Annotated in this window: 58 protein-coding genes and 8 pseudogenes (2 of these 66 cut by a window edge); 41 read left to right on the forward strand and 25 right to left on the reverse strand. The window is 65.4% G+C overall.

The window, feature by feature from the left end; genetic code table 11:
* Together DAETH_RS18545 and DAETH_RS18550 are read left to right on the forward strand one after the other, a co-directional pair.
* Positions 1–1282: the 3' portion of an ADP-ribosylglycohydrolase family protein gene (locus DAETH_RS18545; protein WP_264777587.1), read on the forward strand. It extends 848 nt beyond the left edge of the window; only the last 1282 of its 2130 coding nucleotides appear in the window; its start codon lies off the left edge, out of view; it ends in the stop codon at positions 1280–1282.
* Positions 1283–1506: 224 nt separating this feature from the next.
* Positions 1507–3735, forward strand: a complete 2229-nt coding sequence (locus DAETH_RS18550) for an amylo-alpha-1,6-glucosidase (RefSeq protein WP_264777588.1) — start codon at positions 1507–1509, stop codon at positions 3733–3735.
* A gap of 152 nt (positions 3736–3887) precedes the next feature.
* On the opposite strand, the gene DAETH_RS18555 is transcribed toward DAETH_RS18550, so the two are convergent.
* Both DAETH_RS18555 and DAETH_RS18560 read right to left on the reverse strand, forming a co-directional pair.
* Positions 3888–4634 carry an IS3 family transposase gene (locus tag DAETH_RS18555; protein WP_344870204.1) on the reverse strand — a complete coding sequence of 249 codons (747 nt, stop codon included), beginning with the start codon at positions 4632–4634 and terminating at the stop codon, positions 3888–3890.
* A gap of 75 nt (positions 4635–4709) precedes the next feature.
* Complete coding sequence (locus DAETH_RS18560; RefSeq protein ID WP_264777590.1) at positions 4710–4979, reverse strand: transposase; 270 nt, start codon at positions 4977–4979, stop codon at positions 4710–4712.
* Positions 4980–5200: 221 nt separating this feature from the next.
* On the opposite strand from DAETH_RS18560, the gene DAETH_RS18565 reads away from it, so the two are divergent.
* The 5 genes from DAETH_RS18565 to DAETH_RS24685 all read left to right on the forward strand — a co-directional run bounded on the left by DAETH_RS18565 (position 5201) and on the right by DAETH_RS24685 (position 10116).
* Positions 5201–7648: a molybdopterin oxidoreductase family protein gene (locus tag DAETH_RS18565; RefSeq protein ID WP_264777591.1), complete on the forward strand. Its 2448-nt coding sequence runs from the start codon at positions 5201–5203 to the stop codon at positions 7646–7648.
* A gap of 53 nt (positions 7649–7701) precedes the next feature.
* Positions 7702–8109 carry a hypothetical protein gene (locus DAETH_RS18570; protein WP_264777592.1) on the forward strand — a complete coding sequence of 136 codons (408 nt, stop codon included), beginning with the start codon at positions 7702–7704 and terminating at the stop codon, positions 8107–8109.
* On the forward strand, positions 8106–8996 hold the full coding sequence (locus tag DAETH_RS18575) for a formate/nitrite transporter family protein (RefSeq protein WP_264777593.1): 891 nt from the start codon (positions 8106–8108) through the stop codon (positions 8994–8996). Before DAETH_RS18570 ends, DAETH_RS18575 begins: the two co-directional genes overlap by 4 nt.
* Entirely contained in the window at positions 8993–9514 is a 522-nt protein-coding gene (locus DAETH_RS18580) for an HPP family protein (RefSeq protein ID WP_264777594.1), read from the forward strand. The genes DAETH_RS18575 and DAETH_RS18580 overlap by 4 nt, the downstream gene beginning before the upstream one ends.
* A 293-nt stretch (positions 9515–9807) precedes the next feature.
* On the forward strand, positions 9808–10116 hold the full coding sequence (locus DAETH_RS24685; RefSeq protein WP_406585114.1) for a transposase: 309 nt from the start codon (positions 9808–9810) through the stop codon (positions 10114–10116).
* Positions 10117–10281: 165 nt separating this feature from the next.
* Here the strand turns inward: DAETH_RS24685 and DAETH_RS18585 are convergent, their stop codons facing one another.
* The 6 genes and pseudogenes from DAETH_RS18585 to DAETH_RS18610 form a co-directional block, all read right to left on the reverse strand.
* Complete coding sequence (locus DAETH_RS18585; RefSeq protein WP_344870203.1) at positions 10282–10875, reverse strand: sugar phosphate isomerase/epimerase family protein; 594 nt, start codon at positions 10873–10875, stop codon at positions 10282–10284.
* A gap of 252 nt (positions 10876–11127) precedes the next feature.
* Positions 11128–12525: a CehA/McbA family metallohydrolase gene (locus DAETH_RS18590; RefSeq protein WP_264777595.1), complete on the reverse strand. Its 1398-nt coding sequence runs from the start codon at positions 12523–12525 to the stop codon at positions 11128–11130.
* A 57-nt stretch (positions 12526–12582) separates the two neighbouring features.
* Complete coding sequence (locus DAETH_RS18595) at positions 12583–13797, reverse strand: ABC transporter substrate-binding protein (protein ID WP_264777596.1); 1215 nt, start codon at positions 13795–13797, stop codon at positions 12583–12585.
* Between the two features lie 40 nt (positions 13798–13837).
* Entirely contained in the window at positions 13838–14605 is a 768-nt protein-coding gene (locus tag DAETH_RS18600) for a carbohydrate ABC transporter permease (RefSeq protein ID WP_264777597.1), read from the reverse strand.
* A gap of 71 nt (positions 14606–14676) precedes the next feature.
* Positions 14677–15600: a carbohydrate ABC transporter permease gene (locus DAETH_RS18605; RefSeq protein WP_264777598.1), complete on the reverse strand. Its 924-nt coding sequence runs from the start codon at positions 15598–15600 to the stop codon at positions 14677–14679.
* 158 nt (positions 15601–15758) lie between these two features.
* Positions 15759–16470, reverse strand: a pseudogene (locus DAETH_RS18610) (IS6 family transposase).
* Between DAETH_RS18610 and DAETH_RS18615 the strand changes: the two are divergent.
* The 4 genes and pseudogenes from DAETH_RS18615 to DAETH_RS18630 all read left to right on the forward strand — a co-directional run.
* Positions 16446–16700, forward strand: a pseudogene (locus tag DAETH_RS18615) (hypothetical protein); the annotation flags it as partial. The pseudogenes DAETH_RS18610 and DAETH_RS18615 overlap by 25 nt on opposite strands.
* Positions 16701–16761: 61 nt before the next feature.
* Positions 16762–17034, forward strand: a complete 273-nt coding sequence (locus tag DAETH_RS18620) for a transposase (RefSeq protein WP_264777599.1) — start codon at positions 16762–16764, stop codon at positions 17032–17034.
* Between the two features lie 9 nt (positions 17035–17043).
* The gene (locus tag DAETH_RS18625; protein ID WP_264777600.1) at positions 17044–17826 is read left to right on the forward strand and encodes a hypothetical protein; all 783 of its coding nucleotides are present in this window, start codon (positions 17044–17046) and stop codon (positions 17824–17826) included.
* 120 nt (positions 17827–17946) lie between these two features.
* Positions 17947–18417: pseudogene (locus tag DAETH_RS18630) on the forward strand (transposase).
* 12 nt (positions 18418–18429) lie between these two features.
* Here the strand turns inward: DAETH_RS18630 and DAETH_RS18635 are convergent.
* Positions 18430–18585, reverse strand: a pseudogene (locus DAETH_RS18635) (IS6 family transposase); the annotation flags it as partial.
* A gap of 42 nt (positions 18586–18627) precedes the next feature.
* Here DAETH_RS18635 and DAETH_RS24690 point away from each other — a divergent pair.
* Both DAETH_RS24690 and DAETH_RS24695 read left to right on the forward strand, forming a co-directional pair.
* Positions 18628–19062, forward strand: a complete 435-nt coding sequence (locus DAETH_RS24690; RefSeq protein WP_406585089.1) for a helix-turn-helix domain-containing protein — start codon at positions 18628–18630, stop codon at positions 19060–19062.
* Positions 19059–19742 carry an IS630 family transposase gene (locus DAETH_RS24695; protein WP_406585115.1) on the forward strand — a complete coding sequence of 228 codons (684 nt, stop codon included), beginning with the start codon at positions 19059–19061 and terminating at the stop codon, positions 19740–19742. The genes DAETH_RS24690 and DAETH_RS24695 overlap by 4 nt, the downstream gene beginning before the upstream one ends.
* A gap of 28 nt (positions 19743–19770) precedes the next feature.
* Here the strand turns inward: DAETH_RS24695 and DAETH_RS18645 are convergent.
* Positions 19771–19857 (reverse strand): annotated as a pseudogene (locus DAETH_RS18645) (IS6 family transposase); the annotation flags it as partial.
* 38 nt (positions 19858–19895) lie between these two features.
* Between DAETH_RS18645 and DAETH_RS24700 the strand changes: the two are divergent.
* The 5 genes and pseudogenes from DAETH_RS24700 to DAETH_RS18665 form a co-directional block, all read left to right on the forward strand.
* Positions 19896–20060 (forward strand): annotated as a pseudogene (locus DAETH_RS24700) (aspartate-alanine antiporter-like transporter); the annotation flags it as partial.
* A 118-nt stretch (positions 20061–20178) separates the two neighbouring features.
* Positions 20179–20310 (forward strand): hypothetical protein, encoded by a 132-nt coding sequence (locus DAETH_RS18650; protein WP_264777601.1) that lies wholly within the window; start codon positions 20179–20181, stop codon positions 20308–20310.
* Between the two features lie 296 nt (positions 20311–20606).
* The gene (locus DAETH_RS24705) at positions 20607–20912 is read left to right on the forward strand and encodes a response regulator transcription factor (protein ID WP_344870168.1); all 306 of its coding nucleotides are present in this window, start codon (positions 20607–20609) and stop codon (positions 20910–20912) included.
* A gap of 356 nt (positions 20913–21268) precedes the next feature.
* Positions 21269–23197 carry an RICIN domain-containing protein gene (locus DAETH_RS18660; protein ID WP_264777603.1) on the forward strand — a complete coding sequence of 643 codons (1929 nt, stop codon included), beginning with the start codon at positions 21269–21271 and terminating at the stop codon, positions 23195–23197.
* 173 nt (positions 23198–23370) lie between these two features.
* Positions 23371–24129 (forward strand): annotated as a pseudogene (locus DAETH_RS18665) (transposase); the annotation flags it as partial.
* 71 nt (positions 24130–24200) lie between these two features.
* On the opposite strand, the gene DAETH_RS18670 reads toward DAETH_RS18665, so the two are convergent.
* The 4 genes from DAETH_RS18670 to DAETH_RS18685 all read right to left on the reverse strand — a co-directional run bounded on the left by DAETH_RS18670 (position 24201) and on the right by DAETH_RS18685 (position 26736).
* On the reverse strand, positions 24201–25208 hold the full coding sequence (locus DAETH_RS18670) for a transposase (protein ID WP_264778068.1): 1008 nt from the start codon (positions 25206–25208) through the stop codon (positions 24201–24203).
* A gap of 306 nt (positions 25209–25514) precedes the next feature.
* Entirely contained in the window at positions 25515–25748 is a 234-nt protein-coding gene (locus tag DAETH_RS18675; protein WP_264777604.1) for a hypothetical protein, read from the reverse strand.
* Complete coding sequence (locus DAETH_RS18680; RefSeq protein WP_264777605.1) at positions 25735–26337, reverse strand: hypothetical protein; 603 nt, start codon at positions 26335–26337, stop codon at positions 25735–25737. Before DAETH_RS18680 ends, DAETH_RS18675 begins: the two co-directional genes overlap by 14 nt.
* Positions 26338–26499: 162 nt before the next feature.
* Entirely contained in the window at positions 26500–26736 is a 237-nt protein-coding gene (locus DAETH_RS18685) for a helix-turn-helix domain-containing protein (protein ID WP_264777606.1), read from the reverse strand.
* A 202-nt stretch (positions 26737–26938) separates the two neighbouring features.
* Between DAETH_RS18685 and DAETH_RS18690 the strand changes: the two genes are divergently transcribed.
* The gene (locus DAETH_RS18690) at positions 26939–27493 is read left to right on the forward strand and encodes a hypothetical protein (RefSeq protein ID WP_264777607.1); all 555 of its coding nucleotides are present in this window, start codon (positions 26939–26941) and stop codon (positions 27491–27493) included.
* Here the strand turns inward: DAETH_RS18690 and DAETH_RS18695 are convergent.
* Complete coding sequence (locus DAETH_RS18695; protein ID WP_264777608.1) at positions 27465–27764, reverse strand: helix-turn-helix domain-containing protein; 300 nt, start codon at positions 27762–27764, stop codon at positions 27465–27467. The two genes, DAETH_RS18690 and DAETH_RS18695, sit on opposite strands and share 29 nt — an antisense overlap.
* 199 nt (positions 27765–27963) lie before the next feature.
* Between DAETH_RS18695 and DAETH_RS18700 the strand changes: the two genes are divergently transcribed.
* From DAETH_RS18700 to ssb, 8 genes are all read left to right on the forward strand, one after another.
* Positions 27964–28554, forward strand: coding sequence for a hypothetical protein (locus tag DAETH_RS18700; protein WP_264777609.1), 591 nt, complete (start codon positions 27964–27966; stop codon positions 28552–28554).
* A 207-nt stretch (positions 28555–28761) separates the two neighbouring features.
* The gene (locus tag DAETH_RS18705; protein ID WP_264777610.1) at positions 28762–28971 is read left to right on the forward strand and encodes a hypothetical protein; all 210 of its coding nucleotides are present in this window, start codon (positions 28762–28764) and stop codon (positions 28969–28971) included.
* Between the two features lie 58 nt (positions 28972–29029).
* Positions 29030–29563 (forward strand): hypothetical protein, encoded by a 534-nt coding sequence (locus tag DAETH_RS18710; protein ID WP_264777611.1) that lies wholly within the window; start codon positions 29030–29032, stop codon positions 29561–29563.
* Positions 29564–31819: 2256 nt separating this feature from the next.
* Positions 31820–32368, forward strand: a complete 549-nt coding sequence (locus tag DAETH_RS18715) for a hypothetical protein (protein ID WP_264777612.1) — start codon at positions 31820–31822, stop codon at positions 32366–32368.
* On the forward strand, positions 32365–33645 hold the full coding sequence (locus DAETH_RS18720; protein WP_264777613.1) for a hypothetical protein: 1281 nt from the start codon (positions 32365–32367) through the stop codon (positions 33643–33645). The genes DAETH_RS18715 and DAETH_RS18720 overlap by 4 nt, the downstream gene beginning before the upstream one ends.
* 518 nt (positions 33646–34163) lie before the next feature.
* Entirely contained in the window at positions 34164–34307 is a 144-nt protein-coding gene (locus DAETH_RS18725; RefSeq protein ID WP_264777614.1) for a hypothetical protein, read from the forward strand.
* A gap of 114 nt (positions 34308–34421) precedes the next feature.
* Complete coding sequence (locus DAETH_RS18730; RefSeq protein WP_264777615.1) at positions 34422–34661, forward strand: hypothetical protein; 240 nt, start codon at positions 34422–34424, stop codon at positions 34659–34661.
* Positions 34662–34741: 80 nt separating this feature from the next.
* Entirely contained in the window at positions 34742–35437 is a 696-nt protein-coding gene (gene ssb / locus DAETH_RS18735) for a single-stranded DNA-binding protein (protein ID WP_264777616.1), read from the forward strand.
* A 326-nt stretch (positions 35438–35763) separates the two neighbouring features.
* On the opposite strand, the gene DAETH_RS18740 is transcribed toward ssb, so the two are convergent.
* On the reverse strand, positions 35764–36585 hold the full coding sequence (locus DAETH_RS18740) for an IS3 family transposase (protein WP_319993751.1): 822 nt from the start codon (positions 36583–36585) through the stop codon (positions 35764–35766).
* Positions 36579–36848 carry a transposase gene (locus tag DAETH_RS18745; RefSeq protein WP_264777618.1) on the reverse strand — a complete coding sequence of 90 codons (270 nt, stop codon included), beginning with the start codon at positions 36846–36848 and terminating at the stop codon, positions 36579–36581. Before DAETH_RS18745 ends, DAETH_RS18740 begins: the two co-directional genes overlap by 7 nt.
* Positions 36849–36892: 44 nt before the next feature.
* Between DAETH_RS18745 and DAETH_RS18750 the strand changes: the two are divergent.
* Positions 36893–37516: pseudogene (locus tag DAETH_RS18750) on the forward strand (ISNCY family transposase); the annotation flags it as partial.
* 69 nt (positions 37517–37585) lie between these two features.
* Here the strand turns inward: DAETH_RS18750 and istB are convergent.
* Together istB and istA are read right to left on the reverse strand one after the other, a co-directional pair.
* Positions 37586–38386 carry an IS21-like element helper ATPase IstB gene (gene istB, locus DAETH_RS18755; protein ID WP_264776794.1) on the reverse strand — a complete coding sequence of 267 codons (801 nt, stop codon included), beginning with the start codon at positions 38384–38386 and terminating at the stop codon, positions 37586–37588.
* On the reverse strand, positions 38383–39669 hold the full coding sequence (istA, locus tag DAETH_RS18760; RefSeq protein WP_264776795.1) for an IS21 family transposase: 1287 nt from the start codon (positions 39667–39669) through the stop codon (positions 38383–38385). Before istA ends, istB begins: the two co-directional genes overlap by 4 nt.
* Before the next feature lie 101 nt (positions 39670–39770).
* Between istA and DAETH_RS18765 the strand changes: the two genes are divergently transcribed.
* From DAETH_RS18765 to DAETH_RS24715, 10 genes are all read left to right on the forward strand, one after another.
* Entirely contained in the window at positions 39771–40010 is a 240-nt protein-coding gene (locus DAETH_RS18765; RefSeq protein ID WP_264777619.1) for a hypothetical protein, read from the forward strand.
* A gap of 41 nt (positions 40011–40051) precedes the next feature.
* On the forward strand, positions 40052–40621 hold the full coding sequence (locus tag DAETH_RS18770) for a hypothetical protein (protein ID WP_264777620.1): 570 nt from the start codon (positions 40052–40054) through the stop codon (positions 40619–40621).
* Between the two features lie 63 nt (positions 40622–40684).
* A complete protein-coding gene (locus DAETH_RS18775; protein ID WP_264777621.1) occupies positions 40685–41044 on the forward strand; it encodes a hypothetical protein in 360 nt (119 codons plus the stop codon).
* Positions 41045–41110: 66 nt separating this feature from the next.
* Positions 41111–41680, forward strand: coding sequence for an AAA family ATPase (locus DAETH_RS18780; RefSeq protein ID WP_264777622.1), 570 nt, complete (start codon positions 41111–41113; stop codon positions 41678–41680).
* Positions 41681–42201: 521 nt separating this feature from the next.
* The gene (locus DAETH_RS18785; protein ID WP_264777623.1) at positions 42202–42603 is read left to right on the forward strand and encodes a hypothetical protein; all 402 of its coding nucleotides are present in this window, start codon (positions 42202–42204) and stop codon (positions 42601–42603) included.
* Positions 42600–43019: a type II toxin-antitoxin system VapC family toxin gene (locus tag DAETH_RS18790; RefSeq protein ID WP_264777624.1), complete on the forward strand. Its 420-nt coding sequence runs from the start codon at positions 42600–42602 to the stop codon at positions 43017–43019. Before DAETH_RS18785 ends, DAETH_RS18790 begins: the two co-directional genes overlap by 4 nt.
* A gap of 103 nt (positions 43020–43122) precedes the next feature.
* Positions 43123–43677: a helix-turn-helix domain-containing protein gene (locus DAETH_RS18795; RefSeq protein ID WP_264777625.1), complete on the forward strand. Its 555-nt coding sequence runs from the start codon at positions 43123–43125 to the stop codon at positions 43675–43677.
* A 47-nt stretch (positions 43678–43724) separates the two neighbouring features.
* A complete protein-coding gene (locus tag DAETH_RS18800; protein WP_264777626.1) occupies positions 43725–44408 on the forward strand; it encodes a transposase in 684 nt (227 codons plus the stop codon).
* 69 nt (positions 44409–44477) lie between these two features.
* A complete protein-coding gene (locus DAETH_RS24710) occupies positions 44478–44912 on the forward strand; it encodes a helix-turn-helix domain-containing protein (RefSeq protein WP_406585089.1) in 435 nt (144 codons plus the stop codon).
* The gene (locus DAETH_RS24715; RefSeq protein WP_406585115.1) at positions 44909–45592 is read left to right on the forward strand and encodes an IS630 family transposase; all 684 of its coding nucleotides are present in this window, start codon (positions 44909–44911) and stop codon (positions 45590–45592) included. The genes DAETH_RS24710 and DAETH_RS24715 overlap by 4 nt, the downstream gene beginning before the upstream one ends.
* A gap of 106 nt (positions 45593–45698) precedes the next feature.
* Here DAETH_RS24715 and DAETH_RS18810 read toward each other — a convergent pair whose 3' ends face one another.
* Positions 45699–46673 carry a tyrosine-type recombinase/integrase gene (locus DAETH_RS18810; protein ID WP_264777627.1) on the reverse strand — a complete coding sequence of 325 codons (975 nt, stop codon included), beginning with the start codon at positions 46671–46673 and terminating at the stop codon, positions 45699–45701.
* A 96-nt stretch (positions 46674–46769) separates the two neighbouring features.
* Between DAETH_RS18810 and DAETH_RS18815 the strand changes: the two genes are divergently transcribed.
* The 3 genes from DAETH_RS18815 to DAETH_RS18825 all read left to right on the forward strand — a co-directional run bounded on the left by DAETH_RS18815 (position 46770) and on the right by DAETH_RS18825 (position 48785).
* The gene (locus DAETH_RS18815; RefSeq protein WP_264777628.1) at positions 46770–47411 is read left to right on the forward strand and encodes a type IV toxin-antitoxin system AbiEi family antitoxin domain-containing protein; all 642 of its coding nucleotides are present in this window, start codon (positions 46770–46772) and stop codon (positions 47409–47411) included.
* The gene (locus tag DAETH_RS18820) at positions 47395–48300 is read left to right on the forward strand and encodes a nucleotidyl transferase AbiEii/AbiGii toxin family protein (protein WP_264777629.1); all 906 of its coding nucleotides are present in this window, start codon (positions 47395–47397) and stop codon (positions 48298–48300) included. Before DAETH_RS18815 ends, DAETH_RS18820 begins: the two co-directional genes overlap by 17 nt.
* 98 nt (positions 48301–48398) lie before the next feature.
* Complete coding sequence (locus DAETH_RS18825) at positions 48399–48785, forward strand: helix-turn-helix domain-containing protein (protein ID WP_264777630.1); 387 nt, start codon at positions 48399–48401, stop codon at positions 48783–48785.
* 110 nt (positions 48786–48895) lie between these two features.
* Here DAETH_RS18825 and DAETH_RS18830 read toward each other — a convergent pair whose 3' ends face one another.
* The 5 genes from DAETH_RS18830 to DAETH_RS18850 all read right to left on the reverse strand — a co-directional run.
* The gene (locus DAETH_RS18830) at positions 48896–49609 is read right to left on the reverse strand and encodes an IS6 family transposase (RefSeq protein WP_264777631.1); all 714 of its coding nucleotides are present in this window, start codon (positions 49607–49609) and stop codon (positions 48896–48898) included.
* 89 nt (positions 49610–49698) lie between these two features.
* Positions 49699–52059 (reverse strand): putative bifunctional diguanylate cyclase/phosphodiesterase, encoded by a 2361-nt coding sequence (locus tag DAETH_RS18835; RefSeq protein WP_264777632.1) that lies wholly within the window; start codon positions 52057–52059, stop codon positions 49699–49701.
* A gap of 796 nt (positions 52060–52855) precedes the next feature.
* On the reverse strand, positions 52856–54088 hold the full coding sequence (locus DAETH_RS18840) for a low temperature requirement protein A (RefSeq protein ID WP_264777633.1): 1233 nt from the start codon (positions 54086–54088) through the stop codon (positions 52856–52858).
* Between the two features lie 86 nt (positions 54089–54174).
* Positions 54175–54480 carry a hypothetical protein gene (locus tag DAETH_RS18845; protein ID WP_264777634.1) on the reverse strand — a complete coding sequence of 102 codons (306 nt, stop codon included), beginning with the start codon at positions 54478–54480 and terminating at the stop codon, positions 54175–54177.
* On the reverse strand, positions 54480–55548 hold the 3' portion of the coding sequence (locus DAETH_RS18850; RefSeq protein ID WP_264777635.1) for a major royal jelly family protein. It continues 44 nt past the right edge of the window; the window shows 1069 of its 1113 coding nt (coding positions 45–1113); its start codon lies off the right edge, out of view — the gene reads right to left on this strand; the stop codon is at positions 54480–54482. The genes DAETH_RS18845 and DAETH_RS18850 overlap by 1 nt, the downstream gene beginning before the upstream one ends.

The raw sequence follows: 55548 nt of genomic DNA on the forward strand, positions 1-55548 counted from the left end.
GGACACCGACTGCAATTCCGGCAACGTCGGGTGCCTGCTGGGCATCCGAAACGGGCTGACCGCCTTCGAGGGAGCCTACGACTGGCGCGGCCCCGTCCGCGACCGGCTGTACCTGCCCACGGCGGACGGCGGGCGGGCGATCACTGACGCCCTGACCGAAGCGGGACACATCGTGCGGGCCGGCCGGGCGCTGGTGGGGCTGCCGCACGACCTGCCCAAGGGTGGAGCGCGGTTTCACTTCTCGCAGCCGGGCAGCGTGCAGGGCTTTACCCTCGGGGAGGAGGACCCTGCCGGGGGAACGCTGGACAACGTGGCCTGGCGCGGGGAACGGGTGCTGGCCCTGCGCTGGGCGGGGACCGGGCCGGATCAGCGCCTGCGCGCCACGACCTCGACCTTCATTTCCCCGGACGCCCTGCGCATGCCCGGCTACGAACTGCTGGCCTCCCCGACCCTCTACCCGGGCCAGGTCGTGCGGGTCCGGGTGTCGGCCGATGAATCCAACGCCACGCCAGTGACGATCCGGCCGTGCGTGGGCCGCTACTCGGAAGGGCCGGGCCTGGAACCGGTGCTCGGCCCCGGGACAGCGGTGCGGCCGGGAGGGGAGAGCGAACTGGTGTGGCGGGTTCCGGACACCGGCGGACAGCCGGTCGCGGACGTTGGAATCGAGGTCACGTGCCCGGGCCCGGGCGGGGCGGTGTACCTCCACACGCTCACATGGGACGGCACGCCCGACGTCTGCCTGGGCCGGCCGGCTGGTGAGGGAACGGTGTGGCGCCGCGCCTGGGTGGACGCGGTGCACCACTGGGAGGCGCTCTGGCCCGAGGCGTACCGGATCGCTCAGGACACGGGCCGGGGACTGCTGATCCAGGGCGCCCGCGACTGGCATGACTACCAGGTGTCCGCGGCCATCCGCTCGGACTTCGCGGCGGTTCACGGACTGGCCGCACGGGTGCAGGGGCTGCGCCGCTACTACGCCCTGACCCTGCGGCCGTCCGGCGTCGCCCAGCTGATTAAAGTCCGGGGAACCGAGCAGGTGCTCGCGCAGACCACCGTGCTGCCGGGAGAGCAGCTCCGCGACTTCAACCTGGAACTCGACGGCCCGCGTCTTCGCGCCTTCCTGGACCGCGAACTGCTGTTCGAGGTGGTCGACGACGACCCGATCAGCGGTGGGGGCGTCGCCCTGCTCGTCGAGGAGGGCATGCTGGCCTGCGACGCGGTGCGCGTCCTGCCCACCCGGACCGTCGATCCGCTCCAGGTTCTGGATGTCGCGCGTCCGGTGTAGCGCAGGCGTGGTTCCGTAGGCCGCGTCACCCAGGGCCGACGTCCGTGGCGAACGCGCTAAAACCGCTGAGTTCAGGCCGAGTTCAGGCGGCCTTCCCCCTTGACATCAGGAGCGTTGACCGTGCCAGACCACCCACACCCGAACCCTCATCAGACCGGCCAACGCGGCGCCCGAACCTCGGAGCGCGCCGCGGCCCGGCCGCGCACGCTCCGGCGAGGCCGGGCTTGATTCGCTTCGGGGCGTTCGATCCGCTGCACCCGCTGGGCGTCGTTTCCGTGGCGAACGGCGAGCACATCTTCGGTCTGCGCCTGCTCACCCAGGACCACCAGAGCGGCGAGGTCGTGGACGGGCGGGCGCTCGACTGGTCCACCCTGCGGGTGGGTGAGGTCGCGGACGGCCTCTACAACGTGTGCTGGACCGTGGCGGGCAAGGCGGCGCACCTGAGCTGGAGCCGCGTGGACGAGCGGCGTGTGTACGGCAAGGTGAGCTTCGACGAGGGCCTGTCGGTCGTGGCCGAGGCTTACGTGCCGTGGGCGTACCGCCTGCGCGACCGCTGGGTGAACTTCGTGGTCCACGGCAGGTTCACCCTGACCGGCGAGATGATCGGCCCGCACCAGGAGGGCGGCCCGCGCGCGGTGCGCCTGACCTTCGGGAGTGAGCCGGCGGCCCTCGAGCGCTACAACGACCGCGACCTTCAACTGCGTATCCTGAGGGGTGCCAAGTCGCTCCTGCGCGTGGCACCTGGCGACGTGTGGAACGACATGGGCCTGGGCTGGTTCGCCGCTGCCCACCACACGCGCGACTTCGCCTTCGTGCTGGAGGTCGGGGAGCCCGAGGTGTTTCTCCAGGCGCCCGACGCACCTGCCCGCGCCCGGCTGTTCGGGGAGGCGGCCCGGCTCCACGCCGAGAATCTCGAGGAGTACGGCCGCCACTGCCTGCACACGGACGGTGCCCTGGGGGAGGCCGGTCCCGCAGTGAGCCGACTGCTCGGCTTCAACGTGCTGTACCGGGAGGACACCGGGCGGCGCTACGTGATCACCGACCGGCCGTGGGCTCGCGGTGAGGACGACTGGGGCATCCTGTTCAACTGGGACACCTTCCTCAGCTCGGCGGCGGCGGCCTGGTTCGACCCCGACCTCAGCCGGGAGAACCTGCGCTCGGGCCTCGACTTGCAACTGCCCGATGGCCGCATTCCCCTGCACGCGCGCAGGACGGGCGGCCACGCCGCGGAGCCGCCCATCCTCGCCGGTCGCCACCAGATCATCGTGCAGGCCCTCACCGCGTGGCGAAGTTACCTGCACCACCTCGACCGGGCGTGGCTCGGGGAGGTGTACCCGGCGCTCGTGCGTTCCCACCGCTGGTGGTTCGCCGACCGCGGCGACGGTCAGGCGTGGCGCGACCCGGCCGGGCGCGGCCTGCTGACCTTCGGCTACGACCCCGAACTCGAGATGGGCGTGATCGGCGCCCGGCACCAGCCCTACGTCGCCAAGGCCCAGTACGCCTACTTCGAGACGTACGACGACAGCCCCCAGTGGACGACCGGGGAGCACTTCCGCTCCCTGCGCGGCAAGGACCGCTTCACCGCCGACCAGGCGGCCGACCGCGCCCGTTACGACGAGCGCACCCACACGGTGGACATGTACACGCTCGAGCGCAACTGCCTGTACGCGCTGGAGAGCGAGTGCCTGGCCCAGATCGCGGCCGAACTCGGCTTCGAGGCGGATCGACGCGACTTTCTCGAGGAATACGCGGCCATGAAGGCGCGGATCAACGAGACGATGTGGGACGATGAGGCGGGCTGCTACTTCAATGTCACCCTGGACGGCCGCTTCTCGCGGGTGTACACCCCGGACGTCTTCTTGCCCCTCACGGCTGGTCTCACGGACGGGGAGCGCGCGGATAAACTGCTGCGGTTGTTACTTGACGAGTCGAAGTTCTGGGGCGAGTTCCCGCTGCCGTCGGTGGCCAAGGACGACCCGAGCTTCGCCGAGCAGCACTACTGGCGCGGGCAAATCTGGCCGCCGCAAGTCTACCTGGTCTTCCTGGGTTTGCGCCGCGCGGGCTTCACGGAGGCCGCCGAGGCCCTGGCCGACCGCGCTCTCGCCATGTTCCTGGGGGAGTGGCGAGAGCGTGGCTATTCCCCGGAGAACTACAGCAGCGTAACCGGGCGCAGCGCGGGCTCACCGCACTACAACTGGGGCACCCTGATGGGCGTGGTGGGCCTGGAGTCGTGCCTCGACCTCACGCCGGGACACGCGCGCTTCGGCCGCCGGGGGGACGCAGACTACACCCTGCGCAACGTGCGGCTGGGTGAGGACGTGTACGACGTGACCGGCCGGGGCGGCGTGACCACCGTGTTCAGGAACGGCACCGAGGTGGCCCGGGGACGGGGGATCGTCGAGGTTGACCGCGAATCGGCCCCCAGCCACTCACCGCCCGACGTGACGGCGTGAATCGAGGCGCAAAATCAGCTATAAAGGGTTCTGGCAACTTAGCAGGACTTTGTCAGTCAGGGACGGCGCTCAGCCGCCCCTCGCCGTGGTGACCGATCCTGGCGGGCGTGCCCGTCCCTCACAACTGGCAGCAGCCTGAACTGGCCCAGTTCTTAGGGCAAAGCTGACTGGAGGTTCGACTCAGGGGGAGTGTACGGCTGCGGGTGGGGTGGGGGCTGAGCCCACCGCTGGGCGAACTCGTCCGGGGTGAGGTAGGCCAGAGAAGAATGCGGCCTGGCGCCGTTGTAGAACGTTCGCCAGTCATCGAGCAGCACCTGGGCGTGCCGGGCGGAGTGAAAGACGTCCAGGTTCAGCAACTCGTCCCTCAAGCGGGCGTGGAAGCTCTCTGCCACGCCGTTTTGCCAGGGTTTCCCGGGGTCGATGTACCGAGTGCCGACCTCCTGCATGGCCAGCCAGATCCCCCGGTCGTGGGCGATGAATTCCAGGCCGTTATCGCTGCGGATGAACGCAGGAACGCCCCGTTCTCGCATCATTTCGACCAGGACGGCTTTCACGTCGGCGGACGTAAAAGCTGTCCCACAACGGAGGGCGAGCGATTGCCGGGTGAACTCATCCGTGAGGGTCAGGATTTTCAGGGGTTGTCCGGTCAGGGTCTGGTCAAAGACGAAATCGTAGGTCCACACCTGATTCGGCCGCTCGGCCCGCAGGGGAAGGGGCTGCCCGGTGCGGATTTTTCGGGTCTTGCGGTTCACCTGGACGCCTTCCCGGCGCAGCGTGGCGTGAACCCGGCGGCATCCCCAGCGGCGATGCTCGTGGGCCAACGTCTTGATCCGTTGCCTGAGCCTTTCGTCATGCCGAGGATGGGGGCGGTAGGACAGCGACGAGCGGGGTAGGCCCACCAACTCGCACGCCCGCTGCTGTCGGATGTGTTTGTGAACCAGGAACTGTGCGGCCTCCCGGCGCCCTTAGGGCCGTCACCGCTTTTTTGAAAGCAACTCCTTCATCCCTTCCAGCTCCAGGCGCTGCTGGCCCACCAGCTTGAGGAGCCGCTCGTTCTCGCGTTCCAACTGACGGAGCCGCCGGGTTTCAATCATCGTGGCGTCGCCGTATTTGGCCTTCCAGGTGGAGAAGGAGGCCGTGCTGCACCCGGCCTCCCGGCACAACTCCTCGATGGGCTTTTCGCCCTTTTTGGCGTCTTGGAGCAGCCCTAAGATCTGTTCCTCACTGAACTTCCGCTGTTTCATGGGTCATCCTCGCTTTCGGGCGGGGGTCAGGGGAAGTCCCCCATCCCCGTCGGGGAGCGAGCCGATGATCTCCAGTCACTTTTGCCCTGTTTTTGGGGGGCAGACCAATCCCGAAACGGTCGGTTCCTGCCACAAACTAAACCCTAAGAAATTGCTGACGGAATCGTCATTCTCATCTTCCGGCGACCAAAGAGGAGACGAATAGGACGGGAGGCGAGGCAATGGCGAGTGAAACGCGGGACAGCATCAATGACATCTGGGGAGAACGGACCCCGCATGGGCCTGGGCAGGCGTGGCCCGTTCGGGTGGACGAGCGGGTTTCGGAAACACCCGAGCGCTGGGTGCGGGGCACCTGCGTGCTCTGCTCCAACGGCTGCGGCCTCGATATCGGGGTGAAGGACGGCAAGATCGTCGGTGTGCGGGGGCTTGCCACCGACGTGACGAACAAGGGCCGACTGGGGCCCAAGGGCCTGCACGGCTGGGTAGCGAACAACAGCGAGGACCGCCTGAAAAGGCCGCTCATCCGCAAAGGCGGGCGGTTGCAGGAGGCGAGTTGGGACGAGGCGATAGACCTGATCGTGCAGAAGTCAAAAGAGATCGTCGAGAAGCACACCAGCGGCGCCATCGGCTTCTACACGTCGGGGCAGCTCTTCCTCGAGGAGTACTACACGCTCGGCGTGATTGGGAAAGGAGGTCTCGGTACCCCGCATATGGACGGCAACACCCGGCTGTGCACCGCGACTGCTGCCGCCGCGCTGAAGGTGTCGTTCGGAGCGGACGGCCAGCCGGGCGGATACGAGGACCTCGATACCACCGACTGCGTCCTCCATGTCGGGCACAACATCGCCTCGCAGCAGACGGTGCTGTGGATGCGGATTCTTGACCGGCTCGCCGGGCCGAACCCACCCAAGATCATCGTGATTGATCCCCGGCGGACCTTTACCGCCGAGAAAGCCACCGTGCATCTCGCGCCGAAGGTCGGCACGAACGTCGCCGTCATGAACGGCCTCCTGCACCTGATTATCCAGGCGGGGAAGACCGACCCGGCCTTTCTGGAGGCGCACACGGTCGGGTACGATGACCTGAAGAAGACGGTCGAGAAGTACACCCCGGAGCACGTCGAGGAACTGTCAGGTGTGCCCGCCGCCGACCTGCGCGCTGCCGGGGACATCCTGGCGAACACCGAAACGCTGGTGTCCACCATCTTGCAAGGCGTGTACCAGTCCATGCAGGCGACGGCCGCCGCCGTTCAAGTCAACAACATCCACCTCGTTCGCGGTTTGATCGGGAAACCCGGCAGCGGCATCCTCCAGATGAACGGCCAGCCCACCGCGCAGAATACCCGCGAGACGGGCGCGGACGGCGACCTGCCCGGCTTTCGCAACTGGGGCAACCCCGAGCACATCCGGCAACTGGCACAGCTCTGGAACGTCCCCTTCAACAAGATTCCCCACTGGAGTCCGCCCACCCACGCCATGCAGATCTGGCGTTACGCCGAGCAGGGCTCGATCAAGATGCTGTGGATCCAGGCGACCAACCCGGCGGTGAGCCTGCCACAGCTCTCCCGCATCCGGGGCATTCTGGACAAGGAAGACCTGTTCGTGGTCGTGCAGGACGCCTTCCTGACCGAGACCGCCGCCCGGGCCGACGTGGTGCTGCCCGCCGCGATCTGGGGCGAGAAGACGGGCACCTTCACGAACGTCAGCCGCACCGTGCACATCTCCTGCAAGGCGGTGGAGCCGCCCGGTGAGGCCAGGAGCGACCTGGACATCTTCCTCGACTACGCGCGCCGGATGGATTTCCGTGACCAGGACGGGCAGCCCCTGATCAAGTGGCACGACGCGGAAGGTGCCTTTGAGGCCTGGAAGGAGTGTACGCGCGGGCGGCCCTGCGACTACACCGGCCTGACCTACCAGAAGCTGCTCGCGGGCAGCGGCGTTCCCTGGCCGGTGAACCAGGCGCACCCGGACGGCACCGTGCGCCTCTACACCGACTTCGTGTTTCCCACTGCCGCCGATTACGCCGAGACGTACGGCCACGACTTGGAGACCGGAGCGGCGGTGACCTCCGAGGAGTACCGGGCCCACGACCCGAATGGCCGGGCCATCATCAAGGCCGCCGACTACCGCGAGCCGCACGAGGTCCCGAACGACGAGTACCCGCTGTGGCTCACCACGGGGCGGCAGGTGTACCACTTCCACACCCGCACCAAGACGGGCCGCTCGAAGGAACTGCAAGACGCCGCCCCCGACGCCTTCGTCCAGCTCTCTCCCGAGGACGCCGCGAAGTACGGCATTGAGAATGACGACTGGATTCTGGTGGAGTCGCGGCGGGGGCTGGTGATCGAGCGGGCCCTGATCGGCAACATCGAGCCGGGGCTGGTGTTCATTCCCTGGCACTACGGGTACTGGGACGACCCCAGCCGCCCCCGCGCCGCGAACGAGCTGACGATCACCGAGTGGGACCCGGTGAGCAAGCAGCCGCACTACAAGTACGCTGCGGTGCGCATCAGCAAGTACGACGCCAGGGACGCCCTGCCGAAGGCCGGATGGCTGGGCCGGGCGGTGGAGGCGGCCCGGAATCTGGTGGCGGGCGAGAAGGAGCCCTCTGCCAGCAGTTCCAGGTCCGAAGGCCCGCAACCCAAGACGACGCAAAGGGTGGATGGTTGACGATGCATGTTGGAAATTATCTCGGCCTGGTGCACGGCAGCGAGGAGCGACTCGTGGACGCGATCATCAGAGTCGCGGCACATCACGGCGACGAACCCGACATCTACGAGACCTGCCAGTTGCTCGCGGGCTGGTCCAGGAAACATCTGGAGCACCTCGGGCCGCTCGTGCAGAAGTACGGCGAGCAGAAGAATCCCGAGCCGGCAAATATGGAAAAGGCGCTGTTCCACGGGCCGCGCCAGGGAAGCTTGGGCCTGCTGCGGGACCTGCATGACCTGTGGCTGATGACGAACGAGGTGCAACTCTGCTGGACTGTTCTGGAACAGGCAGCCCGGGCCCTGCGGGACGACGAACTGGAACAGGTCTGCCAGGAATGCGGCCAGGAAACCAAACGGCAGACCTCCTTTTTCCTGACCCGCATCAAGCAGGCGGCTCCGCAATCCCTGGTGGTCGCCTCGTGACCCCTGAAGCCGTTCAGGCCGAGGAGCACCCGGAAGCCAGACCTGCGGCCAGCGCAGAGCCGAACTCGAAGCCCGAAGACGGGGCGATGGCCGAGGCCGAGGAGCGCCGGGCCATCTCGCCCACGGTGGTGCATGAGACCATCCGCAAGGAGGGTGAGGAGGAGTTGAGCCGCTCCACCTCGGCCCTGGGGTGGTCGGGCCTTGCGGCGGGCCTCTCGATGGGATTCTCACTCGTCGCCGAGGGTCTGCTGCGTCAGCACCTGCCCGACGTGTCGTGGAGGCCCCTGATCTCCAAGTTCGGGTACAGCGTCGGCTTCCTGATCGTGGTGCTGGGGCGACAGCAACTGTTCACCGAGAACACCCTGACACCGATCCTCCCGTTGCTGCATAACTGGAGTCTGGGCAAACTCGGACAGGTGGCCCGGCTGTGGATCACGGTCCTGCTCACCAACCTGCTCGGGGCGTTGCTGTTCGCGTGGGTGGTGGGAAACACCGAGGCTTTCGATGCCGCAACCCGCGCCAGCTTCGCGGAAATAGGCCGGGCGGCGGCAGAGCCCCCGTTCTGGACGATCCTTGTCCGGGGCGTCTTCGCGGGCTGGCTGATCGCGCTGATGGTGTGGCTGTTGCCCGCCGCCGAGACCGCGCGGGTGAGCATCATCGTCATCCTCACCTTTCTGGTGGGGCTCGGGGAGTTCAGCCACATCATCGCCGGGTCGGTGGAGGTGCTGTACCTCGTCACCACCGGTGCCCTTTCGTTCGGCAAGTACCTGGTGGACTACATGGTTCCCACCCTGCTCGGCAACATCCTGGGTGGCGTGACGCTCGTGGCAGCCCTCAATCACGCTCAGGTCGTGGCGGGCGACAGGAAGGGAAGGCAGGCAGGGTGAGTCAAGCGACCGGGCGACAACCGGGCATTCCCCAGGCGCTCTGGGCTCCCCTCTCGGCCGGGGCCCTGATCCTCGTGATCGGGCTCTTCGGCCTGGCCGCACACCAGCCGCTGCTGTTTCCAAGCCTGGGGCCGACGGCGTTCCTGCAAACCGAGACGCCGGACCAACCCAGCGCACGGCCCTATCACGTCGTCGTCGGGCACCTCGTGGGCCTCCTCGCGGGCTTTTTCGCCGTGTGGGTGTTCGGGGCGACGGGTGCGCCCAGTGTCCTCGCGACGCATGACCTCACGGCGCCCCGGGTTTGGGCCTCGGTCCTGGCGGTCGCCCTGACCCTGCTGGGCGGCCTCGTGCTGCACGCCTCGCACCCTCCGGCGGCCGCGACGACCCTGCTCGCCTCGCTGGGCGGCTTCCCGCCGACCGTCCGCAGCACCGTCACGGTGATGGGCGGCGTGCTCCTGGTCACCCTGCTCGGGGAGGTCCTTCGGCGCCTGCGCCTGCGGCAAACAGGCGTGCCGTGAGATGTGCAAGCAGGTCCATACCCCACTGGGCCTGCCTTGTATGTTGCGGATAGGACACGGAGCGGCAGACCTGGCCTGCCTGGGTGGCGAACACCGTAACCGAGCTTTGGCCGTCGCTCTGTCCCGCCCAGAGAAGCCCGCATGGTTGCTTGTATGTTCGGAACGGGGCGCAGGGCGGTAGACCGGTTGGTCTGCCCCCCAAAAACTGGATACAACTGACTGGAGTCCATCGGCTCGCCCCTGGCTGGGGACGGGGACTTCCCCTACCCCCTGGGAGAAAGCGAGGGTGACCCATGAAGCAGAAGCGATTCAGCGAGGAACAAATCATCAAGCTGCTCCAGGACACTAAAAAGGGTGAAAAATCGGTGGAGGAGCTGTGCCGGGAGGCCGGGTGCAGCACGGCCTCCTTTTCGTCGAAGACGAGCCTCGTGCTGCCGTTGTCCGTATACCAGAATGGCTCGTGTGGAAGGTGTGCGGGGAGGCGAGGGGCACGTACGACCCTTCCAGATGCTGCGCCGGATACGTGCCGAGGGTGGGCAAACGGGCGTGCAGCGACCGCAGAGCATCGACCTGATGAGGGAGGGGCGGAGCGGCGGCGGTGACGAGGAAATCCACGTCACTCTCCCGTCCGCGTCTCTCACAGCATACGGATTTCGTTTTCTGAAGCGCCCCGGACCACAGAGAGCCGCTTCCCTCGCCCTCCTGGCTGCGGACACGAGAGGACGCGATGCCCGGGACCCGGGCAGGGCGTCCTTGGAGAGGACGGCTTACCGCGCTATCCCCTGCGCGGCAAGCCAACTCGCGCTTTCCCCGATCTCCTCGGGCTTGACTTCGAGAATCAGGCGCGGACTTCCCCCGACCTCGCGCAGGGCACGGAACACCGCGCGCCAGTTGATGTCGCCCTGTCCCGGAGCCCAGTGGCGGTCCAACAGGCCGTCGTTGTCTTGGAGGTGCAGGTGCCCCAGCAGTTCTCCCGCCTCCCGAATCCAGTGGTCGGGGCTGGGACCGCCCTTGGGCTGCATCAGGGCGGCGTGGCCCACGTCGATGGACACCCGCACGAACTCACTGTCAAAGGAGCGCACCAGCGCGAGCAGCGGCGCCGGGTTGAGGTCGCGGATGTTCTCGAACACCAGGGTGCAGCCGACGCTGGCCGCGTAGGCGACGACCTCCCCGAGGGTGTCGTGGACGAGGCCGAGCTGTTCGTCGAGCCCAGTGACCTTGGTGTGGGCGACCAAGGGGTGCCCGAAAAAGTCGAAGGGGCTGTGCACCACCATATGCGTCGCGCCAATTTCAGCCCCGAATTCCAGGCCACGGTGCAGGCGGCCAGCCACCACCGCGCGCACCGCCGGGTCGTGCGCCATCACCGTGAGCCCCCAGAACGGGCCGTGGATGCCGACCCGGCCGGGGAAGCCCGCGAGCGATTCCCGTACGCCGCGCGTGTTCTCGCCAGTCGCCGTCGAGAACCAGGTGCGACACCGGGTCTTGCAGCTCCAGGTCGCGCCCCTCCCACAACCAGTCGCGGTGCGCCCCGAGCTGGGAGGCGGGCATGGCCGCGCCCAGCAGGGGCAGGGCGGGGGCCTGGGATTCGGTCCGGGACTCGGGCGCTGCGGTCGTCATGGTTCGCTCCTCACGTAGATGGGGTTCGAGAGCAGCAGCGTGTTCTGCCACTCGCGTCCCCCGAAGAAGTCGCTCTGTGGGGGCCGGGCATACACCTCCACGCGGTAGTAGCCGGGGACCGGGGCGGGGTCCTCGAAGTCCAGCCGCACGGTCTGTTCGCTCGCCGGCAGGTCGAGATGGGTGTGATACAGGCCGTTTTTCATCACGAACACCCGCGCCGGGTACGCCAGTCGGCCCAGTTCGAGCTGCAACCGAACCGGGGCGAGGGGCACTTCCCCGCCCATCTCGGCGCGCACGCCGCCCGCCTCGGCCTCGAACCGCAACTCCGGTCCCAGGGAGACGTAGGCACGACCCGCCAGTAACCCCGCCAGCAGTCCAGTCGGCGTGAGGCTCGCCGCCCCGATCACGGTCACCACTTGCCCGAGACGGTGGCGCCCGGTGTGCGGGTCGTGCGAGTCGGTTCCCGCCACGCCGGTGATGCGGTGCCCCGCGCGCAGCAGGCCGTCCCAGAAGGTCAGCTGAGCGGCGTTGCTCGGACCTTCCAGGTGGTGGTAGATCTCGAAGACGTCGCTCAGGCTCCAGTCGAACTCGTGGTAACGCCAGCCCAGGCTGTTGGAAAAGGCGTGGTTCACGCCGAAGAGCCCGCCCTGCTCGCGCACGGCGCGGGCCACGTCGTTGATGCCCCACTTGCCGCCGGGCTCGTCCACGAAGGGACTGACCCACTCGCGCAGGCCGTGCAGGTTGGCGTGTCCCCGGTGCCCGGTGAGTTCCAGCGAGCGCACCACGGCCAGGTCGGGGCCCGCCTGCCCTTCAATTTCCCCCCAGCCGGCGTGGGTGAAGTGGTCGGTGAGCGCCAGGAAGTCCAGGCCGTACTGGCGCGCCGCGCCCGCGAGGACGCCTGCGGACGCGCGCCCGTCGCTGTGGTGGGTGTGGGCGTGCAGCTCACCGCGGTACCAGCCCGCGCCGGGGCGGCCGTTGACGACCACGGGCTCCGGGAGGGGCGCGGCGGCGACCTCGCCGAAGCCCGCCTCCACCGTGAGCAGGTAGTCGGCCGTCTCCTCGGTGCTCTCCACGTCGATCTGCGCGTGCCAGGTCCCGCTCTCGACTTCTCCCGCCAGCGCGCCGGGAGAAGCGCCGCCGGGGCCGAAGGTCAGTTCGAGCCGGATGTCGCCCACGGCGCCTGGATTCATGCGCGTGCCGCGGTAGCCGTGTGGGCCGAAGACCGACAGGAAGAGCTGGCAGCGCTTTTCCTTGTGAAAACGCAACGTCACCCCGAGGCGCGTCACGCCCACAGGGACCTCGAACTCGTGCTGCACGTAATGCACGCGGGGCAGCGGAGACACCTGCCCGCGCGCCTCGAACAGCGTCTGTGTCGGCTGGATGGCCGTGGTCATGCTGGGGCTCCCTGGAAGAAGGCGCCTTCCTGCCGTAGAGAGAAGGCGCCTGAGCGTTTACCGGGCGTCCTTGAACAGCGGGGCGGTGCGGGTCACGAGGTCTTTCAAGGTCGCCTCGACCGGGGCGTTTTGCAGGAAAATGCGGTCGAGGGACTTGATGATCTCCTGGGTGCCCTGCACGTAGCCGGCCGCCTGGGGGCGCGGGCGGGCGAAGGGCAGTTGGCGGTAGCCCAGGTCGAGCCCCTGCGAGGTCTCCACGTACTGCTTGAAGGCGGGCAGGTTGCTCGTCGTGCGGGTGACCGGCACGTAGTTGCTCTTCTTGATCCAGTTGAACTGCTGCTCGGGCTGCGCCAGCCAGTTGATGAACTGCCACGCCGCGTCCTGCCGGGCCTTGGGAATGTTGCGGCTGATCGCCAGGGTCGCGCCGCCCACCGGCACCGCCTGCCGCTTGTAGTACGGCAGGGGCGCGGTGCCGAACTTGAACGGCACGCTGGCATTGAGGCCGGGGCGACCGGCAACGCTGTCCATGAACATAGCCACTTTGGACGCCGCGAAGTCGGCGCGGGTGTTGGGGTTTTGCAGCACGGCGGTGCCGTCCCGGAAAAAACCGGCCCAGTGCTCGATCACCTCGCGCGCGGCGGGCTGGTCGAGGGCCAGGCGGCCGTCTTTGACCATCTCGCCGCCGTTGCTCCACACCGCGCCCTCCAGCACCCAGGGAAACGACGACAGCGCGATGGCGGGCACGCCGGTCGCGGCCTTGATCCTCTTGGCCGCCTCGCGCAACTCGGGGTAGGTGCGGGGCGGGGCATTCAGGCCGGCCTTTTTCAGCAGGGCGGGGTTGTAGTACAGCACCGGGTTGGAGTTGTTCCAGGGCATCGAGTACACCGCGCCGTCCGGGCGGCTGACCTGGCGGCGAAACACCGGCCAGAAGCTGTCGAAGCTGCTCTTAAAGCCCGGCAGGTTGCGCAGGTTGACGAGTGCGCCTGCCTCGGCGATGCGCGGCACGTAGGCCACCTCCAGGTGCAGCACGTCCGCCGCCGGCTGCCCCGCCGCGATGCCCGCCAGGGCTTTTTGCACCACGCCCTCGTAGTTGTTGCCGAACTCGCCGCGCACCACCACGTCGTCTTGCGAGGCGTTGAACTCCCCGATCATCGACTCGACGGCCTTGCCCAGCTCGCCGCCCAGACCGTACAGAAAGGTGATCTCGGTCTTGGCCGAGGCGCTGGAGCCGAGGAGGAGCACGGTGGAAAGGGCAAACAGGGTGCGCTTCATGGTCTGAACCTCCGGGAGAAGAGGGCGGATAGGGGGCGACTCAGCCTTTGAGGCCCGTCGCGGCGGCGCTTTCGATAAACCACTTCTGGGCGAGGGCGTACACGATCAGGACGGGGGCCACGACGATGACGGTCGCGGCCATGACCACGGGCAGGTTGCTGCCCTCCAGGTTGGAAAACGAAGCGAGGCCCACCTGGACGGTGCGGAACTCGTCGCGGCTGGTGGCGACCAGGGGCCACACCAGGGCGTTCCACGACGCCAGAAAGGTCAGGACGCCCAGGGCGGACAGGGCCGGGGCGTTGACCGGCAGCAGGATGCGAAACAGGAACTGCAAGGGCGTGGCGCCGTCGAGCCGCGCGGCCTCCTCCAGCTCGACCGGCGTGCGCAGGAAGGCCTGCCGCAGCAGGAACACGCCAAAGGCGCTCGCCGCGAACGGCACGATCAGCGCCGGGTACGAGTTCACCCAGCCGAACTCGCGCACGGTGATGAAGTTGGGGATCAGCAGGACGTCGCCGGGAATCATCAGGGTGCCCAGGGCGAACAGAAAGAGGGGCTGCCGACCCGGAAACTGCATCCGCGCGAACGCGTAGGCCGCCAGGGCGCTGGTGAGCACCACCGACACGGTGGTCACGACCGAGACCAGCACCGAGTTGAACAGGTAACGGCCGAAGGGCGCCCCGTTCCAGGCCTCCACGAAGTTCTGCCACACCCAGGTTTCGGGGATCAGCGGCCCGGTGAACACCTCCTTCTGACCCTTGAAGGCGGCGAGCAGCATCCAGGCAAGCGGCATGAGGAACACCAGGGCCACCAGCGCAGACAGGACCTCCTGGCCGAGACGCGCGGCCCTGCGCGAATTCTGTGGTCGAGTCGCTGGCCGCGTCACTGGTAATGCACCCGCCTCTCCGCGACCTTGAGTTGCAGGTAGCCCAGGACGAGCAGCAGCACGAACAGCGCGACCGAAAGCGCGCTCGCGTACCCCATCTGGAAGAACGAGAACGCGTTCTGGTAAATGTAGTACCCCAGCAGATTCGTGCTGCCCGCCGGTCCACCCGCAGTGAGCAGCAAGACCAGGCCGTACGACTGAAAGGTGCCCACCAGCGAGATGAAGAACACGACGACCGTGGTGGGGCCGAGCAGCGGCACGGTGACCCGCCGGGCGATCTGTGCCCGCGACGCGCCGTCGATGGCGGCGGCTTCCTCCAGCTCACGCGGAATGGCCTGCAAGCCCGCCAGGAACAGGACGGCGGGCAGGCCCACCCCTTTCCACACCGCGATCAAGATGACCGACGCGAGGGCCGTCTCCGGGTCGCTGAGCCACCCCAGACCGGGCAGGCCGGCGGCCTCCAGCGTGCGGTTGACCGGACCCGACGACGGGCTGAGCAGGTAGTTCCACACCACGGCCGTCGCCGCGATAGACACCACCACGGGCGTGAACACCGCGCCGCGCAGCAGCCCCTGCATACGGGTTTTGGCGTTCATCAGGAAGGCCGGCGCCATGCCCAGGCCGACTTCCAGCGCCGTCACCCCCAGGGCGAAGACGGCCGTGATGCCGAGGCTCGACCAGAACTCGCGGCTCGCCAGCATGGTGCGGTAGTTCTGGGTGCCCACCCAGTTCGGGGTCGGGCTGAGCATGTCGGCGTCGGTGAAGCTGAGGTAGATCACCCGGGCCAGCGGGTAATACGTGAATACCACGAACACCAGGAGTGCGGGCAACAGGTAGGGGGCCGCCCCAGCCAGACGAGCGGCCGAATGGGAACGCGGGCGAAGACTGGGGCGGGCAGGGAGCGTCTTGACCGTCGTCACTTCCACCTCCGCGGAGACGGTAGAGGCGTGGTATCAGCGGCGTGCAAGTCACCGAACACTGACAACCAGCAAACGAAGACCTGACAGGTGCCGCTAGGTTGTGGCAAGTTGTTGGCGTCCAGGAAGCAGGGCGTCTTAGAAAGGTAGGGGCCTGAACTTCAGGCCCCCTGCTGTACCGTTTCCCGCCAGGTCTTGAACGCAGCTTGTTGATGAAAGCGACGGTGGCGAGCGGGAACAGTGGAGCGAGCAGGGTGGTGAAGGTGCGTGATTCGAGCGTGCAGGTCGAGAAAGCCTTGTGCCCGTCGTCGTGATCGGAATCCTCGCTGCTGACGTTCCTGCCGTCGTGTAGGGCGATGGGACTGCTCCACCAGGTTGTTACAACGGGCGGTAGAGACCACCTGGACGTGCTCCACCCCGTGGAGCACGGGAAGCTCGCGCAGGGCCGCGCCAGAGCTCCAGAGCTTATCGGTGTGGATGACCTCTGGGGTGTCGTATTCCCCCAGCAGGCGCTGAAAGAACGACCTGGCAGCCTCGGTATCGCGGTGTTGCTGAAGGAAGACGTCCAGCACAGCACCGTGTTCATCGACCGCCCGCCACAACCAGTGGGTGACGCCCCCGACATCCACGCACATCTCATCGAGGTACCACCGGGAGCCGCGCCGCGGTTCCCGGTGGCGGAGGTTCTGGGCAAAAAGGTTGCTGAACTTGATGCACCAGGTCCGGATGGACTCGCGGGTGACGGCGATGCCCCGCTCCAGCAGGAGTTCTTCGACGTCCCGGTAGCTGAGGGTAAACCGGTGGTACAACTCTTGCGGCATAGCCGATCACTGCCAGGGGGAATCGGTATCCACGGAGCTTCTGACCGCTCAGCACCGCGCCGCCCTACCCCAACAACTTGCCACAACCGTTTTCCCCTGAGCGTCATCGGCTACGCCTTGCGGCTCTACCACCGCTTCCCCCTCAGCCAGCGTGATGTCCAAGAGTTGCTGCAAGGGCGCGGCATCGTGGTCAGTCACGAGACCCTGCGGCAGTGGAATAGGAAGTTTGTTCCGCTCCTGACAGAAGAACTGCGCCAGCGGGAACCCCGCCGGGGTTCTCGGTGACATCTGGACGAGATGTGGATACTGTCGGCCAATTCATCGGTGGGGGCAGACTCTGCACATGTCCCTAAAAATCCAGCCCCTGGTGCCCATCCCTGAAGAAACAGCTCGGGTGGCCCAGCTCGCCTTCCCCAAGGGCACTGTGGCAACGAAGCTGAGGGATGCCTTCCAGCAGCTGTATCAGGATGAATCATTCCAGACCCTGTATTCGCGGCGAGGCCCACCTGCGTTCTCTCCCTGGCGGCTAGCGCTGGTCACGGTGCTGCAGTTCATGGAAAATTTGAGTGATCGTCAAGCGGCAGACGCGGTTCGGGGACGGATCGACTGGAAATAGGCGCTGGCCTTGGAATTGACGGATCCCGGATTCCACTTCAGCGTGCTGTCCGAATTTCGCAGCCGTCTCGTGGGCAGCAGCGCACACGCGCTGCTGCTCGACTTGATGGTGGAGCGGTTTCGAGCAGAACAGCTGCTCAAGGCGCGAGGAAAGCAACGAACCGACTCGACCCACGTCCTGGCGGCAGGACGCGAAATTCATTTGACGGAACTGGTCGCCGAAACGTTGCGGGCGGCGTTAAACGACCTGGCCACCGTGGTGCCGGGCTGGTTGCGGGGCGTAACTCCGCTGGCCTGGTTCGACCGGTATTCATGGCGGAGTGAAGAAAAACACCTGCCGCACACCCTGCCGGCCCGCACGACCTATCTTGTTCAGGTGGGTCAGGACGGATTTGCTTTGCTGGACGCAATTCAGACTCACGCTGCTGGGGAGTCGATGACGGTCCTGGGTGAACGTCCTGCAGTGCGAATTCTCCGCCAGGTGTGGGAGCACCACTTTGAACGGCAAGCCACCGCTTGCCGTGGGAAGGAGCCTGGGGAATGGCTACCAACCGGTGAGCGCGTGCATTCCCCTTACGCTCCTGAAGCCCATTTCAGCGACAAGCGGGGCGTGAAATGGCTGGGCTACAAAGTGCACTACACCGAAACTTGCGATCAGAACGACGTCCACCTGATCGTCGACAGCGATACGTGCTCTGCCGAAATCCCTGATGTCGCCAGTACGCGGACCATTCAACGCAAGCTCATCAAGAAAAACCTGTGTCCACAGGAGCACCTGGTAGATGCCGGGTAGACCGACGCTGAACTGCTCGTGACCAGTCAGCAAGAGCAGATCACCTGAATTGGCCCACTGAGGGTCAACAGCAGTTGGCAAGCCAAGGCCGGTCAAGGCGATGACCTCCCCAATTTTCGGATCGACTGGGAGCGACAGCAGGCAACGTGCCCGCAAGGCAACGCCTCGACAACATGGCGTCCCGGAGAGGACGCCTTTGGGAACGAGATCATCCAACTGCAGTTCAGCCGATCCGACTGTTCGCCCTGTGCCGTCCGGTCGCTGTGTACACGATCAAAAAGCTCTCCCCGCCATAGTGTGCTGCATCCCAGGGAGCAGCACGAAGCGCTGCTCCGGGCACGAGAAGAGGAGCAGTCCACGACGTGGTGAGCTCGGTACCACCTGCGTGCAGGAATTGAAGGCACGATTTCTCAGGCGGTTCGAGCCTGTGGACTTCGGCGTCCCCGCTACATGGGCCTCGCAAAAACAGCGCTCCAGCATGCCAACGTCGCAGCTGCCATCAATGCCGTAAGAGTGACGACCTGGCTGGCTGGCACCCCGAGAAGCTCGACCAGGACGTCTCGCTTTGCCTCCCTGCGCTTGACTGCATGAATTGGCCGACAGTATCCACACCTCGTCCAGAGGCCACCGAGAACCCGAGCGGGGTTCTCGGTGGCGCAGTTCCTCGGTGAGGAGCGGCGCGAATGGGATGTTCCACTGTCGCAAGGTCTCATGGCTGACCACGATGCCGCGCTCGTGGAGCAGTTCCTGCACCTCACGCTAGTGGTCGACCACGGACAAGAGAAGGTCTAAGATGAGGGTATGGGACGGCGGAAGCAGTTTGTCGTGACGCTCAGCGATGAGGAGCGTCGTCAACTTACCGACATGACGCGAAAGGGCGTGATCAGTGCGCGGGTCATGACCCGCGCACGTCTCTTGCTTCTGGCTGACCAACAGTTGAAGGATGATGACGTGGCCGAGCGGCTGGACATCAGTCATTTGACGGTCGCCAGCATTCGGAAGAAATACACCCAAGGTGGGCTGCAAGCCGCCTTGTACGAGAAGGCTCGTCCGAAACCGCCGTCAAAACTGGGTCCTAAGGAGACAGCAATCCTGATTGCAGAAGCCTGTTCAGGAGGTCCAGATGGGCAAGCCAAGTGGACCATGCAACTCCTTGCAGATCGTTTGGTGACGCTGGGCGTAGTGGAAAGCATCAGTGATGAGACGATCCGGCGAACACTGAAAAAAACGACTTGAAGCCCTGGCAAGTCCAGAGTTGGTGCATCGCCAAAGTCGGCGCTGATTTCGTCTGGCGCATGGAAGAGGTGCTGGACACGTACGCTGAGCCGTATGATCCACTGTACCCCGTGGTCTGCTTCGACGAGAAGTCCTATCAATTGTTGGCGCACATCACTGAACCGCTTCCACCCGTGCCGGGACACCCGGCACGGGTGGACTACGAGTACAGGCGTTGTGGAACGGCCAATCTCTTCATTGCTTTTGAACCCTTGACCGGGCAGCGGACAGTCACCGTGACCGAACGTCGCAGCAGCGAGGAGTTCGTGGCACAAATGCAGGCTCTCCACTTGCGCTACCCCGAGGCGAAGACAATTCGCCTGGTGCTGGACCAACTGTCCACGCACACGCCGTCCTCGTTGTACCAGCACCTCCCGCCCGACGAAGCAAACGCCTTGAAGAGGCGGTTTGAATGGGTCTACACGCCGAAGCACGCTTCCTGGTTGAACATGGCGGAAATGGAATGGTCAGTTTTGGAGCGACAGTGCTTGAGACGACGGTTGGCAACCTTTGAGGAACTCAACAATGAAGTCAAAGCCTGGGAAGCGGATCGAAATGCTCGGTCAGTTAAGGTGAGCTGGCAATTCAATACAGACAAGGCACGAGTGAAATTAAGCCGCCAATATCCGTCCCAAAATTAGGCCTAGCTATGTCTGTGGTTATCCACTAGTTGAGGAGGAAGCGGTGATAGAGCCGGAGGGCGTAGCCGACGACGCTGAGGGGAAAACGGTGGCGGTAGGGCTTCCGGTCAGTCACAGCTCACCACCCTACCGGCGTTAAGTTGCCAAAATCGGCTGGGGCTACCCGGGACGCTGACCGCTGGGCTCTTCACGGGCGCGTTCACCAACACCCCGGCGCTGGCGGGCGTGGTCGAGACCCTGAGGGCGCGGGGCGTGCCGGAGGCGGCCCTGGCCGAGTCGATGGTCGGGTACCCGGTGGGAGTCGTCGGGATGCTGCTGGCGATCTACACGCTCCGCCGCGTCTGGAAGGTTGAGCGGTCCTGTTCGGCGGAACCCCTCGTCCACCACAGCGTGCTCGTCACGCACCCGGAGCACGCCACTCACGTCGGGAGACGTAGTGAGCGTGATCGGGCACGAGCGGGACGTCCAGAGGGCTGTGGACCTGCTGGGCGAGGTGTCGCGCGAGCCGCTGGAACTGGACCGCCGCGCGCTCGACATGCGCCGGGTCTTCAAGGAGCACGCCCGGTAACACTTGACTCACAACGCACATGTTACACCGAGCAGGGTATGACCTCATCTTCTCAAGCGACGTCCCCGGTGGTCCCAGGTCGCTACCGACTGCATTGCGGCATCCCAGCTCTCACCGCTGAAATTGCGCGCAGCCTGCGGGGATATGGGTGGGCGCCCTGCGACCCTGCCCCCATCGGTCTGCTGGTAGATGGACCTTGGGGTATCGCTTTACACACGCTCTCACACTCGGACCCCAGCACCTGGATTGTCGTAACCGACAACCCCTGCCCGGAGTACTGGGAGGACCTGTGGTCCATGCGGCCGCGCGCCCTGCTGTCTGGGGGGCACACCATCGAGGACCTGGCAAGCGCACTCAGCCGCGCGGCATGCGAGTCCTTCCGCCACACTCCCCGGCACGACAGTCCACTGACCCCCATAGAACGCCTGTTGCTGCGTCACAGTGCCCAGGGATGGGATACCAGACGCATCGCCCGGGAACTTACCTTGAGCGAGGGCACCATTCGCAACAGCCTCAGCCGCATCTTCAAGAAGCTAGGCCTCGACAACCGCGCCCAGGCTACCCTCTATTATTGGGGTCTTTGGCACATGCTCGACATCTGAGCTCTTGGAAGTTTAATCCATTATTCAGGAATTGCCCAGGGATGACATCTGTCACACTTGAGGGTGAGAGATGTCATCCCTGGGCTAACCTCGCTTATGTACCATAACTGGGTCTCCACATCTCCACCTCACGGTCCTCACCACCGAGGCGGGCTTCACCATCACCGTGTGAATTTACGTTCATTGGTGGTGAGGCATCAAGGGCTGTGACCGCTGCGCGTCGTGTGTTATTTCCCTTTACCGGGCGGGGTCCATGAGGAACCATCCATCCTCACTTCGAAACCGCCACTCAGCAGGTGCTTAGGGTCACTCCACCCTCCCCTTCGCTCCCCTCAAGCATTGAACAAGGAGAACTGATGTCGCGCATCCCAGGTGTTCCTCGTCCGGTGGTGGCCCTGAGTCTTCCCCTCATGCTGGCTGCGTGTGGTCACACTGCGACCCCCGAACCTAGCGCAACCTCCCGTCCGGCACTCACTCCACTCGCCGTGCCGACCGGTGGACAGACCTACGCGATTCTCACCACCTGCTCGACCGCCGAAAAAGGTCTCGACGTCACTAACGCTTCTCTGGCTGACGGAGGCGCCGTGGCCCTGTGGGATTACAACTCGGGGAACAACCAGCAGTGGACCCTGCAAGCGACCGACAGTGGGTACTTCAAAGTTCTTGCCAAGCACAGCGGCCTGGCCCTGGAAGTGGCAGATGCGGGAACAGCCAACCAGAGTCCGGTGCAGCAGTGGACCTATGTAGGTGCCCCCCAGCAGCAATGGAAGTTCGAGGACGTAGGAAACGGAACCTATGAAGTGTCACCCCGGCACGCCTCGACCATGCGGCTGGACCTGCGGGGCGGACTGCTCAACAACGGTACACCGCTCCAGCTTTACAACGACAACAACACCTGCGCACAACGGTGGGTTCTTAAACCCACCGGCGCAACACCAACCGGCACCGACGTCACGACCCTTGGCGTCAAGCCGGATGACGGAATCGACGACACCATGAAGCTGCAAGCGGCGGCTGACAGCAAGAAAAGTCTCTACTTCCCCGCCGGACAATACGATATTTCGAACCAAATTACGTTCACTGCACTCACGGGTGTGACGATTTCGGGGGCTCCAGGCGCCAAAATCGTCGCTAAGTCCACTACCCCCGACACTCCAGGCTTGTTCGTGTTCAACTCCCCAACGACAGTCGCAATCAGCGGTTTGACCTTCGTAGGCAAGCATGCAAATAACATCCTTGCGACCAACTGGCAAGATGCCCTGCTCGTGAACAATGGTCAGGACGTCACGATTGACGGGGTCACCGCAAGTGATATCTCGGGAATAGGAATTTCACTTCAATCTACGACCAGGACCACTATTCAGAACAGTAACGTCTTCCACATGGGTGCTCACGGTATTTGGGGTGGGGACTCAACTTTTATCACCGTTAAAAACAACACGGTGAAGGGCCTGCTCTCCCCCTCGATCACGGCGAATACGCGCGGCATCGGTATTATGGGCACTGGTGGTAGTGACTGGCTGCTCGAGGGAAACGATGTTAGTGATATCGCTAACACGGCGACCAAGACTGAGGCCACGAACAACGTGACTTACCGCAGGAACACGGTGAAAGGTTTTCGACTTGATGGGATAAAAATTATGCCATTGATTGATCGTGGCTATACAGTAGGAATTGTGAGCAACGGTGTTATGGAGTCCAACACAGTGAGTGGTGGCGTTAATGCAGATCCACCCGGCTCCTGCTTCAAGTTCGTTGGCGTCCAAACTGGACGTCTCGTTGGAAACACGTGTTACGGCGTCTATGGCAAGAGCACGACCGCTCTTCCCCCTGGGAAATATGAGGATGGCATTACGCTGGAGGGATACCAGGGCTATGCTGTGCCGGACAATATTACCATTGATAATAATACGGTAGGAAACAGTTACACTTCGCTTAGAATCGCCGCTACTAACAGTACTGTGCAAAACAACTCCTTCACCGGCTCGAAGGAGTATGCCATCGTTATACAGAACAACTCGTTAAATAATAAGTTCCTCTCAAATACTATCAAGGATGGGGACTGGACGACCACGATCTTGTTAATCGGCGTGAAAAACACTCTGTTCCAGGGGAACACGTTCACAAACTCTAACATTGGTATTTACAGCGACAGTGCAACAAGCACAGGAACGCAGGTGATAAGCAACAACTTTACTACTACTTCAGCACCTACGAAAATATTAAACACGTCGTTTACTTGCAGCAGCAATACCAGGGACGGAGCTGCGGTCGCCTGCCAGTAAGTCAAGGTAAAAATGCGGTCCTGACTCAATGTGGGACCGCATTTTTCTGTGGTGACGTTTCATCGTGGGTGCAGCTCCAACCGCCCTCCTGTGTCCCTAGGCTTGCATCATCCACTTAGGAGTTGCATCTGCATAAGTAGCGATAAAGCGCTCCCAGCCGAGAAAATCTGGGAGTGTCAAAGTCTCAGATTCTGGGGGAGCGCGTTCGCATTCTGACAGATCAGCTCCTAGCTATCCCCACCACTGTTTATCAGCAGCGCAGCCTGCGAGCTGCGCTGCACCTGTTTCTCGACACCGCGACCAAAACGGCCCTCCACCGAGCGGTCACGGTCAGCAAAAGTGCTCTGAGCCGCTTCCTGAACGAGTACGACTGGGACACGGCTGCCTGTTGGCGGCTGCTGAACCGGGCTCAATGGGATGCTCTCCTGCTGGCGGCCCGACGGCAGCGTCGGGCTCGCTTGCGGCTGAGCATTGACCTGACCAGCCTAGAGAAGATGGGGCAGCAGCTCCCCTTCGTGCGGGTCTACAACGAGGTTTACGGCATTCATCTGGTCGTCCTGTTCGCCGAGTATCGGGCGTTCAAGTTCCCCATTGCCTACCGGGTCTACCGGGGAAAAGGAACCGCCACACCCGTCTCCCTGGCCCTGGAGCTGCTGGAGGAGGTCCCCGACGACATTCGCCGACGATTTCAAGTCTGCGTACTGGCGGACAGCGGCTTCGAAGCCGCTGTCTTCCTCGACCGGGTGCGCGCCCTGAGCTTCGAGTTCGTGGTCGGTGTTCGAGCCACGCGACGCACCCTGCATCCCGGTGCAGTCACAGTTGCCGACTGTGAGCATGGGGCCTGGCTGGAGTTGCACAACTGGCCGCACGACACGCTGACCCTGGCTCGCATCGAGCGGGGCGACCGCACCTTCTTCTCCGTCGCTTCTGAAGACTTGTTGCGCAGTAGCTGAAGGGGCAGCGGGGCGACGTGAACCGTCGCCCCGCTGCCCTGCCCCTGGCTTCAGAGCGTGGAGAGGTGGAGTCGGCGTTGCCAGCGGAGATTGACGAGTCCAGCGACACAGCCCCAGATCACGCCATGCCGTGAGGGCTGGTTCCTGAAGAACGCCTGGCAGGCGCGGAACTTCTTGATTCGGTTCATCACGTTCTCTACCGTGATGCGCACTTTCGAGATCAGCCGGTTCAGTTCACGTTGCTCCTCGCTCAATTCGCCGTTCTTCGGGCGCTTGGTCGGCACGATGGTCTCCCAGTCGGGGTAGACCTTCTCCAGCCCGGTATAGCCTCGGTCCCCCCAGACGCGGACATGTCGAGGCAGCCGGGTCATCAAGCGGGAACGCCGCAGCACTTTCATGTCGTGGGCAGGGCGGCTGGCGGTCGCACTGAGGTGGACAATCTGCCCCTCGGGCGTCACCGTGACCTGGGTCTTCAAGGTGTGGGTGCCCTGCTTGACGCTGGAGAAGCGCTTCTTGTCCCTGGGTCGCCCCACCGCCTGCTTGCCCAGCTTCTGCCCCTTCTTCACCTTCGGCTGGCCTCGGGGCTGCTCGGTGCCATCCACCACGACGTCGGTCAGCTCGGGGAACACCTCCAAAAATTCGTCGAGCGAGCGTATCCTTCTCGGCTTCTTGGCCTCTTTGCCGGGGGCCTCGTCCGGCTTAGCCTGAAGTGTCCGGGGACGCAGGGGAGCAGGCAACGCCTGCTCCAGGACGGGCAGCAAGCCGTGGATGTTCCGGCAGACGTTCGCCGCGTCCAGGTCAAACAGGATGCCCAGGACGTGCATCGTGAAGTACTGGCGTAGATAAAGCAGCGTGACCAGCAGCCGCTGGCTCAGGTCCAGCTTGAAGGTGTTGCCCGCTCCGATGCGCCTTGCCCGTCCGGCGCGCAGCAGGGAGCGGCGGTGAGCCTGCTCCCACAACGGCTCCAGTTCGATGAGGAGCTGATCGAACTCTACAGGAGTCAGCCCCACCAGCCGCTCGAAGGAACGCGCTCGGGACTTCAGCTTCTCCAGCCGCAACACCCCCGAACTTACCCGCCCTCACCTCTACTGCGCAACAGGTCTTGAGGAGGTCGGCGAGACGATGTAGAGAACGTGCCGGGAGGGTTAGTCGGCCTACTTTACGACCTAAAGATGGTCTTCCGCGAGATGTCGGCACCCGCTGCCATGCGAGCTAGACCCACCAAGTTCGAGCGTTCAAAACGGTCCGCTTCACTCCCCGTTCGGGGAGCAGGCCAGCCCCAGGTGGGGGACAGGGGCCTGAAAGCTCGAGCCGGATACGGTGAAGTTCGAACGGTTGGTTCTGAGGGGGCGAGGAGTGCCCGTTCAGGCATAGGGAGAGGGGGGGGTGGTGATGCGCCGATCCACCCACTCCAGCTCAGCCTCGGAGAGCAGCCAGTCCCGCGCACCACTCACGCCGTTCGCATAGGTGGTCGCCTCATCCAGCGCCGCGTTCCATGCCGCTTCGTCCCACTGACCGGCAGCGATCATGGCATCCACGCGATCGGCCAGCTCGCGCATCGCGCGCGTGTCTACCTTGTTGCGTTCAAGAATCGCCATGATCCACCTCCAACAGGGCCCGCGCCTGTTGCACCATCCTATAACCTACGGGGTCGCGGCTCGTGAGTTCCCGGTGGTGGTAGACCGAGGCGCTGAACGTTTCACAGAAGTACTCGTGCCAGTTCTCCTCGGCCCGTTCACTGACTGTTCGGCTCATGTCCACGGCTTCACGGAACACCGGCTTGATCAGCGCCTTGACCGCCTCCCGGCCCTCCTGCTCCATCAGGCGGTAGAGGAGGCAGTGACCCAGCTCATGCACAAAGGTCCGCTGCATGGCCTGTTCCGGGGTGGTCGCTGAAGTCGCCACGGTGGCGACCTCGCCCCATCTGAAGGGGATCCCGTAGTCCTCGCCCTGCACCCTTCGCGCAGAGATACGGATGGTCCCGCAGATGTGGTCCCCGGTGAAGTGGCCGCCGTCATCGCGGAGCTCGCCGCTCACCCGCACCGATTTCAATGGGGCCCGAGCAAGGTACTGATCCAGCCCGGCGAGTTGGGCTCCTCGAAGGACGGTTCGGCGAACCGCACCCGGGCGCAGCCCTTCCACTTCCTGGATGTGCTGGCCGACTTTGATCCGTTCCTGGTCACTCATGGGAAAGAGGTTCCGTGCCGCATCGGGCACGACATTTTACAGGGCCTCTTCCCACGGCGCCTGCTGGACCGAGGCGTGTTGTGGTGGCCTTGCTTGGGGAGGAGTCCGCAGCGGCGAGGCTTAAAAAGCGAGGGCCGAAGCGTCCCAACAATCCTGCCCCCTTCAATCTGGCACGTACTCGAGGACATCTGTGAGCTGGACATCCTCGCCAGTGAGCTTGCGCAGACCGTCGAGCACACTTAACAACGTGGGTAGATCAATGCGTGTAGGCTCTTGTCCACGCCTCGTCATTCGGTAGACAGTGTTCATGTAGCTGGTTCCCATCGCTTTACCCAAGGCATACGCGGTGAGGTTGCGCGCCTCTAGGTAGTCGGCGAGGCGCCAGCGAAGGGCAGACATAGCGCCATTCTGCCTGAAACAGCCTCTTCCGCAGCCCCCGCAGGCTATCCCCTATACACATAGTTAGCTGTAGTGATAATATCATAGACCTGAAGGGGCAGGAGCCTGGAAACTACGGCCCCTTCAGAATCCAAACCTGTTGAGGAGGATCAGATGCAGGATAACACCGACCAGCACGCAGAGCGCGCTGCCGAGGGGCACCATGCGTGACCTCTCCCGGGCCGAGAGCCGCTTCCTAGGTCTCCCAGGCGCCCACCGCCCCCGCAGCGATGCGGAGGCCCAGCCCATCGAACAGGTGACCCTCAGCTTCCAAGCCAAGGTCTTCCTCACCGAGGGGCTCTACGCCTCCGGGGCCTACCGGGGGGGCGCCCTGTTTGGGTTTCAGAGCGAGGGTGACCTTTCCATCCAGTTCGCCACCCCGGCCGGGTACACCTGTGGCGACCTAGGCCTCCGCCAGCAGCCCCTCGCCCTCGACGAGCGCTTCATCCTGGGCTGGAGCGGCGCCCTGGAGGCCGCCTATCCGGGCAAGCTGAGTTGGGTCGGCAACTGGCTGATGTACCCCGACAGCCAACTAGCCCCCCTCGAGCGGGACCTGGAGTGGCTCCACGAAGGGCTCGACACCGATCTTTTCAACGAGGAGCACGTTCTCCTGACCGTGGGGTGGGACCTGGGCGTGCTCAGCGCCCGAGCCCTCGGGTACAACCGGCAGACCCGGGAACCCCTGACCTTCACCCACGATCTGGTGGGAGAGGAGTAGGGGAGGGGTCATCCCCCGCCAGCCGGGCCTCGACTTGACCAATGAGCGTGGAGAGGGGCAGATCGAGGGCCTCGGCCACGGCGAGCAGGGTAGACAGGCGCAAGTCGAGCTTGCCCTGTTCGATGAGCCCCATGTGGCTGCGGTACACGCCCACCCGGTCGGCGAAGTCGTCCTGATTGTACGAAGGCTTGCGCCCGGCACGGATCAGTTCGCCCAACGCGACCTGAAAGGCGAGGTGTTCGGGACGGGCCTGACGCTTGCGTGGCGGCATCTCGCCACGCTCTTCCTACACCTCTTTCGATGCGACGCCATGCCTTATGGCCTGATATATTGTGCAGTATGGGAGCGAGTTGCCGTCACCTGCCCAAATTACCGTTGCCCGGCTCCTGCTACGCCTTGCCCCCAGCCTGCCTCGCTTTGGAACCTCCGGCGGGGACTCCCCGCGCGGGGCGCTGTTCCGTGGAGGTCGCATGAAATTCACCCAGCTCCTGCCCTGCCTGTTGCTGCTAACCTCGTGCAGCGCCGGCGCCCGGAACACTCCCGATGCTGCCCTCTTCGAGAGGGTCGTCAAGGGCGACAAAGCCGCCATCCAGCCGATCTGTCTCACCGTCTTCAGCCCCGTGGAGGACCTGCCGACCAAGTTCCAGCTCTCTGCGGAAAAGGAGTCGTATTTCCAGAGATTCAAGGTTCTGCAAAAACATGGCTACGTCGAGATCAAGCGGGGCAAAGCCACCGATCCTTTCACCGGGGCGCAGGTGGACGCGTGGGCCGTCAGTCTGACTCCCAAGTGGACCCGGGATTTCCAGACGCCCTACAGCGGTGTGCGTTGCATCGCGACCTGGAAGGCGCAGCGGGTCAAGGACTTCACGCCGCCCGCCGAGGTCAACGGGGTGAGGGTCGCGTATGTCGCCGTAACGGGTACGCAGCAGTACCTCGGATGGGCGAGGAATGCAGAACTGCGCCAGGTCTTCCGTCTGCCGGACCTCAAACCCAGCACCGAGCGGACCTACACGCTGGTCCTGAAAAACACGGGGTGGCAGGTGGCGGCGGTCGGGCCGTAACGTGACCGGCCTCGCTGCAGAAAAAGGGCTGGATCAGGATGGGTGCGCGTCGTTCGGCGCGGGCGAGTGGCCTACTCATCCCTGGTCCGCAAACATAGAGGTGAACCGCCGGTCACCGTCTCCCGACCCCATCCACCACGGCCTCACGCCCTGGGGCTCGGGCAGGACTGCGGCCGCCCGGCTCCCCTTGCCGGGGGAGGCTCGGGGATGAGCTGGGTCGCCGTGGTGCTGCTCGTCCTGATCGTCATCGGCGCACGCCAGCAGGGGGGAATGCGCGAGAAGCCCGCTCCTCCCCCTCCACGCAGGACCTGGCGCGAGCGATCCTGGCTTCGGCGCCTGACCCTGCCTGACCCGCGTGACGTCGTGGCCATGCAGTTTGTGGAGGACGAGCGTGAGGACCGGGACGGCGACGCCTGAGGCCGCCACAAGAGCGCCCGGGTCCACCTCCCTTCCACTCGAAAGGACAGCGCTGCCCATGACACACCTATCGGATGCTGAAGTGGCCGAGGCCCCCGAACTCACGGTCGAGGGCGGACTTGTCCTTTGCGATTTGATTCCCGAACGTCGTGTGCCGCCCCGCGAGGGGACGTTCCAGAGGGTGCTGGATGGCGGGTCCCGTACGGTCAGGGTGGCGTCCGTGGACATCCTGCCCTGCGGGGATGACGCCGTGGTGCTGCGGGCGCTGCTCGACTTGCACGTGCGAACGCCTCTCCCGCGCGGACGCGTGGTATGCACGGGGGATGAGCTGCGAGCGGCGACCTCGTTCCTGGTGCCCGACCTGCAACTGACGGATGAGCAGGTGTACTTCACGCTGAAACGCTTGCTGGCCGCCATGGTCACGGTCACGCAGCACGGACCAGGCGGCGGGACGGTGATGTTCAACTTCATCAGCGATCTCGAGATCGACGCCCACGAGACTGCCGACCGCTTTGTGCTGTCGAGGGTGACCGTCTCTCTTCCAGAGAGGACCCTGCGGCTCGGACGGGCCGGTGCCGCTCCACAGGGCTAAAGCTCGAGCTCTTCAGTCGAACCTCCGGGAGGTGGCGAGCCCGGAGGCCGGGGTGGGGCGACGGGCTGTTGGGCGCGAGAGACAGCAGGGTCGAGCGCACCGACACCCCTAGGGTCACCGTGATCGCGGTTCACCCCCAGGACCTGTCCAGGGTCTATGAGGACGTCGGCACGGTGGTACGCAACCTCCCCGACGGTCCCATGCAGGAGGGCGTGATGGTCGGCGACTGGCTCCTGGTCGCCCGAACAACCCAGGCCCCGTTCGCCCGACGCCACCGGAATCCTGTCACCGTTCCCCCCGGCGGGGGCCGGGTACCGCCGTTGCCACGGACCGCACCTGACCTCACGTGCAGGCCACAGCCCTTGCCAGTGGCCCCCGCAATCAGGCCGGACCTCCAGGGACCTCCAGCTTCCGGAGTGCTCGAGTCCGTCCCGGCAGGGCGCTCCCAGGCCGAGCCACGCCGCACCGAACAGGGAGCATGAAGACGGGGAGCGAACCGAGGGGAGCAGGCCGAGACGACGGCTCTCGCCGGTGGTCAACAAGTCAACCGGTTCGATGGTGGTTCAGCACCTCCGGCACCACGTCACCGACTCCGGCCGCCACCACTTCGCCCTCCACCAACCGCGCCTCACCCAGACGGCGCAGGGTGCGCCACAGGAGCGCCCGTGGAGCAGAGCAGCACCGCCTGCCCCAACCGGTCATCGGTGCGCTTCCCATGAGCCACACGTCGCGGACGAGGAGCTGTCAGAACCTGACGGGGACGCAACGATTTGCTGCGCCGCCCGGAGAGTCTGGCGTGGACTAGAGTCAGGGCCGCCGTCCCGGCAGTCCGCAGGACGGGCAAGGGCCACCGCGGGTCGGGTCGGACACCCTCCGACCTCCCACCCGGCCTCCGGTGTCGACGGCAGCCACGGACGGTCCGCACCATGCAGGAAGTCCTACCCACAACACCTTCCTCCCACGCACCGGGAGCGACACCTGACCGAACTCGCCTGCGAGCGGCTGTCCTCCGGCAGCCCCGCTCTGCCGGGGCGAGTAAGGCCGGGGGGCACGAGGAGGTAGCTGTGCCGTGCCCGGTCAGGAACCCGAGCGCTCTCTGCAAAAGCAGGCCGAACCCGGACCGCTGGAGGTGGTGCAGACACCATTCGGTGGGCTGGCCAGAACGCCTACCTCGCCGTTCACGTCCGCCGCTCCGGTCGCCGCATGCGCCTCCGGTCAGGCGGTCGCGCCGCGCCAGCGACAGGGCGTTCGACGCCGAACCGAAGGGCAGAGCCCGGGGTGGTCCTCCAGCGTCCAAGAGAGCCGGGAACAGGGCGTCGCGAACTCCTCTCCCGACCCTGCGGGTGGGGACCCCGGCAACATCCGGGGGCACACCGCCGCACACCCTCGCGACCGGCAGAGCTTGCGAACTGTCGCAGCTCTCCGGGATCGGCACTGCCCGGTCAGGCTGGCCGCGAAAATCGCCGCGAGGCGGGACGCGCGATCCCGGGGTCAGCCGCCGGACCAGAGGCACACCAGAGGAGCAGTCGACCGGACGCGAACCCGTCCCCGAGCAGTAGCTCCTTGCGACGGCCCCAGCGTCCCCGCAGATGATTCCGGCTGGTCTCTATGACCCACAAAGCCTCTCCTGAGTGATCCTCAGACACCTGGCCGAACCATCACCACAGGACCCGACGAGTGAGGAGGCCAGGGCAACCTGAGTGACGGTCAGTTGTGGGGTCAAACGTCCGGTCGAAGAGGCCGGCTCCTACCACACCCGGGGCGTCCCTTCAAAGTTCGAAAATGACCCGCCAACCCGTCAGCGAGAACATACCGAGAAGCGATGGGCAGGTGCTCAAGAGCGAGAAGCGTCATTCGGCCCGGCCATCCCTGGCACATCCGTGACGGCCTCTCCTCGGAGATCAGTCTCGCCGCCGGCCATCGCCGCACGACAGCACTCGACCCTCCCAGGGTCCAGGTCACCCGCCGCGATCCGTCAGGTTCTATGGGGGGAGCCAATTGCGTCACCAAGAGCGCCACCCTGTCAGTTGTCAAGACAGGAATCGGCTGACCTGTCTCTGCTCTCGGCCTTCCCAGGGCACCCGGAAGCGCTGCGGCAAGGAAGGCTCAGGCAGGTTCGTCAATCCCCGTGCCAACCTCCGCCGTCGGGCGGACATCCATTTCTTCCTGAAGGGAGCCAGCGGGCCGAGTGGCTGTCGGCCTGCGGGACTGGTCCCAAAACCCTCGGGCGGCACATGCTGGGTGTGGGAGAACACCATGAACGACACCCAGAACATCCCGGATCAGCCTCACACCCCCGCACCCACGCCTGTCCAGAGCGCACCCGGGGAAGCCCGGGGCAAGTCTACGAAGCTGGAACTGATCCGCCTCAGCACGTGGCTGCAGAGCGTCCCCGAGGCGGAACGTGCCCGGGCCATCAAGGAGCTACCGAACGCCATCCGCAAGGGCACCATCAAGGCGATCCCAGTGAACGACCCGGCCTTCGAGATCAGCTATCTCTACCCCTCGGGAAGGCGCTACACCCGCACCCTGAACGAACTCGCCGTGTGTCTGGACCAGAACGCGAAGAACTGGCTCCAGGAACAGCGCCGGGAGTCGCGGTACGACAGGATGGGTGTCACCGGCAAGCCCATCACCTCGTTCGACTCCCTCCTCCAGAGCGAGGAGGACATCCCCCGCCTCGCCCGCATCCACCACAGGCACCTCAACCGCAAAATCACCGACAAGACCACAAACAAGAACGCCGACAAAACTGCGGGCAAGACCACCGACAAGACCGCAAGCAAGGCCGTCAAAGCGCAGTGAACAAGCATGCCCCCATCACCCTGACCGACGAGGAGAAACAGGCCCTCCACGACCTGTACGTGCACTATGGAGCCTGGACACCCGAGGAGGCCGAAGGCCTCCTCTCACGCCGCCGGGAATTCCTGCGAGAGGGCCTCCTGGTAGAGGTGGATACTCTGATGGGTCCCATGACACTGCTCGGGGTCAAGGGCCGCCGCGCGGCGTTCGAAACCTCGGAGGGAGCGAGGAGTCTGAACCGGCAACTCGACTGGGCCTACCTGCGCCTCAGCCTCGCCCAGCTGGGGTGGGACCTCATCCAGAATCCGAACCTCGGACGGGGCCTCCGGCAGTACGACAGGACGGGACTTCTGCAGGAAGTGCGGACCGAACACGGAATCGCCCTGGTGGGGGGTCAACTCAGCCACGGCGGCTACAGCGCCAACAGTCTCAAAAGCGTGGTCACCCGCTTCAAATCCCTCGCCCTCACGCACCGCTTCTGGGTGATCATCCTCACCCCCAGTCCGACTCGCGGCCAGGGCGTCGCGCAGGCGAATCGGTCCATGCTCAAGGTCGTTCACGTGCTGCCGAAGTTCACCGCACGGACCAGCGTCGTGAGGACCGCCCGCCCCCGTCCGGAGAGCGCCGACAAGCCGCTCGACACCGGTCCGAGGATCACTCCGTACATGGCCGAGAAGGCGCAGTCGAAGCGCAGTCACCTGATACCGGACCTGTCGTTGGAGATCCTCCAGATGACGCGCACAGAACGACGTGAACGGGCCCTCGAAGCCCTCTCTCACGACGGCGTGATCAGTACCGGACAGCTCACCCGGCACTACGGTCCGGACGAACACGATCTGGCCGGGACCCGCTACCGCGAGGTCCTGGTCAGGCCGATCCACGCACGATACGGCCTGGAGGTCAAAACGCGGTTCTACACGGCCTCCCAGAAGCTCGCCGGGATGGAGAGTTACGAGCTGGCCCACCTCGCCGGAACCGCCGAACTCCGACAGCAACTCGGGGTCCCGCCGGGCCGCCACTGGCAGGTTGACAAACGCGGCAGACTCCCTTTCAACGAACCCGACGCGGTCTACGACAGTCCCTACGGTCCGGTCGCCGTCGAGTACGACAACGGCTCCTACACCCTGTCCACCGTGCAGCAGAAGCTGGAAGCGTTCAGCGACCGCGACTTCAAGGAGGTGGTCTGGGGCGTCGCCGGGGAACGCCGCCGCGCGACCCTCGAGCAGAAGATCAAGGCGTCTCTGGCCCGTCCGGTGCTCTGGGCGGAGTGGTGGAAGTAGTGCAACAAAGACCCCCGAACTTCGTCCTCTTTACCGGTGATCCAGTGAGTCAAGACGTAGCGTGGATCACCCTCTCCAGGCTCGCTCTCTAGTAACATGAAGTCGCTCCGAAGACGAGCACTTGATGACCCAGTAAGTTCACGCCAGCCACCCCAACCCCCTGCTCTCTTCGAGACTGACCACCCAGGACAGATCCCCGACACGCTAAAGACACGGAAGTGCCTGAGGCGAAGCATCAGCACCTCACCCCCCGACAGGCTAAAGACAGCCCCGGGGGAGGGCTGATTTACGCCCCGACAGACTAAAAACAGAGCCCTAGACGTTAATCCCTCTAGGAAGAGGCATCTGCCCTGCCTCCGCGTGCCCGTCCCAGCGTCTTCTTTGCCCCCCATATCCACTCTCGCAGGCCCCCGCTTTCGCCGTTGCGAGGGAGGGTCGGATGGAGAGCGAATCCGGGAGTCCCGGTGTCCTTCGGGGCAGGACCGGGTCACCCCCGGCGAGCGGGGGTGAGGGTGGGCATGACGACTAGGCAACAGACGGTGCACGCGATTCATCTCCTCGAGCGGGGCGAACGGGTGCAGGAGGTCTGCCGGCGCACCGGACTCAACCCGGTGCAGGTGGGCGTGATCGCGCAGGAGGTCGGGCTCAGACTCAGGCCGTGAGCGAGGTCTGGGCGAGGAGGCCGACGAGACCCTCCGGGAGGCGTGAAGGAGACCCGCGCGGGTCTCCTTTGTTGTTGGGGAAGCGCGTCACCCCCGGGCGGGGAACGGGCCACCATGACCCAGGCTGCCGACCTCGCCCGCACGCGCCGTCACCAGCTCACCCACGACCTCGCCCTCACCGCCCGACTGATGCGCGCCGACCTCCGGCTCCTCGAGCGGATGGACCGGGTGCGGGGTCAGGTCTCGGAAGCCACCCGCGAGGCGGCGAGGAACCTCCAGGAATTCCTCGAGCGTTGCCGGACAGTGCTGCGTGAGTACGACGGACTGATCGAGGGCCTGAACACTCACCCCTGACGGGGCGGGAGGCGGGCGGGAAGGACGCGGCCCGGCACACGCCGAACCCCCGGCCGCCAACACACCTTCCGGGAGAGACCATGAACCAGTTCAACCGAGCCGACCTCACCGCCGCCCTGGTGCGTGCTCCCCAGACCCGCGTGACGCCCTCGGGACTCTCGGTCCTCGAGGCGACGGTCGAGGTCGAGGTGACCCGCGCGAACGGGTCGGTCGCGCCGATCTATCTGCCCTTCACGATGGCGGGTCCTCAGGTCGACCTGCTCGCCCCCCGCCTGGAGGCCGGGACACCGGTCGTGATCGAGGGGATGATCGTGCAGGAACGCTGGGAGCAGGGGGGGGAGCAGAAGTCCTGCCTGAAGGTCAAGGGTCTGCACACCGAGGTGCTGGGCTGGACCGGGCTCGAGTTCGTGCGCGACACCCGGGGCGGGGTGCGGCTGAAAGGCGGGATGAACGAGGCGGTGATGGGGGGCAACCTGCTCGCGGACCCGGTGTTCCGGCAGGGAGGGCAGGTCGTGGAACTCGCCCTCGCCCTGAACGAGAACTTCCGGGACCGCCAGGGGGAGCGGCAGGAGCGGCTGCACACCCTCCGGGTGGTGGGGTGGCGGGACCTGGCCGAACGCGTCCGGAGGCTGGGCTTGCGCAAGGGGAGTCCGGTCTTCGCCCAGGGGTTCCTCTACAACGACGCGTGGAAGACCACCGAGGGTCAACCCCGCAACACGATCAAGCTCGAGGCCACCCGCATCGAACCCATCTCGGTGCCCGCCGCCCGCGCGTAACCCCCTGCTCACCAGAGACCCCCGAAGGGGTCTCTTTTTTTCTACGACGGCAAAGGGGGCTTGAGAGGGTAAGCTGGGGAGGCGGAGGTGCCGGTTGGCGCGTCGAGATGCCCGTGAGCCTGCCCCACGAACCGAAGTCCTGCGGTGTGAAACGGAGACCTGTCCGACCTGTGGGCAGTCCACGACACTGGCGTACCACAACAGCCGACGCCTGATGACGCTTCATGGGGCGGTGCAGTACATCCTCAAAATTCGGCAGTGCCGTCATCCGGAGTTGAGCCTGCCCCATTTTGTGGTCCAGACTGGACCCCTCACGGCAGCCTACCTCAGCCCGCCGAACGGCGGGCAAATTCCTGCGGCGCCAGGTTGTCCAGCGAGCTGTGCGGCCGGACTCCGTTGTAGTCCCGGCGCCACACGCTCAAGACCAACCGGGCCTGCGGCAGATTCACAAACCAGTGCTGGTCGAGGCACTCGTCTCGGAAGCGCCCATTGAAACTCTCAATATAGGCGTTCTGCACAGGTTTTCCCGGGTCGATGAAGTGTCGCTCGATCCCCTGTTGGTGGGCCCAGGCATCCAGGGCGCGACTGGTGAACTCCGGGCCATTGTCGCTGATCAACACCTTCGGCTTCCCCCGTTCTCTTACAGCTTCCCCCAACAGACGGGCGACGGTGTCGCCCGTGATCGAGGTGTCGGCGAAACACACCACGCATTCCCGGGTGAAGTCATCCACGACGTTCAAAACGCGGAACCGCTGCCCGCTGGCGAGCTGATCACTGACAAAGTCGGTACTCCAACGTTCGTTGGCCGCTGAGGGCACCGTCAACGGCGTGCGGCGCTGCACCACCCGCTTTCTCCGGGTCTTTTTCCTGACGGTCAGGTCGAGCGCCTTGTAGACGCGATACACCCGCTTGTGATTGACCACCTTGCCCTCCCGGCGCAACAGCACCTCCAGCCGCCGGTACCCGAACCGAGGTCGCTCCTGGGCGAGTTTCTGGAGCTTTTCCCCCAGCTGTTGATCGTTTTTGCGGACCTTATAGCGATGCGACGAGCGACTCAGGCCGAGCACACGACAGGCTCGACGTTCACTGACGCCGTGATGAGCTTGGAGGTAGCGCACCGCCTCACGGCGCTGCGCGGGCGCTACCACTTCTTTCCCACGACATCCTTCAGCATCGCGTTGTCGAGGGCCAGGTCAGCGACCAACTTCTTCAACCGGGCGTTTTCATCCTCAAGCTGTTTGAGCCGCTTGGCGTCGTCAGTTTTGGGCTGCTGGCTGTAGGTGGCCCTCCAATACTGGATGGTCTTGCGGCTGATCCCGGTTGAGCGGCTGACCGCTGCGATGGTCTCGCCGTTTTCGACCCGTCCGAGAACTTCGAGGACCTTCTCTTCACTGTGTCGTTCTTTCCCCATACGCTCCCCCTGTTCTACCTGGGGTGTCAGCGCTGGACCTCAAAATGGGGGCAATGTCAGAGTGTGCGAGGTACCGACAGCCCCTTCGGCCCGAAGCCGAAGGGGCCCTGGCGTTACCCCGTTCCGAATACGGGCTGGACGTTCTGGCGTTGATCGGGGCGCTGCGGTACAGCGAGCATCGTTCGGTGCCGGAGATTCACGCGGTCCTGTTGGACCGCGAGGTGGAGGTCAGCGAGCGGAACGTCACCCATCTGCTGCATCGGTACGAAGAACTGCTGGCGCTGCGCCTGACCGACGCCACCCGACTACGGGAGAAGCTGCGTGCCCAGGGGCAAGTCATCCTCGCTCTGGATGGTCTCCAGCCCGACGTGGGCCATGAAGTGTTATGGGTGCTGCGGGATGTGCTGTCGGGGGAAGTCTTGCTGGCACGTGCCCTGCTGGGGGGCGGTGAAGCGGAACTGACGCCGCTGATTCAGGAAGTGAAGGAGGCCCTCGGGGAGGGCCTCCCGATCATTGGTGTGATCAGCGATGGTCAACACGCCATTCGCCATACCATCGCTCAGGTGCTCCCTGGCGTCCCGCACCAACTTTGCCAGTTTCACTATCTACGTGAGGCGGCCCGTCCGGTCTTCGAAGCTGACCGACACGCCAAGGTGCAACTGAAACGGGAGTTGCTGTCAATGTCGGGTTCGTCGTGAGCAGTTTCGGCGGAATGGGTGTGACCACCCCCCTGACGTTTACGGCCGCTGCACCTCCTGACTCGCCTCGCTGTTCCCCAGCAGCGCGCTGGGGAACAGCCCGGACTTTTTCTTCTCCCGCAGGCGATACGACTCGCCCTTGATGTTCAGCACATGGCTGTGGTGCAACAGGCGGTCCAGAATGGCGCTTGCCACCACCGGGTCCCCCAGTACCTCACCCCAGTCGGCGAACCCCTTGTTCGCCGTCAGAATCACGCTGCCCCGCTCGTACCGCGCGGCGACCAACCCGAACAGGGCGTTGGCGGCTAAACGGTCATACGGCCAGACCCCGAACTCGTCGATCACCAGCAGCTTTGGCTTGGCGTAGTACCGCAGGCGGTGTTCCAGTCGATTCAGGGCCTGCGCTTTGCGCAGGTCCTCCATGAGCTGCCCGGCCCGCACGAACAGCACCGTCTCCCCGTGGGTGATGGCGGCCAGGCCCAACCCCACCGCCAAGTGCGTCTTCCCGACGCCGGGCGGGCCCAGCAGGATGACGTTCTGCCCGTCCGCGGCGAACGACAGCGTGCTCAGCTCCTTGACCAGGCGCTTGTCGACACTCGGCTGGAAGGCGAAGTCGAACTGCTCCAGGGACCGCATAAAGGGCAAACGGGCCTGCTTCAACCGCCTGGCACGGCCTTCCTCGTCCCGGGCCGTGACCTCGATCCGCAACAGGTCGGCCAGAAAGTCCGCGTACGGCAGCTCCTTTTTGGCCGCCGCGTCCAGACGGCTCTCCAGCAAGCTTGCCGCATGCGGCAAGCCCAGGGCCAGCAGGTCATCCCGGCACCGCAGGGTGGCGATCATGCCTCACCATCCCGGAACACGGTCGCCAGCACCTCTTCCAGGGTCGCCGTCTCCCCAACGGCGACCAACGCCTCGTACTCGGCCAGCGGGCGTTGCTCGACCCGCATCTCGGGCAGGCCCTCGGTCTGGGTTGCCAGCAAGGCCCGGCGGCGCCGGGAGTCGTCTCCGGGTGTGGGCAGCCCGTCGTACTGCGCTTCCGCCAGGAAGCGCGCTCCCCGTTGCGCCGACCGGGGATGCACCGCGATGCGCATCCCCCCGCTGAAGAGCTGTACCTCCAGGTGGTCAGCCTGCACCTCGACCGTCTGCCCGGCGTAGCGCCACGGGACGCCGTAGAAGTTGCCGCCGTACGACACGAACCCGTCCCAGGCCACCTTGCGCACCTCCCGCACAAACACCGACAAAGATTCCAGTGAAGGGAGTGGGGTCAGTGTCGGGCGTTCCAGGGCGAGCCGTTCCACGGGCTTCTCGCGGGTGGTGCCGTGAGTGCGGACGTTCGCCACATGGTCAAGCCAGTGCCTGGCTTGACGGTTGAGATCGGCATCGTCCACGAACCGTGCCCCCAGCCAGAAGTTCTTCTCGACGTACCCGACCCCACTCTCCACCTTTCCCTTGGTACGGGGCCGGTAGGGGCGGCACAGCCGAATCGAGAAGCCCAACCGCAAGGAGAAGTCCAGAAACTGCGAATTCCAGACGGGCTCGCCGTTCTGATCGCGTTCGAGGACCACCTGTTTGGTGTTGTCGTACAGGATGGTCTGGGTCAGTCCGCCGAAATAGGCGAACGCGTTGAGATGGCAGCGGATGAAGCTGGCGGTATCGGCCTTGCGGATGAACTCCACGTACAGCGCCCGAGACCAGCCCAGCACCATCACGAAGGCCCAGATGGAACGGGTCTGCCCTTCGAGGTTCAGGTAGCTGTAGCGCCCGAAGTCCACCTGCGCCTGCACCGCAGGCGCGGTCTCAAAGCGGGGCGTCACCCGGGTGGCGGACACGGGTGTCCGCCGAAATGGGCGGATAAAGTCCTTGACCACCGTGTACTGCCCGGTGTAGCCCTGGACTTGCACCTCGCGGAAGAGGACGACCGCACTCAGGACGCCCTGCCCGATGCGCTCCTTCAGGTAGGGGACATAGGGGTCGAGCTTGCTTCCCCGTTTGGGACGGGGTTTGGGCTGTGGGAGGCCCGGGGCTCGCAGGTACTTCTTGACGGTGTTGCGGCTGAGGTCGAGGGTGCGGGCGATGCCGCTGATGGTCTGTCCTGTGGCCTTGAGTTCGATGATTCGTCGCACCTGGGCGCCTCCGAGCATCCTGACCTCCGATTCACCGCGAATCGTAGGCCGGAGGGGGCTGCTACCTCGAAGTGGTCAAATCTGTTCCGCCCCTTCTGGTCATGTTGAAACCGCCACCGTCATTGCGGGGCGTTCGCAAGCTGGAACGCAGTTTGGAGGTCCGCACGGACTTGCCCGCCCGGGTGCTGCTGGACTATTGCCTGGCGGTTCGGGGTGCCTTGACCGATGATGGCCGCCCGCCGCTGGCGGCGAGCGGCCTCAAACTCCGACGCCGCATCCAGGAAGTCGAGGGGTCCTTGGCGCGTGTGATCACGGCGAAAAAGGGGCGCAAGAACCCGTAGACCCCGAGCTGCGACGGCTGCACGTTCATCTCCAGCGGGCTTTGGAGCGCAGCGATGCGGGGTGGCCGGAAATCGACCGGGCCTACCGCCTGGTGTCCCAAGCAGCTCAGGTACTTCAGAACGCGGAGGAGGGCACGGCCCAGCAGGTGGAGGGGCGCTTCGAGACCGTCTTGCAGCGGATCGAACGTGAAGCGAACCGGAACGGTTCGCTTCACGACGCCCTGCGGCACTTTCTGAAGGTGACTGCCAGCTATCGTTCGCACCTGTTCCACACCTACAGCCTGCCTGGCCTGCCACGCACCAACAACGATCTGGAGCAGTTCTTCGGCGCCGCTCGGTACCACGAGCGGCGTATCGCCGGACGCAAGGTGGCCTCGCCCAGCACCGTGATCCGTGGGCAAGTTCGTCTGGTCGCGGCCTTCGGCACCCGACTCCAACCGCCCGTCGGACCTGATCTCCGGCCTCGCTGCCTCACGGCCTGGCGTCATCTCCGGGCTGGGCTGGAAGCCCGACATGAGGCACGACGACAGCAACTCCGCTTCCGCCGTTCTCCTGACCAGTACCTTGCTGCCCTGGAAGCCCGCCTCCTCAAGCCCCCTTTGCCGTCATAGTTTTTTTTGGGGACTGGGGCGGACGGCGTCACCCCCCCGGCAGGCGTGGGGGTGGGGGCGGCCATGAAGGTGACACCAAACGATCGGCCCCGAACCGGGGCCCAGGAACCTGTTCCGCGTGACCAGCTCTGGCTCGTCCGACTGCTCCGGTTACAGGAGGCCATCCGGTTGCGGCAGGACCCCGACCACTTCGACCCCGACCTGCCCCTGGGCGAGGCGTCGCCCCCTGGACTGCGGGCGGCGGAGACGCAGCTGCTCTCGGGCGAGGTGCGGGAGATGGACGCTCTCTCCCTGATGTGGACGATCGCGAGCGGGGAGGTGCTGCTCGGCCTCTTCGGAGAGGAGAGGCTCGGTCGGCTCCCCTCGCTGCTCGACCGGATGCGAGGGGAACTGCGCTCGAGACGCCCCGCGCTGCAGGCCTGACCGTCACCCGCGCCGGGGCCGACCCCTGCGGGACCGCCCCCCTCATGGCGCGGGCTGGAGGCGGGCATGGTCGAGACGGAGCGGGAACACACCGGCGGGAAGTGGACCGGGGAGCACCCCTGGGCGCTGCTGGGGCAGCTCACGGCCCAGGCCTGGGCGCGGGTGGCGAGGGCCCTGACGCGCTTCACACGGGAACAGCTCGCGGTGGTGGACGCGGTGGTGAACACCGGGGATAACCTGATCGTGGAGTCGACGGCGGGCTCGGGCAAGTCGACGCTGCTCGAGGCGCTGACCGACGTGCTGCCCAGGCCGAGCCGGATCGGGGTGTTCGCGTACAACCGCACCATCGCGCGCGAACTCAGGAAGCGGCTCGCCAAGGACCTGACCTGCGCGACCCTGCACGCGCACGGCCGAGCCATCATCGAGGAGCACAGTCCGCGCGACCTGGTGACGCCGGAGCACAAGCGCAAGAACATCACAGACGCGTATCTCAAGCGGCTCGGCCTCTACAGCAAGGGGACGGCCAAGATGCTCTGCGCGCTGTTGGTGCTGACCATGACCCACCTGACCCCGCCCAGGGCCGAGGAGATCGCAGCGCTGACACTGAGGCACGAGTTCGAGTTCCGTCCACTGTGAGGGCCTTGGCAAGCAGTTCCTGGCTCAGGTGGAAGACGATCTGGCTGGGCGTGAGCCGGTAGCCCCGGGCCTTCAGGACGTAACGGGCGATCTGGTCGAGCAACCGGGCCAGCCGCCCGGCCCCCTCGGTCCTGGCCCCCCGTCCACGCTTCGGGCGCAGGGCGGCTAGGTCCAGCAGCTCGTCGAGATCGGGCACGTGCGGCGCCGGTTCGGGCTTCGGCTCCTGCACCTCGCGGACTGGGCACACGACCACCCGCGTCGAGGCGCTGTACGCCTCCCTGACCCCCTGCGGGAACTCGTGAGGGGAAAGAGGTCGGGTCGGCCTCGCGGCGGGCCTTCTCGTGGCTCCTGCGCCGTTCCTCGCGGTCGAGGGGAAGGTCGGTGCCCAGTGCCTTCAAGGTATCCCAGCTTTGTGGAAGAAGTTAAGCGACCTCCTCCATGGGAGGTCGTCTTTGTTGAAGTCTTAAACCAAGCACGGCCCGCCCTGACCGCTCCTCCTACTCCCCTTAGTATGATAAGTTGTGAGTATACGACTGCGGCTCAACCTCGGCGGCTACCTGCAACGCCACGGGCTCACGGCCTACCGCCTGGCACAGGCCATGGAAGGGCGGGTCTCGGCCAACACCATCTACACCCTGGCCCGCAAGCCCGCCCAGCGCATCGACCTCTCCACCGTGGGCGAGGCGCTGGGCCGCCTGACCGGGGAGCCGGTCAGCATCACCGACATGCTGGAGGAAGCGGCGCCGCCCGCGCCTGCCCCGAGCCCGGCCTCGCTCGCCGCCCTGCGGCTGGACCCGAACCGGCCCACCTTCGACGCCTCGAACCTCAAGACCTTACGGCGCCACGGGCGGCCGGTGGTGCCCCGGCCCGGCCCCAGTGCCGAGGAGGTCATCGCGCAGGACCGGGGCCGGGAATCGCGTTGACGGTCACCTATCCTGATTCCAGCGCCTTCGCCAAGCTGTACCTCGATGAGTCGGGCCGGGAGGAGGTGGAAGCCCTGGTCGAGGAGACCGGCCAGGTGGCCGCCTGCAACATCGCCTATGCCGAGGTGCGGGGCGTCCTGGCCCGGTATCACCACCAGGGGCGCCTGACCGAAGAGGAGTACGTGAGCGCCAAGGAAGCCTTTGAGGCGGACTGGGAGACGACCAACGTGGTGGATGTGACCCCGGCCCTGCTGCGCCTGGCCGGTGACCTCCTGGGGGCCCACGTGGGGCTGCGGGCGATGGACGCCCTGCACCTCGCGGCGGCGCTGGAAGTCCGGTTGTCCCAGGGGCTGCGCTTCCTGACCTTCGACCTCCACCTGGGGCAGATCGCCCAAGCGTTGATGCCCGGCGCATAATCCTGACTTCGTGTGCATTCGGCGCTAACTTAGAGAAATCAAGGGCGGCCTGCGGGCCGCCTTTCGCCTAGTGGGTCAGTTGGCACAGGTGTAGACTTTGAAGATGCCTCGCCGCCAGAAGAACCCGCTGCGTGCCCTGACGGATGAAGAGCGCGCCGTGTTGGCACGGCTCAGCCGGTCACACCACACCGCAGCGGCGGTCGTCAGCCGTGCCAAGACGCTGCTGGGGGTGGCCGCAGGCTTGCCCTACACCCAGGCGGCACGTGGGGCGGGGCGGACATCAGGTGAGGGGGTGGCGCATTTGGTCGCGCGCTTCAATCAGCATGGCCTCAAAGCACTGGACACCCGTCCAGGTGGTCGTCCCCCGGTGCTTTACGGTTCCGCTCAGCGGAGGCGCATTCTGGAAACCGCACGCCGGAAACCGGATCGAGAACAGGACGGCACGGCCACCTGGTCCCTCGCTACCCTGCAACGCGTGCTGCGCCGTGAACCTGGTTTCGAGCACCTGAGTACCTACACCATCCTGAACGTCCTACACGAGGCGGGGCTAACCTGGCAGCGGGACCGCACCTGGTATGAGACGGGCACGGCCAAGCGGCAACGGAAGATGGGCGTTGTGGTGGTCACGGACCCCGATGCCGAGGCAAAAAAAAGCTGATTGAGCGGGCGTATCTCGAAGCCGAACGTGAGGGACTGGCGGTCTGGGTGGAAGATGAAGCCGGACCCTACCAGGCTATTCCCCACCCCGGGACGAGTTGGCAACCCCAAGGGGAGCCCACCCGACTGCCCCATGAGTATGTTCGGGGCGGGACGGCCAAGCTGCTGACCCTCTTTCACCCGTCCAGCGGTCAAGTGCGCGTTCGAGGGGTCACGTGTTGCACGAACGCCGTGCTGCATCCCTGGATGCAGCAGACCCTGACCGAAGTTCTGGAGCAACTGCCGGTGGCAACGGTGTTGCCACCGGCTCACAACCGTTCCGTCTGGGAACGCTGGCAGGCAGGGCTGAGCGTGAGGTTCACGCTGCTGGAACACCTGCCGCCCCTCCGCCTGCTGTTGGTGTTGGATAACCTCACCGGACACAAGACCCCGGAACTGGTGTGCTGGTTGATGCGGCAGGGGATCATGCCGCTCTCTACCCCGGTGGCAGGCAGTTGGCTGAACATGGCCGAGTCGATCCAGCGCATTCTGGTTCGTCGCGCACTGGCAGGCCACTGTCCGAACAGTGCTCAGCAGGTGATCGAGTGGTTGGAGGCCAGCGCACGGGGATGGAATCGCGCCCCAACGCCTTTCGTCTGGGGTGGAAAACGACAAGCCCGCCGTCAGCGGGCTCGTGCCAGACGTCATCCTTTGGCCGGTTCTGGTGCCTACACCCTTCAGGTCCTTCAGTGAAAACCTACACCTGTGCCAATTGACCCACTAGTGGTCGACCACGGACAAGAGAAGGTCTAAGATGAGGGTATGGGACGGCGGAAGCAGTTTGTCGTGACGCTCAGCGATGAGGAGCGTCGTCAACTTACCGACATGACGCGAAAGGGCGTGATCAGTGCGCGGGTCATGACCCGCGCACGTCTCTTGCTTCTGGCTGACCAACAGTTGAAGGATGATGACGTGGCCGAGCGGCTGGACATCAGTCATTTGACGGTCGCCAGCATTCGGAAGAAATACACCCAAGGTGGGCTGCAAGCCGCCTTGTACGAGAAGGCTCGTCCGAAACCGCCGTCAAAACTGGGTCCTAAGGAGACAGCAATCCTGATTGCAGAAGCCTGTTCAGGAGGTCCAGATGGGCAAGCCAAGTGGACCATGCAACTCCTTGCAGATCGTTTGGTGACGCTGGGCGTAGTGGAAAGCATCAGTGATGAGACGATCCGGCGAACACTGAAAAAAACGACTTGAAGCCCTGGCAAGTCCAGAGTTGGTGCATCGCCAAAGTCGGCGCTGATTTCGTCTGGCGCATGGAAGAGGTGCTGGACACGTACGCTGAGCCGTATGATCCACTGTACCCCGTGGTCTGCTTCGACGAGAAGTCCTATCAATTGTTGGCGCACATCACTGAACCGCTTCCACCCGTGCCGGGACACCCGGCACGGGTGGACTACGAGTACAGGCGTTGTGGAACGGCCAATCTCTTCATTGCTTTTGAACCCTTGACCGGGCAGCGGACAGTCACCGTGACCGAACGTCGCAGCAGCGAGGAGTTCGTGGCACAAATGCAGGCTCTCCACTTGCGCTACCCCGAGGCGAAGACAATTCGCCTGGTGCTGGACCAACTGTCCACGCACACGCCGTCCTCGTTGTACCAGCACCTCCCGCCCGACGAAGCAAACGCCTTGAAGAGGCGGTTTGAATGGGTCTACACGCCGAAGCACGCTTCCTGGTTGAACATGGCGGAAATGGAATGGTCAGTTTTGGAGCGACAGTGCTTGAGACGACGGTTGGCAACCTTTGAGGAACTCAACAATGAAGTCAAAGCCTGGGAAGCGGATCGAAATGCTCGGTCAGTTAAGGTGAGCTGGCAATTCAATACAGACAAGGCACGAGTGAAATTAAGCCGCCAATATCCGTCCCAAAATTAGGCCTAGCTATGTCTGTGGTTATCCACTAGTGGTTGACCACAGACAAGCGTAGGCTTAAAACTTTGGGATGATGAGAGCTACAGGGTTCGTCTAGCACATACTTTCTTCATTCCTGGCCCATCAGCCTTTTCTTCAAGCCATCACTGTGGTCATCCACGAGTCGCTGCCTCAACCCCTCATTGCTCCACTTCGCGTAGATGCGGGCCGTCTCCAGCGCGGAGTGGCCCAGGTGCCGGGCCACGTCATCGAGGGCTGCGCCCTCCCGCATCAGCCGCGTCCCAGCATAGTGCCGCAGGGCGTGGTGCCCCCGGCAGGGGACGCCCGCACGACTGCACAGCCACTGGAGCCGCTCCACCGCCGCCGGGTAGCTTCCCCCGATCACGGCTTCCCCATGAGGCAAGGAGGCCAGGGCTGCCCGGAGGCTCTCCCCGAACACGACCTTGCGCCGCTTCCCCCCCTTGCCCGAGCGCACCACCAGCTCGCGGGCGGCGAGATTCACGTCCGCCCACTCTAGAGCCAGGGCTTCGCTGATCCGCAGCCCCCCGTGGGCACACAGCAGCAGCAGGGCCCGCATTCGGGGGTCGGCCGCCTCCAGCAGCGCCCGCACCTCCGCGTCGCTGTAGGGGGACCGCTTGTCCCACGGCGCCGTCCTGTCCCGCACCGGCCGCACGTCGGAGAAGGGGGCGGTCTGCGTCGCCTCCGCCCAGCGCAGGGCCTTGTAGAACAGCCGCACCCCCGCGAGCTGCACCCGGGTGCTCGCGGGACTCAGCCCCGCCGCCTCGACGGTCCGAATGAACCGGACCCCGTCGCTCGTCGTCATCCGCAGCAGGTTCACCGCCTGCTCCCCGCTGTAGGTTAGGAACCGCTCAACCGCCCAGCGGTAGGCCTTCAGCGTTCTCGGACTCGTCGCCGTCCCGCTCGCCCCACGCAGGGTGAGGTACGCCTCGGTCAGACCCCACAGCGCCTCCCCGTCTCGGTCTCTCGCCGCCTCGACCGCCCGGCGCCTCCTCTCCTCGGGCAACAGGTCACCCCACCCCTTCGCCCGGTCGAGGGGCGACCCCCGGTACAGATCCAGCGTCATGGCCCCATAGATAACACACCTTATCTATGGGTTGAACCCTGGGGAGGAGCGACGTGTTCAAAAACGTAGGATCATAAGGCTATACTTCCTACACTTATGAACACGCCGGGTGAAGGGGTGGAAGCGGTGCTGGACCTGTTCACCCAGCAAGGCGGGTACCTGACGGCGCGGGACGCCGCACGCGCGGGTGTGCCCGGTGTCACGCTGACTCGGCTCTTGCAACAGGGAGTCATCGAGCGGCCCCAGCGGGGGGTGTACCGCTTGGTGGACACGGGCAAGCTGGAGGCGGTGGCCGCAGAGGCCGAGGATCTGCTGGAGGTGCAGCTGCGCTTTCCCTACGCCCGCCCCTGTCTCGTGAGCGCGCTGCACCTGCACGGGTTGACGACGACCCGCCCGACGGCGCTCCAGTTCGCCGTGCCCGCTCACCACCGGCGACCGGCAGTGAACTTTCCCATCCTGGAGATCTTCTATTTCGGGCCAAAAGCCTACCGCGCAGGCCTGACCATCCTCAACGTCCGCAGGCGGCCGCTGACGACCTACGGTCCGGAGAAGACGCTGACCGACTTGCTGCGTTACGCCCCACGCTTCGGGCGCGACCTCTACCTCGAAGGGCTGAAGAAGTATCTGGGGTGGCCCGGGGCCCAGGTGCAGGCCCTGATTCAGATGGGCAAAGACCAAGGGGTGTGGAAGGAATTGTCGCGGGACCTGGAGGTGCTGCTGCATGACCAGGACCACTGACCCCAGTCCGATCAGCATCCTCGCGCGGCCGCGCCACCTCGGCTGCACGCAGTACCCCAACCTGCCCGCCAACGCCATGCTGCTGCTCTACGCCCAGCAGGGGCTGCTCGCCCGGCTCGACGCCAGCCCCTATGCGGAGCAGTTCGTGCTCAAGGGCGCCCTAAGTCTCTTCGCCCGGTACGGGCAGGCCGCCCGCCCCACCGAGGACCTCGACCTCGCGGCCCGGGGCCTGCCCCACACCCCCGAGGAAGTGCGGCGGGTGCTGGAGGAGGTGTGCCGCCTTCCTTACGCCGATAGCCTGACCTTTGACCCGGAAAGCGTACGGGTCTCCCCCATCAATGAGGCGGTGAATTACCCCGGCGTCGCGGTGCGCCTGGTCGCCCTGCTGGGATCGTCGCGTGCCAATCTGCAGATCGACGTGTCGTTTGGCAACGCGATCACACCGGGGCCGGTGACCTGGACGTTTCCGCCCCTGCTGGTGGACCGCGGGGTGTCCGTCCCCATCTATCCGCTGGAGACGGTGGTGACCGAGAAGTTCGCGGCCCTGGTCGAGATCGGCGAGGCGACCACGCGCATGAAGGACCTCTACGACCTGCACGTCATCCTGACCAGGGAGGTTCTTACAGCGGGCGAGACGTTGCTCGCCCTACGCCGCAGTTTCGCGGCCCGGAGGACGCCGGAAGCGGCGGTCCCACGCGTTCTGGATGAACCTTTTGGCCGCTCGGAAGTGCTGACCCCACGCTGGCGGCAGTATCTGGCGCGCACCCGGTTCTCTGCCCCACCCCTGGACACGGTGATGGCCCTGCTGAGAGCGTTCTACCGCCCTCTCCTCCTGGAGGGGCGCAGCCAGGGGACCTGGAGCCCGGCGGAAGCCCGCTGGGATGATTGATAAGACGACATTCCTCCAGATGGCCTTCCTTTTTCCCAAGCGGTTTCGTTGGCTTTGCCCGGTGTTTGTTTCGTGAAGTGGGACCAGGAGGTTCTGCCATGACCACACCCTTTCTTCCCACCCCTTCTGAGGCTGAAGCCGCCCGTACCCAGCTCGAACAGCTCCAGTCTCAGGCCGGGCAGGTCCCTGCCCGTCTCGCAGGGATCCTCGAAGACCTCCTCGGTCAACTCGCCGCAGGCAAGGCCGTGCAGGTCGTGACCCTCGACCGGGAGATCAGCACTCAGCAGGCCGCTGACCTCCTCAATGTCAGCCGCCCCTACCTGGTCAAGTTGGTCGAGGAAGGGGTCCTTCCCCATCGCAAGGTCGGTCCCCGGCGCCGGCTGTACCTGGAAGACGTCCTCGCATACAAGGCGAGATTGGATGCCCAGCGGCAGACAGCCCTGCAAGCCCTCGCCGACGACCTCCAGGCGATGGGCCTCGATTGAGGTGCTCTCCAGCATGGCCTGAAACCGGCCTGCCTACAATGAGGTGGGTTGTGGCAAGTTGTTGGCTTCAAGGGAGCAGAGGGGCTGCGGGAAGGCAGGCGGCCTGAAGTTCAGGCCGCCTGCGACACGGCTTCTTGCCACGTCTTAAAGGCGGCTTGTTGGTGATGACGACGGTAGCAAGCGGGAACGGTCGGGCGGGCTGGGTGATGGAGGTTGCTGATGCGGGCGTGCAGGTCGAGGAAGCCCTGAGCGCGTTTTCGTGACCTGAATCCTCGTTGTTGTCGTTCCTGCTGACGTGTCGGTCGATGGGACTGTTCGATCAAATTATTGCAACGGGCTGTGGACACAACCCGGACGTGCTCCACGGTGTGGAGCACGGGAAGTTCCCGAAGCGCTGCACCATAACTCCAGAGCTTGTCCGTATGGATAACCTCGGGAACCTCGTATTCACCGAGCAGGCGAGCGAAGAACGAGCGGGCGGCCTCGGTATCCCGGTATTGCTGAAGGAAGACGTCCAGCACAGCTCCACGTTCATCGACGGCTCGCCACAGCCAGTGTTTGACCCCGCCGACGTCCACGTGCATTTCGTCGAGATGCCAGCGAGAACCCCGTCGGGGTTCTCGCTGGCGCAGTCCCTGGGCAAAGAAGTCGCTGAACTTGATGCACCACGTCAGGATAGATTCACGGGTGACGCAAATTCCTCGTTCCAGCAGCAGTTCTTCGACATCCCGATAGCTGAGCGTGAAGCGGTGGTACAACCACACGGCATAGCCGATCACGGCGAGAGGAAAACGATAGCCGGGGAGCTTCTGACCGCAGGGCACCGCGTCACCCTACCCGAACAACTTGCCACAACCACCAGAAGAAAGGGTGTCCTTCCAGTTCCTCTCCATTCCCCGCCGGGCACCATCCCTCAGTCCGAAGAGACCGCCGTCAGGCCGGGTGCGAAGAGACCGCCCGACTGACCCCTCTCCAACTTCCCAGCGTTAGACTCGGGGGAACCCCGCTGTTCCTGGGCAGGGTCAACTGGGACCGCCGGCGCTGGGCGCCCGAAGAGGTACCCCTGTCCAAGATCACACCTCAACGTCCGCAGGGTTTCGGCCTGGCCGGTCTCCTCGATGCCCTCCGCCACCACCATCAGGCCTAAGCCGTGGGCCATCGTCACCACCGCCTGCACCAGCGTCACGCCCTCATCGTCCAGGGCGTTCACAAAGGATCGGTCCACCTTCAGGACCTGCACGGGCAGTTGCCGGAGGTAACTCAGGCTCGAATAGCCCGTGCCGAAGTCGTCCAGGGCCACCCGCACGCCCAGGGCCCGCAATTCCCGCAGCTTCCCCACGGAGGTGGGGACGTCCGTGATCAGCGCGCTCTCCGTCAGTTCGAGCATCAGGGCCTCTCCCCGCAGGGTGCTCTCGGTCAGGAGCGCCGCGATCCCGGCGACAAAGCCTTCCCGCGAGAATTGCAGCGGGGAGACGTTCACCGAGACGTACACGGTGGGACCGCCGGTCCTCCGCCAGGTGCGGACCTGCGCCAGGGCCGCGCGCAACACCCACTCTCCCAGCGGCTCGATCAATCCGTGCGCCTCAGCCACCGGGATGAATTTGGCCGGGGGCACCGGACCCAATACCGGAGACGTCCAGCGCAGCAGCGCCTCGTAGCCCACCACACCCGCGTCCCCGAGCCCGACGATGGGCTGGTAATGCACCTCGAACTCGTTCTGCGCCAGGGCCAGGCGAAGGTGGGTGTCCAGGCGCACCTGCTCCACGGCGGTCAGGTTGTCCCGTTCGTCGAACCACCGCCAAGTGTTCTTGCCCTGGCGTTTGGCCTGATACATGGCGATGTCCGCCTGCTTCAGCGCGGTCTCGGCGTCATCCGTGTCCCTGGGGCAGACCGTGACCCCGATGCTCGCCGTCAGGAACACCTGCTGGCCCTGGACCTGCACGGGAGCACCGACGACGGCCAGCAGCCGTTCGGCGGTCCTGGCCGCCTGATCCACGTGGTCAAGCCCCGTCAGGATCACCACGAACTCGTCGCCGCCCACGCGGGCGAGGATGTGCTCCCCCTGCATGACTCCGGCGAGCCGGGCTCCCATCTCCTTGAGCACCCAGTCCCCAGCGGGGTGACCGAACGAGTCGTTGACGAGCTTCATGCGGTCGAGATCGAGAAAGAGGACCGCCACCAGGTGGTGGTGCTCGCAGGCCTTGTGGATGGCGTCCGCCAGGTACGGCTGGAGGTTGACACGGTTGTACAGCCCGGTCAGGTGGTCGTGTTCGGCTTGGTGAGCGAGGCGGCGGTGGAGCCGGGCATTGTCGAGCAGGCCCAGTCCCTGGCGCAGGAGCACGAGCAGGGTGACGACCCCCACGACAGGATCAAAGTTCTCGTGTTGGCCCAGCAGGGGGGTGTGCAGCAGAAAGAACAGCGCGTAGGTGACCACGATGGCCGCGTTGGGCACCAGGAGCTGCCGGGCGCTCGTGCGTGCGCCCTGGGAAGTGCCGACGGGGACGGCTCGCGCTGCTCCCGCCCGGCTGGCATAGGCCGCCAGGCCGAAGAACACCGCTCCCCAGGACCAGAGGGCGTCGAGGGGCTGCCCCAACTCGTACAGCTCCTTGCTGGTGCGGTAGGCGTACACCAGGTCCCCGATCAGGAACAGCACGAGCCCCAGGGCCAGTGTCCAGAGTTGGTGGGCTGACAGATGCCGGGGTCGCCAGAGGATCAGGCCGAGCAGCAGCGCGCAGAGCACGAGGTCCGTCAGGGGGTAGGCGAGTGCGATGGACAGCGCGAAGGGCTGTCCCCGGTAGGCCTCCACCGTGGCCTGCACGTCGAGCACCCACAGCAGGTCCCCGAAGGCGAGCACCACGATCACGATGTCGAGCAGAAAGGCCGCGTTTTGCAGGCGACCGTGAGTGAAGCGCGGGAAGTGCACGATCCCAAGCAGGAAGCAGGGGATCAGGGCGAGGTACCCCACGTCGGCGAGGGACGGGAAGGGATTGGTGTCCGTGACGATGTACAGGTAGGTGTAAACCGCCTGCCCCAGTCCCCAACTGAAGATGCCGAGGGCCAGCCAGGTCCAGGCCTGGCGCTCGGTTCCGGTGTGCCGCCTGCCGGTCTGGAGGGCGAGGGCGGCGCTGAGGGCGTAGATCGGGAAGTAGATGAAGTTGCCGAGGTAGGGGCGCAAATGTTCAGGACCAGCGCCGCTCAGCACCCACAGGAGGTGGAGGGTCGCCAGCCCGACGAGGGCCACGAGCAGGCCGCGCGGTTGCAGGGTGTGGTTCATAGGTGGGGGCCACCCTTAGGCGTGTGAAACCCACCCGCCAAGAGATTCCTAAGCATGGCTTCTGCCGTCTCACCGCTGCCTTACGGCCTGAAGCAGGGCAAGACGTCAAAGGAGGTTGTTGAGGGCGGCCGGGATCAGCGAAAGGGTCCCGGGTCCCCCATGGGTGTGTGGCATTTAACCGTACTTCGTAGAAGCTGGTCCAACCGGACGGGGCACCCGCAGGTGCCCGCTCTGCCGAGAGGAGCGCCATGCTGGGGTTGCTGCTTACCGTCAAGGACAACCCGCGCGATCTGGAACTGGCGCGTGTCGCCTTGGAACTCAGCGACGCGCGGTGTGAGGTGCGGGTCGCCCGCGACGGCCGGGAGGCGCTGGACCTGCTGCGGGGCTTGGAGGTTCTGCCGGACCTGGTGCTGCTGGACCTGGGGTCACAACACGAGTTGGCCCTAATCGTACGTCAAGGTTGCACAAACGGATGGTTGTGCAACCTTAGCCGCGGTGACCTGTCCCATAGGCAGGCCGGTGGTCGCGCCGTCTCCCCTCCACCACCGTGGGTGGCCCGGGGGTTTAGGACTCGTCCCGACGATCCTGAACCAGAGCCACACGACCGGCAGCCGCACCCGCGTCACCCGGAGCAGGGCCGCATCAGGTCGAGGCACACGTTGCGACGATGCGCTGGCGATCCCACCAAGGATGCTTCAGCGAATGGTCGCAGTGACGCTTGCACGTCCAAATCTGGTGGCCTGCTCGGACAGCTCGTCCGGAGTCGGGGGACCGGCTCAGCCCCGGTCCGTGGCCCTCATCCGCCCTGGCGGCGGGCGCGGCGCCCGAGGTCCAACCCGACCGGCAGCAGGCTCGCCGCCGTGAGCAGCCCCATCACGCCGAGGGCGGGCAGGCCGCCCGCGAAGGCCGCGATGCCCAGCGCCAGCCCCGCCGCGAGGAGGTTCCAGCCCACCTGCGGGCCATTCCAGCGGCTGCCCGAGGCCAGGTAAGACCAGTTGATGACGGCGAGCGCCGCGAAGCACAGCGCGGTGGCTCCCGCCAGCAGCCAGCGCGACGGGTCGGGCAGGGCCGGTTGCGCGGCCTCACGGATGGCGTGCATGACGCCCATCGCCCCGGCCCCGATGCCCACCGTGAAGGGCAGGTGGGCGTACAGCCAGGTGTTGTAGGGCGTGGTGCGGCCCTTCCTGACGGCCTGAACTGCCGCACCGTCCGACGTCTCGAAGTACACCCACCACAGCGCGAAGGCCAGCAGCAGCGCCAGGGCCGCGATTCCCACCGCCGGTCCCTGGGTCTGCTGGCGGAGGCCCTCCACCACCCCCACGGTGCTCTCGCCCAGGACGATCAGCGTGAAGTTGCCGAAGCGCTCCTGGAGGTGCCCGGTGTTGGGCGGGAAGCGGACGTTCCAGCCCGCCAGCACCAGCGGGGTGCCGATATCCACCAGGAAGGCGGCGCCCCACAGCCAGAAGCGGGCAGGCGCGGGCACCAGCGCCGAGACCAGCCACAGCAGCGCCGCGAGGCCATAGCCCAGCGCGAAGTGTGAGGCGGGTGCCCGCGCCTCGGGGGCCGCCCGCGCCGCATGGGCGTAACCGAGGGCCAGGACCAGCCGGAACGCCCCGTAGGCGAGCGCGAACCCTGCAGCCCCCGGCCCCAGGGCGTCCTGCGCCCGCAGGGCGAGCATCAGCGCCAGCCCCATCTGGACCAGCGTGATCAGGCGGTCACTCAGGTCGTCGGTGCCGAAGCGGTCCACGTAGTAGACGTAGCCAACCCAGGCCCACCAGACCGGGACTGCCAGGACCAGGAAGCCCAGGACGGCGCTTCCCATGACGCCCCCTTCCAGCCGCCGCGCCACCTGGTCCACCGCCACCACGAAGACGAGGTCGAAGAACAGCTCCATCCACGTCGTCTGGCGCTCCCCCTGCTCGCCGGTCCGCAGGCGCGGGGGTTCAAAGAGCGGCCGGTCGGGACGCCGCCAGGTGCCCGGGGCCGTCTCGTCCCCCAGCTCGTTGGTGCTGCCTGGAATCCTGTCCACGTCTCACCTCGGCCGGTCGGGGCGCAGGTCGTTCAGGTCCGGACCGGGCATGGTTCCCTCCCTGGCCCCCGGGGGAGGGAGGGAGCTCACTTGACCGGCCTGATCTCCGAGAGGGACGTGGAGGTGGACTCGACCCGTTGCTGGTGCAGCTTGCCAGCTCCTGGGCATCGACCGCGTGGTCCGCCATCACGATGGTCTGGCACAGCAGGGAAGCGCTGCTGCTTGCTGCTGAGCGTCAGGAGGCGGGTGCCCGCGTCGCTGAGGACCGCGCCCTGGCGGCCGTCGGTCAGGATCAGGACGGTGGGGCCGACCAGCAGCCCGACGCTGTCCGGCGAGGCCCACGCCCTGGCCCGGCAGGCCAGCAGTTCCGTTTGACCCAACCGTTGGTCCATCACCGTAACAGGACGGGCTGGGCGTCGATCCTGATTCGGAAGAGGCTATAGGGCTTGCGGCGCAGGTCCTGCCCGCCGTGATAGCGCGCCTGACGGTGGAGTTGATTGGCGGTCACGTAGAGGTAGCCATCATTCGCCACGGACAGGGTATCGGGCCACAGCAGGCGTGGGTCGTGAACGACGGTCTCCCACACGCCCCCTTCCTTGCGCCGCAGGATGGCGTTGTGTTCGTAGTTCCCGGAGTAGATGTACCCGTCCGCGTCGGACTCCAGCCCGTCCGAGGCCCCGCCCCGGTCCCCTTCGTCCCGGACGGCGGCGGCGACCGCCTGGTCCTCCAGGGAGCGGTCCGCGAGGGCATCGGTGCTCACGCTGTAAAGCCGCCGACTGCCGAGCGGGCAGTAGTACAGGCGTGAGCCGTCGGCCGAGATGGCGATGCCGTCCGATCCCATCCCCGCACCCTGCTTGACCTCTCCGTCCTGCCGTTCCAGAAAAGGCCGTCCCTCGACGATGGGGAGGAAATCTTGCAGGTCCCGCGCCTTGGTGGAGGGATGGTCGTGCAACTTCCGCCAGCTCTCACCGCTGGCGAGGTCCACCACGATGAGGCCGTTGGGTCCCTGCTGCGCCGAGTCGGTGATAAAGGCCATCCCCGCCTCACCGCGCCGCAGGTCGAAGCGCACGTCGTTGAGGTACGTGGTGGGCAGGGCCACGTCCTGCGGGAAGAGAATCGTCTGGACCACCTGATCCGTCGCCAGGTCCACGCACAGGAGCTTCGGCCCTCCGTACTGCGTGGGCTGGAACATCGGACTGCCGGTGTCGAGCATCCACAGCCGGTCGGCCGGATCGACCACGACACTCTGCACCGACACCAGGGCGGCGGCAGGGTCATCCGGATCGGTGTCGTTCGTCGCCTGATCCGGGTAGGCCACCGGTTGTCCGTCCCGCAATTCGGCGACCGTGAATCGCACGTCGTCGCCCCACTTGGGGAAGTTGATGAAGATGCGCCCCGTGTGGGACACCGTCACGCCCGTGAGCATCGCGCCGCCAAAGGTCGCCACCACCTCCAGCGTT

Origin of the sequence: Deinococcus aetherius (assembly GCF_025997855.1) — a bacterium.
In the GTDB taxonomy this organism is placed as follows: domain Bacteria; phylum Deinococcota; class Deinococci; order Deinococcales; family Deinococcaceae; genus Deinococcus; species Deinococcus aetherius.

Bases quoted from the DNA above. Each gene is read 5' to 3' on its own strand.
- DAETH_RS18560 (WP_264777590.1), bottom strand. From the start codon at position 4,979: ATGAAACAGCGGAAGTTCAGTGAGGAACAGATCTTAGGGCTGCTCCAA.
- DAETH_RS18565 (WP_264777591.1), top strand. From the start codon at position 5,201: ATGGCGAGTGAAACGCGGGACAGCATCAATGACATCTGGGGAGAACGG.
- DAETH_RS24685 (WP_406585114.1), top strand. From the start codon at position 9,808: ATGAAGCAGAAGCGATTCAGCGAGGAACAAATCATCAAGCTGCTCCAG.
- DAETH_RS18585 (WP_344870203.1), bottom strand. From the start codon at position 10,875: ATGGCGCACGACCCGGCGGTGCGCGCGGTGGTGGCTGGCCGCCTGCAC.
- DAETH_RS18590 (WP_264777595.1), bottom strand. From the start codon at position 12,525: ATGACCACGGCCATCCAGCCGACACAGACGCTGTTCGAGGCGCGCGGG.
- DAETH_RS18595 (WP_264777596.1), bottom strand. From the start codon at position 13,797: ATGAAGCGCACCCTGTTTGCCCTTTCCACCGTGCTCCTCCTCGGCTCC.
- DAETH_RS18620 (WP_264777599.1), top strand. From the start codon at position 16,762: ATGTCCCTAAAAATCCAGCCCCTGGTGCCCATCCCTGAAGAAACAGCT.
- DAETH_RS24690 (WP_406585089.1), top strand. From the start codon at position 18,628: ATGGGACGGCGGAAGCAGTTTGTCGTGACGCTCAGCGATGAGGAGCGT.
- DAETH_RS24705 (WP_344870168.1), top strand. From the start codon at position 20,607: ATGCGGCCGCGCGCCCTGCTGTCTGGGGGGCACACCATCGAGGACCTG.
- DAETH_RS18660 (WP_264777603.1), top strand. From the start codon at position 21,269: ATGTCGCGCATCCCAGGTGTTCCTCGTCCGGTGGTGGCCCTGAGTCTT.
- DAETH_RS18675 (WP_264777604.1), bottom strand. From the start codon at position 25,748: ATGGCGATTCTTGAACGCAACAAGGTAGACACGCGCGCGATGCGCGAG.
- DAETH_RS18680 (WP_264777605.1), bottom strand. From the start codon at position 26,337: ATGAGTGACCAGGAACGGATCAAAGTCGGCCAGCACATCCAGGAAGTG.
- DAETH_RS18685 (WP_264777606.1), bottom strand. From the start codon at position 26,736: ATGTCTGCCCTTCGCTGGCGCCTCGCCGACTACCTAGAGGCGCGCAAC.
- DAETH_RS18690 (WP_264777607.1), top strand. From the start codon at position 26,939: ATGCGTGACCTCTCCCGGGCCGAGAGCCGCTTCCTAGGTCTCCCAGGC.
- DAETH_RS18695 (WP_264777608.1), bottom strand. From the start codon at position 27,764: ATGCCGCCACGCAAGCGTCAGGCCCGTCCCGAACACCTCGCCTTTCAG.
- DAETH_RS18700 (WP_264777609.1), top strand. From the start codon at position 27,964: ATGAAATTCACCCAGCTCCTGCCCTGCCTGTTGCTGCTAACCTCGTGC.
- DAETH_RS18705 (WP_264777610.1), top strand. From the start codon at position 28,762: ATGAGCTGGGTCGCCGTGGTGCTGCTCGTCCTGATCGTCATCGGCGCA.
- DAETH_RS18710 (WP_264777611.1), top strand. From the start codon at position 29,030: ATGACACACCTATCGGATGCTGAAGTGGCCGAGGCCCCCGAACTCACG.
- DAETH_RS18715 (WP_264777612.1), top strand. From the start codon at position 31,820: ATGAACGACACCCAGAACATCCCGGATCAGCCTCACACCCCCGCACCC.
- DAETH_RS18725 (WP_264777614.1), top strand. From the start codon at position 34,164: ATGACGACTAGGCAACAGACGGTGCACGCGATTCATCTCCTCGAGCGG.
- DAETH_RS18730 (WP_264777615.1), top strand. From the start codon at position 34,422: ATGACCCAGGCTGCCGACCTCGCCCGCACGCGCCGTCACCAGCTCACC.
- ssb (WP_264777616.1), top strand. From the start codon at position 34,742: ATGAACCAGTTCAACCGAGCCGACCTCACCGCCGCCCTGGTGCGTGCT.
- DAETH_RS18745 (WP_264777618.1), bottom strand. From the start codon at position 36,848: ATGGGGAAAGAACGACACAGTGAAGAGAAGGTCCTCGAAGTTCTCGGA.
- istB (WP_264776794.1), bottom strand. From the start codon at position 38,386: ATGATCGCCACCCTGCGGTGCCGGGATGACCTGCTGGCCCTGGGCTTG.
- DAETH_RS18765 (WP_264777619.1), top strand. From the start codon at position 39,771: ATGTTGAAACCGCCACCGTCATTGCGGGGCGTTCGCAAGCTGGAACGC.
- DAETH_RS18775 (WP_264777621.1), top strand. From the start codon at position 40,685: ATGAAGGTGACACCAAACGATCGGCCCCGAACCGGGGCCCAGGAACCT.
- DAETH_RS18780 (WP_264777622.1), top strand. From the start codon at position 41,111: ATGGTCGAGACGGAGCGGGAACACACCGGCGGGAAGTGGACCGGGGAG.
- DAETH_RS18795 (WP_264777625.1), top strand. From the start codon at position 43,123: ATGCCTCGCCGCCAGAAGAACCCGCTGCGTGCCCTGACGGATGAAGAG.
- DAETH_RS24710 (WP_406585089.1), top strand. From the start codon at position 44,478: ATGGGACGGCGGAAGCAGTTTGTCGTGACGCTCAGCGATGAGGAGCGT.
- DAETH_RS18810 (WP_264777627.1), bottom strand. From the start codon at position 46,673: ATGACGCTGGATCTGTACCGGGGGTCGCCCCTCGACCGGGCGAAGGGG.
- DAETH_RS18815 (WP_264777628.1), top strand. From the start codon at position 46,770: ATGAACACGCCGGGTGAAGGGGTGGAAGCGGTGCTGGACCTGTTCACC.
- DAETH_RS18820 (WP_264777629.1), top strand. From the start codon at position 47,395: ATGACCAGGACCACTGACCCCAGTCCGATCAGCATCCTCGCGCGGCCG.
- DAETH_RS18825 (WP_264777630.1), top strand. From the start codon at position 48,399: ATGACCACACCCTTTCTTCCCACCCCTTCTGAGGCTGAAGCCGCCCGT.
- DAETH_RS18835 (WP_264777632.1), bottom strand. From the start codon at position 52,059: ATGAACCACACCCTGCAACCGCGCGGCCTGCTCGTGGCCCTCGTCGGG.
- DAETH_RS18845 (WP_264777634.1), bottom strand. From the start codon at position 54,480: ATGGACCAACGGTTGGGTCAAACGGAACTGCTGGCCTGCCGGGCCAGG.